Annotated in this window: 51 protein-coding genes (2 of these 51 running past the window's edge); 41 read left to right on the plus strand and 10 right to left on the minus strand. The window is 46.9% G+C overall.

Annotated elements, in window-relative coordinates; all coding sequences use genetic code 11:
- The 3 genes from NYE29_RS10820 to NYE29_RS10830 form a co-directional block, all read left to right on the plus strand.
- On the plus strand, positions 1-1,228 hold the 3' portion of the coding sequence (locus NYE29_RS10820; protein WP_340895929.1) for an amidohydrolase family protein. Its footprint begins 59 nt before the window's first position; the window shows 1,228 of its 1,287 coding nt (coding positions 60-1,287); its start codon lies beyond the left edge, outside the window; the stop codon is at positions 1,226-1,228.
- Positions 1,229-1,392: 164 nt separating this feature from the next.
- Positions 1,393-2,106, plus strand: a complete 714-nt coding sequence (locus NYE29_RS10825; protein ID WP_340895930.1) for an ABC transporter ATP-binding protein — start codon at positions 1,393-1,395, stop codon at positions 2,104-2,106.
- Positions 2,099-3,697 (plus strand): hypothetical protein, encoded by a 1,599-nt coding sequence (locus tag NYE29_RS10830; RefSeq protein ID WP_340895931.1) that lies wholly within the window; start codon positions 2,099-2,101, stop codon positions 3,695-3,697. The genes NYE29_RS10825 and NYE29_RS10830 overlap by 8 nt, the downstream gene beginning before the upstream one ends.
- Before the next feature lie 63 nt (positions 3,698-3,760).
- On the opposite strand, the gene NYE29_RS10835 is transcribed toward NYE29_RS10830, so the two are convergent.
- Positions 3,761-4,864: a glycerol dehydrogenase gene (locus NYE29_RS10835; RefSeq protein WP_076113769.1), complete on the minus strand. Its 1,104-nt coding sequence runs from the start codon at positions 4,862-4,864 to the stop codon at positions 3,761-3,763.
- A 375-nt stretch (positions 4,865-5,239) separates the two neighbouring features.
- On the opposite strand from NYE29_RS10835, the gene helD reads away from it, so the two are divergent.
- The 26 genes from helD to NYE29_RS10965 all read left to right on the plus strand — a co-directional run bounded on the left by helD (position 5,240) and on the right by NYE29_RS10965 (position 38,145).
- Positions 5,240-7,663: an RNA polymerase recycling motor HelD gene (gene helD, locus NYE29_RS10840; protein ID WP_076113768.1), complete on the plus strand. Its 2,424-nt coding sequence runs from the start codon at positions 5,240-5,242 to the stop codon at positions 7,661-7,663.
- 91 nt (positions 7,664-7,754) lie between these two features.
- Positions 7,755-8,237 carry a GyrI-like domain-containing protein gene (locus NYE29_RS10845; protein WP_076113767.1) on the plus strand — a complete coding sequence of 161 codons (483 nt, stop codon included), beginning with the start codon at positions 7,755-7,757 and terminating at the stop codon, positions 8,235-8,237.
- A 234-nt stretch (positions 8,238-8,471) separates the two neighbouring features.
- A complete protein-coding gene (locus tag NYE29_RS10850; protein WP_076113766.1) occupies positions 8,472-9,056 on the plus strand; it encodes a response regulator transcription factor in 585 nt (194 codons plus the stop codon).
- Positions 9,057-9,245: 189 nt separating this feature from the next.
- Positions 9,246-10,280, plus strand: coding sequence for a radical SAM/SPASM domain-containing protein (locus NYE29_RS10855; RefSeq protein ID WP_076113765.1), 1,035 nt, complete (start codon positions 9,246-9,248; stop codon positions 10,278-10,280).
- A gap of 14 nt (positions 10,281-10,294) precedes the next feature.
- Positions 10,295-10,582 carry a PqqD family protein gene (locus NYE29_RS10860; RefSeq protein ID WP_038598046.1) on the plus strand — a complete coding sequence of 96 codons (288 nt, stop codon included), beginning with the start codon at positions 10,295-10,297 and terminating at the stop codon, positions 10,580-10,582.
- A 27-nt stretch (positions 10,583-10,609) separates the two neighbouring features.
- Positions 10,610-10,753, plus strand: coding sequence for a hypothetical protein (locus tag NYE29_RS10865; RefSeq protein ID WP_156130981.1), 144 nt, complete (start codon positions 10,610-10,612; stop codon positions 10,751-10,753).
- 53 nt (positions 10,754-10,806) lie between these two features.
- Positions 10,807-12,066, plus strand: coding sequence for a M16 family metallopeptidase (locus NYE29_RS10870; protein WP_340895932.1), 1,260 nt, complete (start codon positions 10,807-10,809; stop codon positions 12,064-12,066).
- 9 nt (positions 12,067-12,075) lie between these two features.
- Entirely contained in the window at positions 12,076-13,296 is a 1,221-nt protein-coding gene (locus NYE29_RS10875) for a M16 family metallopeptidase (RefSeq protein ID WP_340895933.1), read from the plus strand.
- 26 nt (positions 13,297-13,322) lie between these two features.
- On the plus strand, positions 13,323-14,354 hold the full coding sequence (locus tag NYE29_RS10880; RefSeq protein WP_340895935.1) for a radical SAM/SPASM domain-containing protein: 1,032 nt from the start codon (positions 13,323-13,325) through the stop codon (positions 14,352-14,354).
- 20 nt (positions 14,355-14,374) lie between these two features.
- Complete coding sequence (locus NYE29_RS10885; protein ID WP_052092395.1) at positions 14,375-14,692, plus strand: YciI family protein; 318 nt, start codon at positions 14,375-14,377, stop codon at positions 14,690-14,692.
- Between the two features lie 23 nt (positions 14,693-14,715).
- Positions 14,716-15,954 (plus strand): MDR family MFS transporter, encoded by a 1,239-nt coding sequence (locus NYE29_RS10890; RefSeq protein WP_340895937.1) that lies wholly within the window; start codon positions 14,716-14,718, stop codon positions 15,952-15,954.
- A gap of 31 nt (positions 15,955-15,985) precedes the next feature.
- Positions 15,986-16,642: an MOSC domain-containing protein gene (locus NYE29_RS10895; protein ID WP_340895939.1), complete on the plus strand. Its 657-nt coding sequence runs from the start codon at positions 15,986-15,988 to the stop codon at positions 16,640-16,642.
- A 351-nt stretch (positions 16,643-16,993) separates the two neighbouring features.
- Entirely contained in the window at positions 16,994-18,109 is a 1,116-nt protein-coding gene (locus tag NYE29_RS10900; RefSeq protein WP_340895941.1) for a response regulator, read from the plus strand.
- 126 nt (positions 18,110-18,235) lie between these two features.
- A complete protein-coding gene (locus tag NYE29_RS10905; protein WP_340895942.1) occupies positions 18,236-20,338 on the plus strand; it encodes a GLUG motif-containing protein in 2,103 nt (700 codons plus the stop codon).
- Positions 20,335-24,795, plus strand: a complete 4,461-nt coding sequence (locus tag NYE29_RS10910) for an S-layer homology domain-containing protein (RefSeq protein ID WP_340895944.1) — start codon at positions 20,335-20,337, stop codon at positions 24,793-24,795. The genes NYE29_RS10905 and NYE29_RS10910 overlap by 4 nt, the downstream gene beginning before the upstream one ends.
- Positions 24,796-25,019: 224 nt before the next feature.
- Entirely contained in the window at positions 25,020-25,739 is a 720-nt protein-coding gene (locus NYE29_RS10915; protein WP_076113757.1) for an ABC transporter ATP-binding protein, read from the plus strand.
- A complete protein-coding gene (locus NYE29_RS10920) occupies positions 25,736-26,470 on the plus strand; it encodes an ABC transporter permease (RefSeq protein ID WP_076113756.1) in 735 nt (244 codons plus the stop codon). The genes NYE29_RS10915 and NYE29_RS10920 overlap by 4 nt, the downstream gene beginning before the upstream one ends.
- Positions 26,471-26,479: 9 nt before the next feature.
- A complete protein-coding gene (locus NYE29_RS10925; RefSeq protein ID WP_076113755.1) occupies positions 26,480-27,223 on the plus strand; it encodes a MerR family transcriptional regulator in 744 nt (247 codons plus the stop codon).
- 95 nt (positions 27,224-27,318) lie between these two features.
- Positions 27,319-28,266 (plus strand): helix-turn-helix transcriptional regulator, encoded by a 948-nt coding sequence (locus NYE29_RS10930; protein WP_340895947.1) that lies wholly within the window; start codon positions 27,319-27,321, stop codon positions 28,264-28,266.
- Positions 28,267-28,331: 65 nt separating this feature from the next.
- Complete coding sequence (locus NYE29_RS10935; RefSeq protein WP_340899684.1) at positions 28,332-28,877, plus strand: DinB family protein; 546 nt, start codon at positions 28,332-28,334, stop codon at positions 28,875-28,877.
- 280 nt (positions 28,878-29,157) lie between these two features.
- The gene (locus tag NYE29_RS10940; protein ID WP_076113753.1) at positions 29,158-30,891 is read left to right on the plus strand and encodes a cache domain-containing sensor histidine kinase; all 1,734 of its coding nucleotides are present in this window, start codon (positions 29,158-29,160) and stop codon (positions 30,889-30,891) included.
- A gap of 12 nt (positions 30,892-30,903) precedes the next feature.
- Entirely contained in the window at positions 30,904-32,478 is a 1,575-nt protein-coding gene (locus tag NYE29_RS10945) for a response regulator (RefSeq protein WP_340895950.1), read from the plus strand.
- A gap of 150 nt (positions 32,479-32,628) precedes the next feature.
- Complete coding sequence (locus NYE29_RS10950) at positions 32,629-33,549, plus strand: ABC transporter permease (protein WP_038598029.1); 921 nt, start codon at positions 32,629-32,631, stop codon at positions 33,547-33,549.
- A 40-nt stretch (positions 33,550-33,589) separates the two neighbouring features.
- Positions 33,590-34,471 (plus strand): carbohydrate ABC transporter permease, encoded by an 882-nt coding sequence (locus NYE29_RS10955; RefSeq protein ID WP_076113751.1) that lies wholly within the window; start codon positions 33,590-33,592, stop codon positions 34,469-34,471.
- A gap of 54 nt (positions 34,472-34,525) precedes the next feature.
- Positions 34,526-36,115, plus strand: a complete 1,590-nt coding sequence (locus tag NYE29_RS10960; protein WP_340895952.1) for an ABC transporter substrate-binding protein — start codon at positions 34,526-34,528, stop codon at positions 36,113-36,115.
- A gap of 515 nt (positions 36,116-36,630) precedes the next feature.
- Complete coding sequence (locus tag NYE29_RS10965) at positions 36,631-38,145, plus strand: hypothetical protein (RefSeq protein WP_340895953.1); 1,515 nt, start codon at positions 36,631-36,633, stop codon at positions 38,143-38,145.
- Here the strand turns inward: NYE29_RS10965 and NYE29_RS10970 are convergent.
- Entirely contained in the window at positions 38,134-38,352 is a 219-nt protein-coding gene (locus tag NYE29_RS10970) for a DUF6199 family natural product biosynthesis protein (protein WP_340895955.1), read from the minus strand. The two genes, NYE29_RS10965 and NYE29_RS10970, sit on opposite strands and share 12 nt — an antisense overlap.
- Positions 38,353-38,449: 97 nt before the next feature.
- Here NYE29_RS10970 and NYE29_RS10975 point away from each other — a divergent pair, with 97 nt between their 5' ends.
- Positions 38,450-39,235 (plus strand): GNAT family N-acetyltransferase, encoded by a 786-nt coding sequence (locus tag NYE29_RS10975; RefSeq protein ID WP_340895956.1) that lies wholly within the window; start codon positions 38,450-38,452, stop codon positions 39,233-39,235.
- 120 nt (positions 39,236-39,355) lie between these two features.
- On the opposite strand, the gene NYE29_RS10980 is transcribed toward NYE29_RS10975, so the two are convergent.
- On the minus strand, positions 39,356-41,599 hold the full coding sequence (locus NYE29_RS10980; RefSeq protein WP_340895957.1) for a M56 family metallopeptidase: 2,244 nt from the start codon (positions 41,597-41,599) through the stop codon (positions 39,356-39,358).
- The gene (locus tag NYE29_RS10985; RefSeq protein ID WP_038598023.1) at positions 41,596-41,973 is read right to left on the minus strand and encodes a BlaI/MecI/CopY family transcriptional regulator; all 378 of its coding nucleotides are present in this window, start codon (positions 41,971-41,973) and stop codon (positions 41,596-41,598) included. Before NYE29_RS10985 ends, NYE29_RS10980 begins: the two co-directional genes overlap by 4 nt.
- Before the next feature lie 308 nt (positions 41,974-42,281).
- Here NYE29_RS10985 and NYE29_RS10990 point away from each other — a divergent pair, with 308 nt between their 5' ends.
- Positions 42,282-43,784 (plus strand): malate:quinone oxidoreductase, encoded by a 1,503-nt coding sequence (locus NYE29_RS10990; protein WP_076114518.1) that lies wholly within the window; start codon positions 42,282-42,284, stop codon positions 43,782-43,784.
- A gap of 81 nt (positions 43,785-43,865) precedes the next feature.
- Here the strand turns inward: NYE29_RS10990 and NYE29_RS10995 are convergent, their stop codons facing one another.
- Positions 43,866-45,533 (minus strand): histidine kinase N-terminal 7TM domain-containing diguanylate cyclase, encoded by a 1,668-nt coding sequence (locus NYE29_RS10995; RefSeq protein WP_340895959.1) that lies wholly within the window; start codon positions 45,531-45,533, stop codon positions 43,866-43,868.
- Positions 45,534-45,736: 203 nt separating this feature from the next.
- On the opposite strand from NYE29_RS10995, the gene hprK reads away from it, so the two are divergent.
- Complete coding sequence (gene hprK, locus NYE29_RS11000) at positions 45,737-46,654, plus strand: HPr(Ser) kinase/phosphatase (RefSeq protein WP_340895960.1); 918 nt, start codon at positions 45,737-45,739, stop codon at positions 46,652-46,654.
- A gap of 80 nt (positions 46,655-46,734) precedes the next feature.
- Here hprK and NYE29_RS11005 read toward each other — a convergent pair whose 3' ends face one another.
- Positions 46,735-47,355 (minus strand): flavin reductase family protein, encoded by a 621-nt coding sequence (locus NYE29_RS11005; protein WP_340895961.1) that lies wholly within the window; start codon positions 47,353-47,355, stop codon positions 46,735-46,737.
- 98 nt (positions 47,356-47,453) lie between these two features.
- Here NYE29_RS11005 and NYE29_RS11010 point away from each other — a divergent pair, with 98 nt between their 5' ends.
- Together NYE29_RS11010 and NYE29_RS11015 are read left to right on the plus strand one after the other, a co-directional pair.
- Positions 47,454-48,155, plus strand: a complete 702-nt coding sequence (locus NYE29_RS11010) for an ArsR/SmtB family transcription factor (protein ID WP_340895963.1) — start codon at positions 47,454-47,456, stop codon at positions 48,153-48,155.
- 53 nt (positions 48,156-48,208) lie between these two features.
- Entirely contained in the window at positions 48,209-48,493 is a 285-nt protein-coding gene (locus NYE29_RS11015) for an alpha/beta-type small acid-soluble spore protein (RefSeq protein WP_038598014.1), read from the plus strand.
- Positions 48,494-48,662: 169 nt separating this feature from the next.
- Here the strand turns inward: NYE29_RS11015 and NYE29_RS11020 are convergent, their stop codons facing one another.
- Positions 48,663-49,202 carry a MerR family transcriptional regulator gene (locus NYE29_RS11020; RefSeq protein ID WP_340895966.1) on the minus strand — a complete coding sequence of 180 codons (540 nt, stop codon included), beginning with the start codon at positions 49,200-49,202 and terminating at the stop codon, positions 48,663-48,665.
- A 305-nt stretch (positions 49,203-49,507) separates the two neighbouring features.
- On the opposite strand from NYE29_RS11020, the gene NYE29_RS11025 reads away from it, so the two are divergent.
- The 3 genes from NYE29_RS11025 to NYE29_RS11035 all read left to right on the plus strand — a co-directional run bounded on the left by NYE29_RS11025 (position 49,508) and on the right by NYE29_RS11035 (position 52,378).
- Complete coding sequence (locus NYE29_RS11025; protein ID WP_340895967.1) at positions 49,508-50,551, plus strand: sugar phosphate nucleotidyltransferase; 1,044 nt, start codon at positions 49,508-49,510, stop codon at positions 50,549-50,551.
- 120 nt (positions 50,552-50,671) lie between these two features.
- Entirely contained in the window at positions 50,672-51,898 is a 1,227-nt protein-coding gene (locus NYE29_RS11030) for a glycosyltransferase family 8 protein (RefSeq protein WP_340895968.1), read from the plus strand.
- A 138-nt stretch (positions 51,899-52,036) separates the two neighbouring features.
- Positions 52,037-52,378 (plus strand): zinc ribbon domain-containing protein YjdM, encoded by a 342-nt coding sequence (locus NYE29_RS11035; protein WP_076113576.1) that lies wholly within the window; start codon positions 52,037-52,039, stop codon positions 52,376-52,378.
- A gap of 60 nt (positions 52,379-52,438) precedes the next feature.
- Here the strand turns inward: NYE29_RS11035 and NYE29_RS11040 are convergent, their stop codons facing one another.
- Together NYE29_RS11040 and NYE29_RS11045 are read right to left on the minus strand one after the other, a co-directional pair.
- Complete coding sequence (locus tag NYE29_RS11040) at positions 52,439-53,107, minus strand: HAD family hydrolase (RefSeq protein ID WP_038601151.1); 669 nt, start codon at positions 53,105-53,107, stop codon at positions 52,439-52,441.
- Between the two features lie 52 nt (positions 53,108-53,159).
- The gene (locus NYE29_RS11045) at positions 53,160-53,375 is read right to left on the minus strand and encodes a hypothetical protein (RefSeq protein WP_076113571.1); all 216 of its coding nucleotides are present in this window, start codon (positions 53,373-53,375) and stop codon (positions 53,160-53,162) included.
- A 192-nt stretch (positions 53,376-53,567) separates the two neighbouring features.
- On the opposite strand from NYE29_RS11045, the gene NYE29_RS11050 reads away from it, so the two are divergent.
- The 3 genes from NYE29_RS11050 (at position 53,568) to NYE29_RS11060 (ending at position 55,983) form a co-directional block, all read left to right on the plus strand.
- Entirely contained in the window at positions 53,568-54,398 is an 831-nt protein-coding gene (locus tag NYE29_RS11050) for a sugar phosphate isomerase/epimerase family protein (RefSeq protein ID WP_340895970.1), read from the plus strand.
- Between the two features lie 207 nt (positions 54,399-54,605).
- A complete protein-coding gene (locus NYE29_RS11055) occupies positions 54,606-55,184 on the plus strand; it encodes an RNA polymerase sigma factor (RefSeq protein WP_340895972.1) in 579 nt (192 codons plus the stop codon).
- Positions 55,177-55,983 carry an anti-sigma factor gene (locus tag NYE29_RS11060; RefSeq protein WP_076113568.1) on the plus strand — a complete coding sequence of 269 codons (807 nt, stop codon included), beginning with the start codon at positions 55,177-55,179 and terminating at the stop codon, positions 55,981-55,983. The genes NYE29_RS11055 and NYE29_RS11060 overlap by 8 nt, the downstream gene beginning before the upstream one ends.
- A 96-nt stretch (positions 55,984-56,079) precedes the next feature.
- On the opposite strand, the gene NYE29_RS11065 is transcribed toward NYE29_RS11060, so the two are convergent.
- Positions 56,080-56,877, minus strand: a complete 798-nt coding sequence (locus NYE29_RS11065) for an AIM24 family protein (RefSeq protein WP_340895975.1) — start codon at positions 56,875-56,877, stop codon at positions 56,080-56,082.
- Positions 56,878-57,296: 419 nt separating this feature from the next.
- On the opposite strand from NYE29_RS11065, the gene NYE29_RS11070 reads away from it, so the two are divergent.
- A protein-coding gene (locus NYE29_RS11070) for an ABC transporter ATP-binding protein (protein WP_076113566.1) crosses the window boundary here: on the plus strand, positions 57,297-57,671 show its beginning. It continues 1,332 nt past the right edge of the window; the window shows 375 of its 1,707 coding nt (coding positions 1-375); the start codon lies at positions 57,297-57,299; its stop codon lies beyond the right edge, outside the window.

The following is a 57,671-nucleotide window of genomic DNA, read 5'->3' on the forward strand; positions in this document are numbered from 1 at the left end:
GACGGTCCTGATTGAAGGCGAACAGATCCTATCGGTAGGCGGGGGAATACCGGCACATGCGATCACCATTGATGCGAAAGGAGGGACTTTACTGCCGGGTCTGATCGATGCCCACGTTCACACTTCCGTAGAGGGCCTGCGTGACGCACTGAAATTCGGTGTGACGACTGAACTGGAAATGATGGGCGGGTTTACGAAAAACGGCCGCGAGGCACAGCTCCAGGGGATTGAGGATATTGCCGACGTGCGGTCTGCCGGAATGGGGGTCACACCTCCTGGAGGGCATCCCGATGAACTTATGCCTGGGGATGGGGAAATCCCGGATTTTGTACTGAAGGAATTGGAGAAAATGAGCGAGGAAGATCGCAACGCTATGCTGGCTGCTCATGCCCATGATCACGATCACGGAGAAGCGGCTGCGGTATCGAACAGGGACGAGGCGTTGGCATTTGTAGGCGAACAAGTCAGGGAGGGAGCCGACTATATTAAGATTATGATTGAGGAAGGGACGGTACTGGCCGCCCCCGGATTGCCTGTCTTAAGCCAAGATATTCTAAGTGCAGCCGTAGGGGAAGCGCACCGGTACGGCAAGATCGTGATTGCCCATGTGTTGACTGCGGAATCCTCCCGGCAAGCCATCGAAGTCGGGGTCGATGGTCTGGCCCATTTATTCATCGACCGCCCGGACAATACTTCGGATCTGGTGAGAATGATCGCAGAGTCCGGTGCTTTCGTTACACCGTGTCTGGTTTTGAACTCTTCCATTATCGGTAACTCCGCAGCGGAATTGGCCAAGGATCACCGTGTGAGTTCCAGGCTCAGTCCGGAATGGTTGGATACGCTGAATGCCAGCTTCCATACCTACCCGCAAGGCAGCATGGAAGACAACTACCGGAATGTGATGGATCTTCATCATGCAGGTGTAGACATCCTGGTGGGTACGGATGTCTCCGTGCCGGTTCCATCGCTTGGCGGGCTTGCCCATGGCGCTAGTGTACACCATGAAATGCAGCTATTGGTGGAAGCGGGATTCACGCCCGTAGAAGCTCTTCAGTCCGCTACTTCAAAAACAGCCCGCCGGTTCGGCCTGAACGACCGCGGGCGTATCATTCAGGGGGCAAGAGCAGACTTGGTCTTGGTCGACGGCGACCCGACCACGACTATTTCCGATACGTTATCCATCCGTAGAATATGGCTGCGCGGCATTCAGAAAGTAGAAGAAGTGTGAAACTACGCTGGCGCTTGATTTTTTAATAATGAGGAAGTCCATCCTAAGGGGGATGGGCTTTTTTTAATATACAGACAAATGAACGTTCGGGCGGTGCTATTCGTACTATAGTTATTCTACGGGAAGAGCGTATGGGAAAAAACGCATTGAAAGGGTGAAAGGGCATGCTTACAATCAAACATTTTACCAAAAGCTATAAGGGTGGTAAAAAGGCAGTAAATGACTTGAATTTGGTGGTGGAGCAAGGCGATATCTACGGCTTTATCGGACATAACGGAGCAGGTAAAACAACAACCATTCGGGCAGTAGTGGGCGTGCTTGATTTTGAAGAAGGGGATATTGAAATTGACGGTATCTCCATTAAAAAAGATCCGGTAGCGTGCAAGGCGAGGATTGCGTATATTCCGGATAACCCGGATTTGTATGATCATCTTACCGGCATTCAGTACTTGAATTTTATCGGTGATCTCTTTAGTGTATCCAAAGCGGATCGTGAGCAGCTTATTAAAAAATACAGCGATGCTTTTCAAATTACGGTCCATTTGGGTGATATGATCTCATCGTATTCCCATGGGATGAAGCAGAAGCTTGCGATTATCTCTGCACTTATTCATAAACCAAAGTTGTTAGTGTTAGACGAACCCTTTGTTGGCCTTGATCCAAAAGCCGCTCACATGCTAAAGACAATTATGGTAGAGCTGTGCAGCAACGGCAGTGCCATCTTTTTCTCCACGCATGTGCTGGATGTGGCAGAGAAGCTCTGCAATAAGATAGCGATCATAAAGGGGGGCCAATTAATAGTCCATGGCAAGACAGAAGAAGTAAAGGGCGAAAATAGCCTGGAAGCATTATTCATGGAGCTGATCGACAATGATTAATATCTGGAGATTAACGAAGCTGCAGTTGTTTTCTTCATTTGGGTTGAATAAAGCTTTACATACAAAAGATGTTAAAGAAAAACGCAAATCGCTTCTACTCGCCTTTGGTATTCTTGTGGGAGTGCTTATGATAGCAGTAGTTTCATTTGGATACAGCTTCATGTTGGCTGTGACTTTTGAACAAATGGGGCGAATGGATCTATTACTGGCGATTATGATGGCTGTTACTTCTATTGTAGGGTTCTTCACCACGGTCTATAAGGCAAGCGGTGTATTATTCAGCTATAAGGACTACGATTTGGTGATGTCGCTGCCGATCAAGACGAGTCATGTTGTGGCAAGCCGTGTTCTTCAGCTCTATGTGCTGAATTTGTTCTTTTCTTTGATGGTCATGCTGCCAGCAGGTGTGGTGTATGCTATAAAAGTGAATCCGGGGACGTTATTTTATCTGTTTTTTCTAATGACCCTTTTATTTATCCCATTACTGCCGATTATTGCGGCAACGATTATTGGTTCATGCATCAGCTGGATCTCTTCCCGGTTTAAAGCGAGCCGGATGATCAGTCTTGTATTAACTTTTGCCATTGTGATTGTACTTATGGTCGGTTCATTTACACTCAATGGAAACGAGCAGGCACTTGCTGATATGGGGGCTGAGCTGGCCGATATGATATTTAAGCTGTATCCTCTTGCAGCGATGTATGTCGATGCGGTCTGCTCGTATCAGGTAGGCTCATTGTTATTATTTATTGCGTTATCCGTACTTTCATTTATAATATTTGCCACTGTATTAAGTACAAAATATAAAGCGATTCATACAGGTCTAATGACCAGTCATGCAGGCAGCAAATATACCATGAAGCCGTTAGAAGCCTCCTCTCCATTTCGTGCACTGTATAAGAAGGAGTTGCGCCGATATTTTGGCTCTTCTGTTTATGTGCTGAACACAAGTATAGGCATGATTCTATTACTGGTGATGTCGGTTGCCTTATTGTTTGTCAGTTCGGAGAAGCTGGGGGAAATGATTGAAATTCCACAATTATCCCATTATCTGAGTACGCTGGCTCCTATCCTGCTTTCCTTATTTGTAGTGTTAAGCTGCACAACGTCAAGTTCCATTTCGCTTGAAGGCAACAATTTATGGATACTAAAAAGCTCACCCGTATCGAAACAAGCGATATGGCTTAGCAAAGTTGCCGTGAATCTGACCATCACCTTACCGGTCCTGAGTATTAGTAGTGTAATGCTTATGATATCGTTGCGCACGGGGTGGATGGAAAGCTTATTATTGCTTGTTATCCCTTTGATCTATGCTTGTTATTCCGCGCTGATGGGCATTATTGTTAACCTGAAATTACCTAACCTGGAGTGGAAAAGCGAAGTTACGGTAATCAAACAGAGTGCAGCAGTTCTTGTATCTATGCTCATAGGGATCATCAGTTTATTAGTTCCCTTGGGACTATCCCTTCTTCTGACGCAGGTAAATGCAAATCTCCTCTTGTTAGGGGTTGGCATGATTATGATAGCGGCATGCCTAGCAATGTATAGATATATGCAGACAAAAGGGGAGCAGTTGTTTCAGCGGCTTTAAACAGCCGGCTGTCGGTTCCATCCCGGCAACTGGCTGCTTAGCGTTTCAATAGGTCTCGAGATTTTAATTATGATAATATTCTGCCAATGCATTTGCCGCAATGATGGCCTGGTATACGTCATCAGGAGTTACGGGATGTGGCATATTGCCCATCGTGTCTCCTTCGGCACATGCATCTTCCGCCACTTTCCGCCATTCTTCCTCTCTAAACTGATCCAGACCGAGATCTTTTAATGTTAAGGGTAAGCCCACTTCTTTGATGAAGTTGATGACCGTTTCCACTTCTTCTTTGGGTGCACTTTCTAAAACAAGCTGTGTTAATAAACCAAACACTACTTTTTCGCCATGCTGTGCATGATGCAGTGATGGAACAGCGGTCATTCCGTTATGAATGGCATGAGCAGCGGCTAAACCGCCGGATTCAGCCCCCACACCACTTAAATAGATGGTGGCCTCAATTGTTTTTTCAACGGCAGGAGTGGAAACTTTATGATCAACCGCTATCTTCGCTTGAAGGCCATATTCCAGAACAGTGTCATAGCACATCTTGGCGATACCTAATCCGGCAAGCGAGGGTTTCAAATTGACCAGATTATCACCATTTTTCTGGTAGCAGGCGCGTGCTTCGAAATAGGTGGCGAGCGCATCTCCAATTCCAGCGACAAAAAAACGGGTTGGAGCACTTGCTAAAATATTTGTATCTGCCAAGACCACATCCGGATTGGTTGGCAGGAACAGATAGCGGTCAAACGAGCCGTCTGTTTTGTAGATGACAGAAAGTGCGGTGCAGGGGGCATCAGTTGAAGCGATGGTTGGGAAGATAACCACAGGCAAATGTACATAATAAGCGGTGGCTTTAGCAGTATCTAATGTTTTCCCGCCGCCAATACCCACAATCACATTAGCTCCTGATTTTTTAACCGCTTCACAATGCCTATCGATTTCTTCCTGAGTAATTTGCAGATTAAATTTCACGAACTCACTCTGCTGTCCAGCTTCTTCAAAGGATTGACCCGCCTCTTTCGCTGCACGATCCAGAATGAATTCGTCACAAATTACATAAGCATGGTCACCATAAGTAGTGGTATACGTAGATAGTTCGTTTAATAAGTGGTGACCTACTATAAATTTCTTGGGGGACGTGACTGATTTTACCGATCGTTTCAATTTAACCACTCTCCTTGTTTTTAGAAATTATCTACTGCAGGTGAGCTGATTATGCATTCAATGATTGGGTTTGTTCCCTGAAAAAGAAAACAGCCCCTCAGATTGAGGAGCCTTCATAAGAATCACGTTAGGTTAAGTTGCAGGAATTTCAAGGCCCCTGGCAATTAAAAACCCCGGCAAATCTGCCGGGGCTAAATATGTATAAATGGAGTTGTGCACACAGAGGTATTATGATATGATTGGAGAATTACTAATCATTTATTTTGCGAATCGCCTAATAATCCTATCCTATTTACAACTTAATCTTACCACACAGTAATACGGGTTGTCAAACTTTCATTTTACAAATTCGAATGAAGGAGTGTATGCAGGAAGATGATAAGTGCGGAGGATTGGAAGCAAGAACAGGAACGGCTGAAGCGGGTTATGGAAAAGCTGCAAGCAAGGATCAGCGAACTGGAGCCGGAGGTGGCCGGGCTGCATGACCAAGTGGTGGACATCCGCAAGCTATTCTGGGAAGAAGTAACTGTAAACACAAGCACTAGCGAAGATTTTGAAGAGACCTTCTACAGTATCAGGCAGCAGGAAGCTTTATTGTCCGAACGGGAGCGAAGCCAGCGGTTGCGCGCGCAGCAATGGAAAAACATGAAACGGCTGCTGTCCTCTCCCTACTTCGGACGCATCGATTTTCATGAGGATGGCTTGAACACTGCCGAGCAAGTCTACATCGGTGTGTCATCCTTCATTGACTCAGATGGCATGAGTTTTCTGGTGTATGACTGGCGTACTCCGATCGCTAGTATGTATTACGATTATTCACCGGGCGCGGCCGGATATGACACGCCGGGTGGAGCTATCGCTGGACTGATGCAGCTGAAGCGGCAGTATCAGATTCGCGGAGATCAACTGCAGAATGTGTTCGACACGAGCTTAACGATTGGCGATGAATTGCTGCAGCAGGTGCTTGGCAAGGGTGCGGACAATCAGATGAAGAGCATCGTCGCGACGATCCAGAAGGAACAGAATGCCATTATCCGCGATGACAACAGCCGGATGCTGATCGTGCAGGGGGCGGCTGGCAGCGGGAAAACCTCGGCTGCCCTGCAGCGGGTGGCGTACCTGCTGTATAAACACCGCGAACGGCTGAGGGCTGACCAAATTGTGCTATTCTCACCTAATCCGATGTTTAACAGTTATGTATCTACCGTTCTTCCTGAACTCGGTGAAGAGAACATGCAGCAGACGACCTTCCATGAATATCTCGATTACTGGCTTGGCAGGACGTTTCGTTTAGAGGATCCCTTTGACCAGATTGAATATGTGCTGGAAGAACAATCTGACCGCGGGTATGAAGCCCGGCTGAAAGGAATCCAATACAAGGCATCTGTGGACTTTCTTCAAGCGCTCCAGAAGTATGCGCAGGGGTTGGAGGGGAAGGGCATGCGATTCATAAGCATACGCTTCCGGGATCGCGATTTGATCACAGCTAAGCAAATGGAATCGAAATTTTACAGCTATGATTCTTCCATTCGCTTATCCAACCGCATCACTTTGCTGCAGGAGTGGCTGCTGCGTGAGCTTTCTCTGCTGGAAGACAAGGAACGTGAGGCGTTCTGGGTGCAGGAGGAGCTAGATTATCTTGACAACGATCAGTACGCCGAAGTGTTTAATGAACTGCATAAAGACAGGGGAGTGTTTGACTTTGCCGAACAATATGAAGAAGCCCGCGAAATGCAGCGCGGCAAGCGCAGGCTGGACGAGGGCGATTTCGATTATGCTGAGCGGGAGGAAGCACTGCTGCGCCGGATGGTCGTGAAGGAGCAAATTAAACCGCTGAAGCGAAGTGTGAAGCGGATGTTGTTCATAGACATGATCCGGCTGTACATCCAGTTCTTTGAAGAAGAGAATGCTTTGGCGAAGATGACGAATGAAGCTGGAGTTTCCCTGCTCTGGCCGGAAATCTGTCAGCAAACCAAGGAGAAGCTTAGCCGGTCCGAACTCTTCTATGAAGATGCGACACCGTACCTGTACCTGAAAGAGCTCATCGAGGGCGTTCGGGTGAACACGGAGATCCGGCATGTATTCGTCGATGAGGGTCAGGATTATTCGATGTTTCAGTATGAGTTCCTCAAAAAAATGTTTCCCCGTGCCCGCATGACGGTGCTTGGCGATTTCGGTCAGGCTATCTTTGCTCAGGCCACAGAACTGCACGGCGAAGATTCACCGCTCATCGGATTGTATGGCGAATCTGAAACGAGCTTATTCCGTCTGGTTCGCAGTTACCGGTCAACACGTGAGATTGTGGAATTCACGAAGTCTTTATTGCCTAACGCCAAGGAGATTGTAGCCTTTGAACGCAAGGGCAGGAAACCGCTCCTCTCTCAGATGGGCAGCGGCGGGCAGCGGGCAGCAAGAATAGCTGAGCATCTTGCGGCGCTTCAGGCGGAAGGCTTGGTCTCCATCGGGATCATCACCAAGACAGCGGCCGAAAGCAAAGCTGCTTATGATCTCCTTACAGCTCAGGGCTGCCAGGGGTTGAAGCTTGTGACGAAGAGTACGCCCAACTTTGAGAAGGGAACCCTGATCCTCCCCGTATATCTCGCCAAGGGCGTTGAATTCGATGCCGTTCTAATCTACGACGCATCTTCGCAGACGTATCATCTGGAGAGCGAGCGCAAGTTATTCTATACCGCATGCACGCGTGCTATGCACCGGCTTTTGCTCTACACAACGGGAGAGTGGACCCCATTCCTTCCGGCATCGGATAAGTCCTTGTATGAGGTAGAGCAAATTCAGTGATGAATACTAACCAAGGATCTCTCTTCATAAACATGACAGTCAGATGTCGAGTTTCTCCATGTATACTTTGGAGAAAGGAGAGGATTCAACCATGAACACTTATACGACCCACAAGCCCAAGCTGATCATTACTGGAGTGGCTGTACGTACAACAAACGCTGAAGAAACGGGACCGGACGGACGATTGCCACAACTTTGGGACACCTACTTTCAGAGCAATCTTGTTTCTGCCGCGGGGGTCAGAAATCCTCAATTCCTATACTCGTTGTATACGGATTATGAAAGCGACGTGAACGGAGCCTATACAGTTGTAATTGGACATGAAACAGATAATGAATTCGTCCAGGATGATAATAATCATGCGGTTGTAGAAATACCCGAAAGTAAGTACATCGTATTCACGGCAAAGAAGGGACCTATGTATGAAGTGGTGCCTGAGGCGTGGCGGGAGATATGGACCTATTTCAAGCAATCGCCGGAGGTGAGAACCTATACGGGCGATTTTGAGCTTTATGATTCCAGGAATTCGGATCCAGCAAACACAGAAGTGCAGATTTATATAGCCATTAAATAGCTGGATAGCATGTTAAAACGCTACTGACATAAGGCTGTCAGTAGCGTTTTTGTATACTTAGATCAATAGATGATGTAGACAAGTACCCATTAGTATCTTTGTGATGAAGAATTGACAGTCTGGAAAGCAATGCTATAATCAAATAAATAGAAAATAATGCAATTATTTTTTCTTTTTGGAACCTGCATCCAGACAAACTTCACTAATCACTGTTTGGAAAATGGGGGTAAAGAGATGGGAGAGCTCAAAGCGCCTTTCGTAACCAATGTAGAGGATATGAGTTGGATCAGGCGCACTTCTGACTGCTATTTTATCATTGATGAGACTGGGAAAGTCTTACAATGGAGCGCGGAGCTTGGTACGCTGCTTGGTATTTCGGCCACACAAGCGGTCGGCAAGGCCTGCCGTTCCCTTGATCTCTTCAGTGATTCTACCGGGAACAGCCTCTGTAAAACCTGCCAGGTTCTAAGTGCTGCAGAACATATGAACAATTGCAACGGATCACGCAGGGTATTTGTTCAACGTGGTTCGGTCCGGGTTCCTTTCCTGAAGAATATACGGGCCAGCAGCTACGATAAAAGGTTAATCTGGGTGACCCTCGAACAGGCCGCGATTTTTTCCCTGATGGAAAAGCTGACTTCTCAAGAAAATAAAGTGCTGGGCCTATTATCCAGAGGCCATACAACGCAGCAGATTGCTATAGAGCTACACATTTCTTATACTACGGTACGAACCCATATCCGTAATCTTTTGAGCAAGCTTGGGGTACACAACCAAAAGGAAGCCGTTTCTCTCTTTTTTGCCGAGCTGCTTAAATAATAATTAGTGAGTAATAGAAAAGGATCATCTCCCGGTAGTTGACTGAGGGGGTGATCCTTTTTGCGGCTTAATATCCAAATTATATTATAAAAATACCTCAAATGTACGATCCTTCTTCTTCTAATATATGTTAATTTAGTAGCACATATTGAAAGCCGGGAGTAAACAGTCCCGGTGAGGGAGGGAAATATGAGTAATATTGCAGCAATACAGGATCAGTTCAAAGCTCCGTTCTACCTGGTCTGGGAGATTACACTTTTGTGCAACGCCAGTTGTGTGCATTGCTATTCAGGCGCAGGCCGCCGGCACCCCGACGAACTAGACGCAGAAGAGGCTCTTTCCGTAGTCGATCAATTAGCTGAGGCCGGTGTCCTCCTGCTTGGACTCTCTGGGGGAGAAGCTCTGCTCAGGCCCGATTGGATGGACATAGCCTCCCGTGCTTCGTCGAAGGGGATGATGGTTTCGATCGGCACCAATGGAGCCGTGATTGATGATGAGATGTGCCGCCGGATCATCGAGGCAGGAGTGTCCGGGATTTGTGTCAGTATTGATGGAGCAACGGCGGAAGTGCATGAGCAGGTGCGCGGTGTCAAAGGACTGTATGACAAAGCTGTTAGCGCTATAGAAACATTAGTGAAGCATGGGATTAATGTAACTGTTGGGTATACGCCGACCCGGCTTAATTTCAGGGATGGCCGAAAGGTCGTAGAATTGGCCGCCCGACTCGGTGCAAATGGAGTGAATTTATCTGAGTTCATTCCCACAGGACGGGGAGATCAGGCATTGGCGCTTACGCCAAATGAGCTTCGCGATGTGATTGTGGAGTGGATCTCCATGCAGCAGGAGTACGCCGGAAAGCTGAAGATATACTGGCATGACTGCCGTGTTGCACTGATGCTGCCGCCAGAGCAGGCAGCACAATATATAGGCTGTGGTGCAGGTTATGTTACCGCCCGTATCACGGTTAACGGTGATGTCACCCCTTGCGTGACTTTACCGCTCACAGCAGGCAATTTGCGTGAGCAGAGCTTCCAGGACATCTGGAGCTACTCGCCGGTCCTAGCGAATATACGGGATAGGACGACAAGAAACGAAGGGAATTGTGGCACTTGTGAGCATAAGTTCATCTGCGGAGGATGCCGCTCTGCGGCATTAGCCTATCATAACGATGCTTCAATGGGCGATCCTTATTGCTGGGTGGTTCCTGAAGCAGTTCAAGTGTAGAAGGAGAGGATAAGATGCCAAATTTAACTTCGGATACGGTACTAACACTCGCATCCAATATTGTTACCCGCAAAGAGGAAAATAGCAAATACGTGGTGTACAACCCGGCTACGGACGAGCTCCATGTGTTGTCACGTCTGGCCTATACCATATTGAAGCTGTGTGAGCAGCCCGCCCGGGTTGCCGAGATTACGGGGCTTGTTGAGGAATCCATTCCAGCCTTCCAGTGTGACCAGGGACGCGGGGAAGTGAACGGATTACTTCAGAAGCTATTGAAACGAGGCTTGCTCCAGGCAGCCTGACCAGCCCTATAGAGAGGAGGTGAGGAAATGGAAGCAACCAGAGAACTGCTGTGGGACATCGCCCGTGACAATATGGCGGAAATGGAAGACGCTGATTTGCTGGCAGCCATTCAAGAACTGGATATTGTAGATTTAGGGGAATTATCTGTTATTGCCTGGAGAGTAATTTAGCAAGCAAGGAGCCTCGGGCGCTGCCGGAGGTTCTTTTTACAAGGAGGCAGCCAATGGATCAGAGCAGAACAACCTGCCGGAGGTTAAGCAGTGGATTGGAAATTATTCATCTTCCGTTAGCCGGTATGAACACGGTATCGCTGGGTCTGCTTTCGGGTGCGGGTGCAAGGCTGGAAGCAGAAGATGAAATAGGCAGTTCGCGGATTCTCGAACATTGGATATGGCGAAGAGAACAGAAGGAAGAAGATCTCAATGATATTTTGGCGGATTTCGGAGCTAATTTGAAAACCTCATCCAATATAGAATGGACACGCCACTGGACTACAGTGCTTTGTGATCAATTTGAGCCGGTCTTCAAACTGTTTTTGCATGATATTCTGGAGTTTGATTTGTGCCCTGAGACCTTTGCGGCCAGCAAGGAGTATGCAGCAGTTCTTTCAAGTAAACGCCGGAAGGAACCAAATGCGTACGTAATGGATGTATTGCGTGAAAAAATGTCCGGCGGTAAAACGATCGGACGGTCAGCTGTAGGCCGGGTTGAAGATATAACGAAGCTGGATTTCCCCAAGGTGAAGAGCGTCTATGAACGTCTTTATGTGCCAAATAATTGTGTGGTTGTTGTAGTTGGAGGCATTTCAAAGGAAAGACTGGGGAAGCTGCTGGATGAAATCGGTGAAGCCGGCGCTGAACAGGATTCACTGATCGTTCCCCGGGAAGAACCCCCTTATTGGCAATCCTGTGCGTATTCCATCGAACAGGAAGGCAGACTCGTTCATCTGGCAGCAGCGTTGCCCTGTGTATCCTGCAGACATCCTGATTTTTTCTCATTTGCTGTGTTGTCACAGGTGCTGGGTGGAGGAGACGGTTCCAGACTTTTTGAAAGTATCCGGCAGAGAAAAGGGTTGGCCTATCAAGTGCGGAGCAGCTTGATGTCCTTCAGGGACACGGGACTCATGACCTTTTATCTGGCCACCGGACCGAATTCCGTATCCTGGGCGGCATCTGCTATCGTTCAAGAAATGGAGCAAATCAGGAATAACGGAATGAGCAGGGAGGAGGTCAAGGCCGCCCAAAACCAGCTTTTAAACCAGATGGTCCTAAGGTCAGAGAGTACAGCTTCCAGAATGAACACGCTGTTGACCGCCTCATGGTATCCGGGATACCCCGGGACGTTAACGGCCATGAAAGAAGCCATAAGTGCAGTTACTCCGGAGGCTATTCAGTCCGCATTACAGAACGCCGTCCCGGCTGCAGAAATGGGTCTGGTGACGTTGGGTCCGGTATCCGCTTCAGCGTTAGTATTGAATCATTAGGAGGACGTTATGGCCCACTCGCAGTGGAAGTATCCAAATGGTCTGAACGTAATCACGGAGGATATGCCTTCAATGGCAAGTGTGACGGCCGGATTTTTTGTACTGAGCGGGGCAAGACATGAGTCCCCGAAACAGACAGGTATAGCACATGCGCTGGAGCATCTGCTTTTTCGGGGGTCGCTGCTCTATCCGAAGGGAGCCATGAGTCCCGAGTTCACTCAAATGACAGGGACTATGAATGCTTTTACCACCTGGGAATATACTTGCTTCTACAGCCGTTCCACCCCTGAAGAATTGCCCGGAATCTTTTTTCCATTAATGGATATGATTCGTCAGCCTCTATTGCGGGAAGAAGATTTTGGTCTGGAACAGAATATTATCCGCAAGGAATTATCAAGACAATTAGAGGAACCGCGGAGCAGACTTACTCATGCGCTTCATCAATACGTGTATCCGGGACGTCTCGGCAAACTGCTGATTGGTCTCGATGAAGATATTCTAAAACTGAGCGCTCTGGAGCTTAGAGAATTTCACCTGCGGCATTACATTCCCTCCAATATTCTGCTGGTGATTTCCGGCAGCCTTGAGAAATGCAGCGGACTGGAGTCCTGCCTGCAAGCTTTACAGGATTGGGAGGAGCCTATGCTTCCGGTCGGGCTTGAACAGCCTCTAATGGCACAACCTGTGGTGGTTAACCTTTCGCAAAAGCGTGCAGATCTATGTTACTCAGTGTGGGCCTGGAGTCTCCCGCCGCTTGAAGATAAAGAACATTACGCAGTCCATTTACTATGCACCTTGCTGGGCGACGATAATTATATCGGCTCAAGACTTTATAATGTGATCGTTGCCCCTGGATTCGCCCAGCAGATCACCTGTGTATACTCCGTATTGGGCGGCAAAGGACTGTTCAAAATCTATGGTTTGGCAAGGTCAGCTCAGCTGGAGGGGATCCGAGAAAAGATGCTGGCCGAGCTGCGCCAGATGGAGGCTGGAAGGATCACACCACGCGAATACAACCGTGCCAAGCAAAAAGTAAAAACACAAATGGCCCTGGATGCTTCCGTATCCCACAGCCGTTCGGTCTCAATTGCCCAGGCCTGGATGCGTCATAGACGTATGGTTCCTCTGGACGAACTCCTGACATTCATTGATCAGATCAGTATAGGTGACCTTCAAAATATAATTGCGCAGTACTTTAACAACCAGGAGTGCTTTGAAATATACGGATAATCACAAGAAACGGAGCTGGTCTAAACATGGTGGAGGAATGGTTCCGCTATCCTGTACATATGGTCTGGTCGGTTACTAATTTGTGTAATGCCCACTGCATACATTGCTCGTCAAGCTCTGGAACCTGTCTTCCGGGAGAACTGGATCAGGCGCGGGCTTTGCAGTTAATTGACGAGCTGGCGGATATGGGTTGTATTGATTTGGCCTTATCTGGCGGAGAGCCGCTGCTTCGGGCGGATATCGAACAGATCATCGAGCATGCCGTTCATCATCATATGCAGGTGGGTCTGGGAACCAACGGCTGGGGTCTGAATCTGAAAAGAGCGAAGGAATTAAGAGGATTAGGACTTCAGCGCATCCAGATCAGCCTCGATGGCATAGGCCAGACGCATGATGAAGTGAGAGGGCTGAAGGGGCTGTTTAATCGTGTGGAACGTGCCATTGGTGCTTCTCTGGAGTCAGGACTCCAGACACATATCTGCTTTACTCCCCACAAGGAAAATGTGCATCATACCGAGCAGGTCATTGAATTTGCCTTATCCAAAGGAGTCCATCTATTCAATCTGTCCCAGTTCGTGCCTGTAGGCCGGGGAAGTCAAAGCATGGACTTGCTTCCCGAGCAATGGAAATCATTGGCGATGCTGTGGGTGAACAAGAGGGAGCAGCTTAAAGGGCGTATGAAGTTCAGCAGCCACTTGGCGCAAATGGCTTTGGTTGATCCCACTTTAGCCTGCCAGGAGGGCTTCCGAGGCTGCCAAGCCGGTATGGCGCAAGGGTATATTTCTGCAGATGGTTGGGTCACTCCCTGTGTTATGCTTCCGGTACATTTAGGCAATGTCCATGAGCGTCCCTTAAAAGAGATTTGGGACAGCTCTCCTGTTATCCAGCAATTGCGTGACCGGAGCAACCTGGGCGGAAACTGCGGACAATGCGGAATTCGGGAAAAATGCGGGGGCTGCCGCGGGGTTGCTTATGGCCTGTATCACGACTATTTAGCTGATGATACGCACTGCTGGCTGCATTCCGCACCGGAGTCTGCAGATCGGATCACAGTCTAATAAAAAAGGGGAATGTACAAATGAGCTATGTTACCAGAGATGAAGATATTCGTTATGTTATTTTGCTCAGCCATGCAACGAATGAAAAAATGAGTCTTGAACTCATTCGCGCCCATGTGAACCATTTACGGGAGCTTGACCGGGAGGGGAAGCTGGTATTGTGCGGGCCGTTTACGGATTATGCCGGCGGTATGGTCATTATCCGCGCTGCGTCCAGAGAAGAAGCGGTGCAGATAGCAGAGCGTGATCCTTATGTCCTTTCGGGCAAAGAGAATTATGAATTGCGCACCTGGGAGTTGTCGCTTGAGAGTAACGGACATATGGGCATTGTTGAATAGAATGAAGAGAGGTTGATTCTTTCATGCGGCTTACGTTTTCTTATTTTAGACGACATGACCCCATACTATGGATTCGAGTGTTTGGAACCGGATTATGTGCATTAACTACATTTATGATCCGGCCTTTTCTCATTTTTTATATTTCGGATAAGCTTGGTGGAACTGTGCTGATGCCTTTGCTGGTTGTAGGTCTTCAACCGCTGGCGGGAATTATGCTCAGCTTCTGGGGCGGGGGGCTGGCTGACCGTTACGGGCGCAAGCCGGTTATGCTTGTATCATTGGCTATTCAGGCTTTGTCCATGTTTGGTTTTATATTTGCCGATACCCTGTGGATGCTGATTCTGATTTCTGTACTTGGGGGTATGGGGATGCCGATGTTTCTGCCAGCAGCCAATGCCCAGATTTCTGACATTGTTCCCGAGGAGAAACGTGCGGAAGCATTTGCCCTTATTCATGGTGCAGTCAATGTTGGCGGTGCGCTGGGGCCTTTGCTGGGCTTGGCCGTGTATCTATTGAACCAGAGTGTTATCTTTGTGATTTGTTCGGCTTCTTTTGTTTTGTTTGCTTTGCTCATTTGGTGGAAGGTGCCGGAAACACGACCGGAAGAGATCCTGCAGCCCGATAAGCTGGCGGCCCATTCGACCAGACTTCCATACCGGGAACATAGATTGTTGTACCTGTTGACCTTGTTCGCGCTTCCTGTGGGATTACTGTACTCACAGGTGGAAACCACTCTTCCGCTGCATCTGAAAACAAACTTTTCTAACGCATCCTCCATCTTTGCCGGACTTATGACGATTAATTCTATTGTTGTGATTCTGCTCATGGTCTGGCTGCCAAAGAAGACGGAAAACAAATCACCGCAGTCCATGATATTGATAAGTTATGTGCTGTTTGCCATCGTAAGTCTGGGTTATGGATTTGCTGCATCTTTCCTCGTATTAGTGGTCACGGAGCTGATTTTTACCGTAGGCGAAATTATAGGTATCATCCATTTGCAAAAATATGTTTCCATTGCTGCCCCTGCAGGTATGAGAGGAAGATATAACTCTATCTTTGGCTTATATATGCAAATCCCCAAAATCCTCGGCCCCATTTGCTTCGGACTGATCTTTGAGCATTTTGGCGGGGGAATGATGTTTTCGCTTGTCGCTGGTCTGCTGGTTCTCTGTGGAGTGGCCATCTATCAACTAATCCGTAATGCACAGAATCAGAAAGTCGCTCTAATGCAAAAGGAGCTGCAGACGGATACAGCGGTTTAAGGAGAGTGGAATCAGAATGCAAATCTGTTCTGTGAACATTGGAAAAGCCGGATGGATTGAATGTGAAGGGAAACGCGTATTGTCTGCGATCACGAAGATACCAACAAAAGACCAGGTGTTCTTATCCGCTCTAGGTTTGCAAGGAGATGAACAGGCGAATAAAATCAGACATGGTGGACTAGACAAAGCGGTTTGCGCTTATCCTGAAGAATATTACGATGACTGGGAACAGGAGCTATGCATGGAGCTTCCCTTTGGTTCCTTCGGAGAAAATCTAACAGTACAGGGTATGAGGGAATCGGAAGTACATATCGGCGATATTTTTATGTGGGGGGAGGCGTTGCTTGAGGTTACCCAGCCCCGCCCCCCATGTCATAAGCTGGCTAAAAAGTTTGGCAAACCTCAACTGCCGCTCCTTTTTCAAAATCTGGGGAGAACCGGTTTTCTCATGCGTGTTCTGCAGGAAGGGTGGGTTAGCATGGAGAGCCAATTCGTTTGCTCCAAAACTCATCCCTCTCAAATCTCCATTGCGATGGTCAATGATGTTATGTATAAGGATATACGGAATAAAGAGCTGCTCACGGCTATTTTACAGGTGGAGGCCTTGTCGCCAAGCGTTAGAACCACTTTCAAGTTAAGGCTGGCAGGGCATTATGAGGATTCTACGAACAGGCTGCAAGGGATGTAAATTGAGAAGCTGCTTCGATCACACAAAAAACGCCTTCACAGTTAGAGCTGCGAAGGCGTTTTTTGTGTGAAATTTTCAACATTAAATCATGTGCGAGGGCGGGAAAGGATTTTTGACGATAATTGTCGAAACTTGTTGTATAGGTTTTTCGAGGCGTATCCGGTTGAAGGGTATGGAAGATTGCCCGGAAATTATTCGGGTAATAGTAGCATAATGCGGCTAGACTGCCCGTTTTTTATAAGCGGGTCTGAATATGGAGAGAGCAGGGAGGGGGAATGGACAAGTGCCCAACTTTGAACGAAGGCCTCAAGAGACGGGAATTCCATTTCATAAGGAAACAAGTGATGTTCGATGCTAAGGATTGTCTTACTGGATGATGAGAAGCCTGCGTTGAACGTGCTGAACAAAGTGATCGGGGGAAGAGACGATGTGCAGGTGGTCGGCGCATATATGGACCCTTCGGAGCTGCTCAAGGATATAAAGGGACTCAGGCCTGATCTGGTTTTTCTGGATATCGAGATGCCGGAGATGAATGGGTTGGAGCTGGCCGCCCGTTTGCTGGAGCTGCAGGAAGACATCGAGGTCGTGTTTGTTACCGCCTATCGTGAATATGCCCTGGAGGCTTTCGGGGTGAATGCGCTGGATTATTTATTAAAGCCGGTGGTGCCGGACTTGCTGCATCGTACCATAGACAGAGTATTGAAAAGAAGGACAGGGACAGCCCCCGCAAAAGCGGCAACAGCTGCTTCCCGGATTGTATGTTTCGGAGGCTTTGAAATATACAAAGCGGATCATGCGGAACCCATTCGCTTCCCTACCGCTAAGGCGGAAGAGCTATTTGCCTATTTGCTGGTACACCGGAATAAGTATATTTCCAAATGGACGCTATGCGACAGTCTGTGGCCGGAAGTTCATTCAGCGGAGAAAAGCGATCATAATCTGCATACGGCAGTGTACCGGATGAAGAAGACGCTGCGGGATACCGGAATTGGAGTACGTATTTCCTCCCAGCGTGGGTCCTACCGGATGGAATGCGAGGATATTTGTGATTACGTCATGTTTGAGCAAGCCGTTACCCATACGCTTAAGATGGACAACGGCAATATTGAAGCCTTAACGAAGGCGGTTCAGCTCTATAAAGGATCGCTCTTCGGAAACAGGGATTATCCCTGGTGCGAGGCGGAGCGGGAGAGGATGTCCCGGTATTTTGCCAGCCTCTCTAAAAAGTTGGCGAAATTGCATTTGGAAAAACGCCAATATCACGAGGCGGTTGAAGTCCTCCAATCCGTGCTCAGCTATGTACCCTTTGATGGTGAGGCGCATGAAATTCTTCTAAGGACTTATATACATTTACATGATAGAACAGCATTCTTTGCACACTATGAGAAAATGGAAAAAAGCTTCAAAGGGGAGTTGGGCGTAGAACTTCCGGAAGTGTTGAGACAATTATATGCGGATTTGCTATGAAATTCAGGATTTCGGACCTCAAAAAGGGAACGAAATCCTTTTTTGTTGTCGAACAATGTCTGTTAGTGTTTTGTGAGAATGGATTGTTACAATTTTTTTTACAACTAAGGAGGGGATCACTGGAAGATGAATGAAAAAATAATGAAAAAACTATCCGTTGTTATCGCTGTTATATTTGTTACGGTGACGATGCTGTCTTCACTCGCATGGTTGCCAAGCGCAGTCAAAGCAGCGGGTGCAGGTACGGGGACAGCGGCTGATCCGTATATCATTACGACGGCGGCACAGCTTAACAATGTACGTAACGGCTTGAGTTCTTATTATAAGCTTGGTAGTGATATCAATCTAAGCAGTTATGGAAACTGGATACCGGTCGGGAATAACAACAGCAACTTCAGAGGCGGCTTTGATGGGAACGGCTATACGATTACAGGTTTAACCATTAATAGGCCTGCTGAATCCTATATCGGATTATTCGGTTATGTAAGTACAGTCGGGCAGATTCGCAATGTTCATTTGTCAGGCGTAAATATAATCGGGTATGACTATACCGGAAGTTTAGTGGGATATATCAATTATGGCAAGGTGGAGAATAGCAGCGCTAGCGGTACGATGACGGGCTATCGTCATGTCGGCGGTCTGGTAGGGAAATCTGAAAATTCAGCTGTCGTGAACGGAAGCTCTGCAAATGTAACGGTCCAAGGATATGCCAACCTTGGCGGTCTGATTGGACAGTACGCCAGTTGGGCTCCTATGGCTGACAACGCTGCCAGTGGTAACGTGACAGGAACCGGAGCTAATATTGGCGGTTTGATCGGGTACCTTGACTGGGGAGGCAACGTCACGAACAGCCACGCCAGCGGCGATGTAAGGGGAACAAACAACAATAGTTTTTATCTTGGCGGCTTAATTGGCAGCAGTAACTCAAACCTTATTGAATACAGTTATGCAACAGGCGATGTATTTTCTAAGGACGGTACTCACGTTGGCGGCCTGCTAGGGGCTGGGGGAGGAATTATTGAGAAGAGTTATGCCAGCGGCCATATCACCGTTGAAGGAGGCAGTTTTCCGTATGCCGGCGGTTTGGTAGGCAGATTTGACTTTGGCAAAATCATCAATAGTTATGCAAATGTTCAGATCACAGGGAACGCTGCTAATACGCTTTTTGGCGGCCTGGTAGGGAGCAATTCAGGTGAGATTCAAAACAGCTACGCAGCCGGACAGGTTACAGGGAACGGAATCGGAAGCAACGGCCCTCTGGTGGGTATGGACGGCTGGAAAAAGGTCACCGGCAGTTACTATAACTCGGACATCGCCGGACAAATCGACAATGGAATGGGCGAGCCGAAGACAACGGCTGAACTGATGAGTGCTGCTACTTTTAGCGGATGGGATTTTAATTCTGTCTGGTTAATCAATGAGGGTATGGAATACCCGAAGCTTCGTCCGTATGTACGGTCCTATACCGTCACGTATGAGGGTAATGGAAGTACGACAGGGACAGTACCGGCAGACAGCAGCCGTTATCTGGACAACAGTATAGTTACGGTATTGGGCAATGATGGAGGTCTTGTGAGGGACGGGTATACCTTCGCGGGGTGGAGTATGGACGCTGCTGGGAATGGGGCGGTTTATAAAGCCGGTGATACCTTTAATATAGGGACGGCTAATGCCAAGCTCTATGCAAAGTGGACCGCACTGACGTATACAATCGACACACTGGGGGATCAGACGTTGGCGGGGTTAACGGCAGGCTATGCACCGGGAACCCAGGAAACAGGGACCATAACCGTTACCAGAACAGGTACGGGGGATTTGACGAATTTGGCTGCGAGCTTGAGCGGAGCCGATGCAGGCAACTTTGAGATTGCTGGACCGGTGGCAACTACGTTGAATGACGGAACACCTGTAACTACGTTTACCGTTAAGGCGAAGGATGGTTTGCCTTTGGGGACCTACAACGCAACAGTTACCGTAACGGCGGATCATATGGCGGGTAAGACCTTCACTGTTAAGCAGGTGGTTGCTAAAGTGATCATCAAGGGCGATGCCAATGGGGATGGACTGATTACTCCCGCAGATGCCCTGATGATTACGCAATATCTGACAGGCAAGATCATGCTGACACCCGAGCAATTTAATGCCCTGGATATGAATAACGATGGGGTTCTCAACAACACTGATGTACAAAAGATTATGGCGATTTACCTGGGAGGAGCGAAATCATGATAAACCGCATCAATGGGACGGCAAGCTATATCAGACAAACCTTTTCACTATTCCTGGTCTTATGCTTGCTGCTGGTTCCCTTCGGTTCCATCGTTCAAGCTACTCCTGCTACTCCGGTCTCGGCCAAGGTTTCCAGTGTCTCTGGGGCTCCGGGTGATACGGTGGATGTGGCGGTTACAGTGGATCCGGGAGACTATTCAGTATTGCAGTATATGATGCAATTATCTTATGATCCGAATGTCCTTGAACCGGTATTTGCAAATCCGGTGACAGATAAAGCAGCATCTATGTTTTTTAATGCTGACGCAAATATTAGCGGGACGATTAATGTATATGCCGGATACTTTGGAGGATCGTTTTTTCTTTCGGCAAAGCAAGAGATCTTCGTCATGCATTTCAAAATCAAAGAGACGGCAGGCACTATAAACTCAGATGTAAAAATTGTCTCCGGCACTTATACGGAAGATGATGATTTGTGGCGCAATATTACGAGCGTGACACCTGGTACAGTGAGTGTGGCTCCTATTTCGGAAACCATAAAAGTTGGAATTGGAACTGCGTCCGGAACTCCAGGAGAAACGGTAGATGTACCAGTGACCGTTCTGGAATCCTCGGGGTCTGCTGGAGCTTACGGGTTACAGCTTGATTATGATCCGGCTGCGCTTGAAGTAGAGAACATTGTTGGGACATCCGGCGATTTTTTCATGTATACCCAAAGTGATGAGGAAGGTTGGCTAAAAGCAGCATGGGCAGATATCAGCGGCGGCGATAATGCGGTCAAAGCTGGTGATAGTTTGTTTGTTGTTTCTTTCAAAATTAAGGAGAATGCGTCAATAGGCGACAAGACTGTCACCGTGAGCAGTCCAAATGATCTGCAGCATTTCACCTTTGTAGATACACGTATAGTTGAAATGGAGAAAACCTTTGTTCCCGGCAAGGTGACTGTCAACCAGCCAACGAATGCGGAAGCTCCGGCGATCTCTGGGCAGCCGGAGGATCGGACGGTGGACTTGGGCGGTACAGCCGACCTAAGCGTTACGGCGACAGCGGGCGGCACGTTGAGCTACCAATGGTACAGCAATACAGAGAACAGCACGGCAGATGGCACGCCACTGGCGGGCGAAACGCATGCGTCGTTCTCTGCGCCGACGAACATGGTCGGCACAGCCTATTACTATGTTGTGGTGAAGAACACGGATAATAGCAAGACAGGTGTGAAGACGGCGTCGACTACAAGTTCCGTAGTCAAGGTGACCGTTAACTCCCTGACGAACGCAGAAGCCCCGGCGATTTCCGGGCAGCCGGAAGACCGGACGGCGAGCGTAGGCGGCACAGCTGACCTAAGCGTTACGGCAACAGCTGGTGGCACGCTGAGCTACCAGTGGTACAGCAATACGGAGAACAGCACGGCAGACGGCACGCCACTGGCGGGCGAAACGCACGCGTCGTTCTCTGCGCCGACAAACATAGTCGGCACAACCTACTACTATGTCGTGGTGAAGAACACGGATAATAGCAAGACAGGTGTGAAGACGGCGTCGACTACAAGTTCCGTAGCGAAGGTGACGGTCAACTCCCTGACGAATGCAGAAGCCCCGGCGATCTCCGGACAGCCGGAAGACCGGACGGTGAGCGTGGTCGGCACAGCTGAGCTAAGCGTTACGGCAACAGCTGGTGGCACGCTGAGCTACCAGTGGTACAGCAATACAGAGAACAGCGCGGCAGATGGCACGCCGCTGGCGGGCGAAACGCACGCGTCGTTCTCTGCGCCGACGCATGTTGTAGGCACAACCTATTACTATGTTGTGGTCAAGAACACAGACAACAGCAAGACAGGCCAGAAGACGGCGTCGACTACAAGTTCCGTAGCGAAGGTGACAGTCAACTCCCTGACGAATGCAGAAGCACCGACGATCTCTGGACAGCCGGAAGACCGGACGGTGAGCGTGGGCGGCACAGCTGAGCTAAGCGTTACGGCAACGGCAAACGGTACTTTGAGTTACCAATGGTACAGCAATACCGAGAACAGCACGGCAGACGGCACGCCGCTGGCGGGCGAAACGCATGCGTCGTTCTCTGCGCCGACGAACATGGTCGGCAATTTGTACTACTACGTTGTAGTGACCAACACAGACAATAGCAAGACAGGCCAGAAGACGGCGTCGACTACAAGTTCCGTAGCGAAGGTGACTATCAACTCCCTGACAAACGCAGAAGCCCCGGCGATCTCCGGACAGCCGGAAGACCGGATGGTGAGCGTGGGCGGCACAGCCGATCTAAGCGTTACGGCAACAGCTGGTGGCACGCTGAGCTACCAATGGTACAGCAATACGGAGAACAGCATGACAGGCGGCACGCCGTTGGCGGACGAAACGCACGCGTCGTTCTCTGCACCGACGAACATGGTAGGCACAACCTATTACTATGTCGTGGTGAAGAACACGGATAACAGTAAGACAGGTGTGAAGACGGCTTTGACTACAAGTTCCGTAGCGAAGGTGACCGTCAACTCCCTGACGAACGCCGAAACCCCGGTGATTTCGGCCCAACTGGATGACCGGACGGTAAGTGTGGGTGAGGCCGTCTATCTGAATGTTACGGCAACAGCCAGCGGCACGCTGAGCTATCAATGGTACAGCAATACGGAGAACAGCACGACAGGCGGCACGTCGCTTACTGACGAGACGCACGCGACATTCTCCGCGCCAACGAATGTTGAAGGCACAACCTATTACTACGTCGTAGTGACTAATACAGACAACAGCAAGACTGGCGAGAGAACGGCGTCGGCAACGAGCAACGTGGCTAAAGTGGCTGTCAACTCTCTGACGAACGCCGAAGCTCCGGCGATTTCGGCCCAACTAGAAGACCGGACAGTGAGCGTAGGCGGCATAGCCGATCTAAGCGTTACTGCGATAGCGGACGGTACGTTGAGCTACCAATGGTACAGCAATGCGGCGAACAGCACGACAGGCGGCACGCCGCTGACGGGCGAAACGAGCACGGCGTTCACCGCGCCAACGAGTGCTGTAGGCACAACCTACTACTACGTTGTGGTGACCAACACAGATAACAGCAAGTCAGGCGAGAAAACGGCATCGGTAACGAGCTCCACCGCTAAAGTGACCGTTGTAGAGCCAGCTCCATCAACGTCTGCACCAACTGAAACAGCACCGTCTGTACCTACTGCCACTTCTGCCCCAAATACGGGTGTTGACGTGTTGGTTAACGGTGTTGCTGAGCGGGCGGGCATCGCAGTGACAAGTCAGATCGGCGATTTGAAAGTGATTACCGTGACGATCGACCAGAAAAAACTGGAGGATAAACTGGCGGCGGAAGGCAGGGGCGCGACCGTAATCGTTCCGGTCAATGCGGAAGCCAACATTGTGATCGGTGAGCTGAATGGCCAAATGATCAAAAACATGGAGAACCAGCAGGCGAAGCTCGTCATCCAGACGAAAAACGCTTCTTACACTCTACCGGCCATTCAAATCAACATCGATGCTGTATCTCAACTGATTGGCAGCGAGGTTTCTCTGCAGGATATTAAGGTGCAGGTCAAAATTGCCACACCTGCCGCAGAGATGGCTAAGCTTGTGCAGTCAGAGTCGGAGAAAGGGGCATTTGAACTGGTTGCTCCTCCAATTGATTTTACCGTCACGGCCGCATATGGCGGAGAGACGGTGGATGTCGCCAAGTTCAATGCTTATGTGGAACGGACCATAGCCATTCCTGAAGGGGTGGATCCTAACCGAGTGACTACAGCCGTTGTCATTGACCCGGATGGAACGGTTCGCCATGTGCCTACACAAGTCATTCTCAATGGCGGGACGTATTACGCGAAGATCAACAGCTTAACGAACAGTACGTATTCTGTTATCTGGCACCCTATTTCCTATAAGGACGTTGAGCACCACTGGGCGAAAGAGGCCGTCAATGATATGGGATCCCGGATGATCATTAACGGGATTGGGAATGGAGATTTTGATCCCGACCAAGACATTACTCGCGCAGAATTTGCAGCGATTATCGTTCGCGGACTGGGATTGAAGACGGACAATAGTACGATTCCATTCTCGGATGTGAAGTCGGCCGATTGGTATAGCAGCTTTATTAGTACAGCGCATTCGTATAATCTGATTAACGGCTTTGAGGACGGAACCTTCCGTCCGTTGGAGAAGATAACGCGGGAGCAAGCGATGGTTATTTTGGCCAAAGCGATAAAAATTACAGGACTGAAGTCAAATCTTCAGACTAATAACGGGGAAGAGCTGCTGAGTTCTTTCGTGGATTCAAGCCATGTATCAGCCTGGGCAGCGACAAGCATTACCGACATTTTGCAAGCGGGAATTGTGTTGGGACGAAGCGATCACCAGCTCGTACCTGAAGCGCCTATATCAAGAGCAGAGGTTGCAGTCACGGTGAAGCGGCTGCTGCAAAAATCCGGTCTAATATAAGAGGCGAGAATCTTATCAGAGGTATCCATGAGGCTATGTTACATAGCCTCACGGATACCTTTTTTTATTGGGAGGAACGAGGTAGGGGCCCGGCGGTGAAATGTGGTTCTAAATGTTCCGGATAGACAATTAATATTGCAGGCATTTCAAACCCTCCAGTAAGACACCACCCAATAGATCATTTGTTATAGTTACGTCCTAAGATTTATTTAGGAGGTTAGAACATGGTATTAAAGGTTGGAAATTTGACCGTTACATACGGTCAGAAAAAGGCAGTCGATCACATTAGCTTTCAAGTAAAGTCTGGGCAGGTATTTGGATTACTAGGTGCAAATGGGGCAGGGAAATCTTCAACCCTTGCTGCAGTGCTTGGTATTGAAAAGAGCACTCATGATGAGCTTGTCATCGTTGGTAAATCACCGGTACGCAATCGAAAGGAGATATTTGAACAAGTAGGGGTGCAGTTTCAAGAAACCAATTTTCAAGATAAACTAACCGTTTCCGATGCATGTGAACAGTGGCGATCACTCTATAAAAAAACGGCTAACGTACCTGCTTTACTACAATCCTTTGGGTTGGCAGATAAGGAAAAGCAACTTGTTAAATTACTTTCTGGTGGGGAGCGTCAGCGACTGGCCGTACTTCTTGCCCTAATTCCCGAACCGAAACTTGTGTTTTTAGATGAACTGACAACAGGGCTTGATACAAAGGCACGCCGTATGCTGTGGAAGCAGCTCGTAACAATGAAAGAAAATGGTTTGGCGATTGTTTTAACATCACATTACATGGATGAGGTTGAAGCGTTATGTGATGAGATATTAATTCTGCGCGAGGGTCAAACCGTCTTTTATGGAACAATTCAGGAAGCGTTAGTCGCTAGCGGGAAAACAACGTTTGAAGACGCATATTTACATTTTGCCGGAGAGGAGGAATACTGGGGATGAGTACAATGTTTGCACTCTTAAAAATAGAAGGTAAGCTGGTATGGAGAGGTATTGATATTTTAATTTTCGGTATATGTTTTCCGATCATTTTGGCGACCTTGTTTGGTTACGTGCTTAGTAAAGATGCATCGGCAGGTTCATCTAATTTTGAATTATCCTACGCAGCCGTTATAACTATTGGTGTGCTTGCAACAGGTGTAATGGGTCTACCATTAACCATTGCTGATTATCGACATCGGGGTATTCTGAAACGGTTCCAAGTGACGCCGGTATCACCTTTACAGATTTTATTCGCCCAAGCTATAATTCAGCTTTCCTCTGCTCTTGTTTCATTTATTGGTGTTACTCTCGTATATTATTTATTTTTTGATTATCAAATAGTAGGCTCCTGGCTTATATTTTTGAGCGTATATGCTTTTGTTATTTTTGCCATGTACAGTATTGGCACTTTTATTGGCAGTGTCGTACCTGATCAAAAGGCAGCGAATATGTGGAGTTCTATCGCTTACTTTACGATGTTATTATTCTCAGGTGCGACAATTCCATATGAAGTGATGCCACGCTTCGTTCAATGGATAATGGATATATTACCCTTGTCACATGGAATCCATTTATTAAAGCTGGTAAGTACAGGTAGAGAAACAGAGGGGATGACAGTGCCGTTTTTGATGTTAGGCATTGTTACTGTGATCAGCTTGATTGGAGCATTCAAATTTTTTAAGTGGAAGTAGGGCTGAGGGATGTACCAAACCAAAGAAATCGCAGCCTTTGTTGGGGTACATCCCAACACTGTACGGATTTATGAAGAATGGAGATATATCTCAGCTGTTCCGAGAGGTGACAATGGCTACCGCATTTATTCCGAAGTGCATTTATTTCAACTGAAAATAGCTAGAATCGCTTTTCGTTGTGAAATTGTTCAAGGACTCATTCGGGCAAAGGCTAGAGTCATTGTTGAAGCTAGCGGCAAAGAGGATTTCAATCAAGCACTAGAACATACGCAAGCATATCTGTCCCATCTAGAAAAAGAATATGATCGAGCGCTAGAAGCTATTGAACTTTCGGAGCAGCTGATGTGTGGAAAAACATCCACATCTATTGGAACCTATACACGAAAAGAGGCAGCTCAAGTTCTGGACCTCTCACCTGAAGTTGTCCGAAATTGGGAACGCAATGGATTAATAACAGTCCCTAGACTTTCAAACGGAGCTCGTGCATATACAGAAAATGAAATAAACCAATTGAAAATTATTCGTACTTTAAGGACAGCGCATTATTCGATAAGTGCAATCCTTCGGTTGATGAATCAAGCAGGAGGAATTAGGGGAATTAATCTTAATATCAAGAAAGTGCTCGACACACCTGAAGATCATGAAGACATTATTTCAGTGACAGATCGCTTAACCTATTCATTGGAACAAGCCATGGAGTCTGCAAAGGAGCTTATATTGTTACTAAGGGCAAAGCTGTATTTAGGGATATAACAATTCAGCTTTGAGGCTAGAAGTACATTTACAAAGCCACGCTTCAGCCAAAGCGGAGAATCGTATCATAAACAGCCGGGAAAGGGTGCAGCCGCATGAACAAAACGGATCGTTTGTTAGCCATAGTGCTTGAGCTGCAGCGTAATAAGGTGCTGCGGGCCGAGGATTTGGCCGCTACCTTTGAAACAAGCGTGAGAACCATTTATAGGGATATTCAAGCTTTAAGTGAAGCTGGTGTATCCGTGATAGGGGCGCCAGGACAGGGATACTCCTTAATGGAGGGGTATTTCCTGCCGCCAGTCAGCTTTACGGTAGAAGAAGCTGTGACGTTACTCATCGGAACGGATTTTATCGAGCAGTGGTTTGATGTTCACTATGGCCGTAAGTCTCGTACTTCCAGAGGAAAGATTGAAGCCATCCTCCCGGAACCGGTCCGCAGTGAGGCTGCCCGGATACGTAAGAGCATTCGGTTGCGTACGTCCGCTGAAGATGTATCACGAATACAAGAGAAGGCATACCTGGAAGCGATTCGTCAGGCGATCCTGGAGGAAAGGAAAATAAGCTTTCACTATTCCAAAAAAATTGCCGAAGCTGATGGAAACCGCCAAAGCGTTCGTACGGTTGCTCCTTATGGGCTTGTGCTCCTTCATGGGGCATGGGTACTCATCGCATGGTGTGAATTGCGTCAAGACATCCGTCATTTCCGGTTGTCCCGGATGACGGAGCTTATTGAACTGGAAGCTGGATTTAAGCTTCCAGCAGATTTTAATTTGGAGGCATACCGGCCTCCAGACGACCGCAACATCCGTGTGCGCATCCGGGTCCAGCCTGACATTGCCGATAAGGTAAGGGAGTCGAACAACTTCTATATAGATACGATAGAGGATCAACCGGAAGGCTTGCTGGTAACCTTTCGTGTTAGGCAGGCGGAGGAATTGCTGCAATCCGTGCTCGGCTGGGGAGCCGGAGTGGTTGTACTGGAGCCGGATTCCTTCCGGAATCGGGTTAGAGACGAACTGGAGAACATGTTGAAACGCTACTGACATAAGGGTGTCAGTAGCGTTTTTGTATACTTAGAACAAAAGATGATTAAAGGAGCTAATACATGATGGTTACAACTAAGGAAGCCTTACAACGTTTTGAGGAAACTGTGGCACATTATATTGATGAACTGGATCCATTCAGTATGGAGCAGCTGAAGCAAAAGCCAAGCGACAACGAGTGGTCTATCGGACAGATGGTTCAACATCTCATTAACTCGGCGCTGTATATGCAGCTTCGCAATGTAGATCAATGCCTGGTGCCAAGCGAAGATTCCCTGGTATCTCAAGCGGGAAAAACCGAAGCAGGTGCGGCTATATTCGCTGAAGGAAGTTTCCCGCCCGTTCGTGTTCAGGTTCCGCCTTCCCCCCAATATACGCCGCAGCAGCCGGAAAGCAAAGAGCAGCTAATTCAAGGGCTGCACGCGGTCATCCAGAGAATGAAGGAGATTGAACCTACCCTTGAGGAAGCGTCCAAACAAAATACAGTGCCCCATCCGCGATTCGGTGGACTGTGCGCAGAGGAATGGTTTCTGCTAGTTGAAATGCATTACCGTCATCATCTTCTGCAGCTGGACCGCTTAAAACAAGGTTTGGTTCATGTTCATGAATGAACAAGCCAACGTTGCCTCTTCTGAATAGGTAGAAAGGTATGGAGTTGAAGCTCGCACAGCCTGTTTTTCATCATTCCGGCTATGGTAGAAACACACACCATGGAGAGGGTGCTGATTACAGCTGCTGCGAGCTTTTATTGTTCGAGGGCTCTTAAATGCAGCCCTTTTTGTCATTAAAAGTCGAATTTCCAAATGCATTCTATAGTAACCGCTTTCATTTCATTGTAGAATAGATAAAAATGAAGGTATTCCATTGACACGGTTACAAGGGAGCATGCCCATGGAGAGGTTCTGGTTCAGGAAAAAGTATATTCCGTTCACCTACAAGATGATGATTCCGTATCTCATTCTTGTATTGCTGACAGATATACTGGTCGGCTATATCGCATATACGATGCTCATTCAATCCAGGACAGAGATGGCGGAAACGAATATCAGGACCGCTCTGAAGCAGACAAGGAACAACATCGAATACCAGACGGATGAAATCAAACGAATGAGCAATTCGCTGTTTCTCAATTTCAACTTTCAGAATGCTCTTCAGTTTAGGGGGGAGCCTTTGGATAACATGCTTAAGATGAGAGACGACATCGTTCCTTATATGAAGGCCCCTCTGCAATTGTACGGGAACAAGCTGAGACTTGCGCTCTATACCGTGAATGAGACGATGCTTGAAATTACCGGTGACGATATGTCGATGCCGATTGGTAGAAGCGATTATTATGTTCTTCCTTACCGGACGATCGAAAATACGGAGTGGTTTCAGTCGATCGTCACGGATAGCAAAGACAGCCTGTGGCTTCAGGCAGACACCGATCGCGAGCTGGGCAACATTTCGTATGTCCGCAAGCTCGTTTCTTCAAATGGTCCGGCCATTATCGGTTATATTCGTGTCACGGCGAGAATTGACGAGCTTTTTGGCAATTTCGATACCTTTCCGATTGAACAGGGGCTTGACCTTCGTTTAATGGATAGGACACAAGGATCAACTATATATGAACAGGGTATTGTAGATGAACATGCGAAGCAAGACTCTTATTTGATTATTAGCGAAGATGTTCCGATACCGGGATATGCCATCGAGGCAAGGGTACCGCACACTTATTTGAACAAAGACGCCAGCAGAATGCAGAAGGTGATTGGCACTGTCTGTTCCATCAGCTTTTTGGTTATGGCTGTTATCGGCTTCCTGGTTGCCCGAATCTCCGGCAAAAAAATTAAACGGATCGTATATTTGGTCCAGTCGTTTCAGGAAGGGAATTTTTACAAAAGAATCGGGTTTTCAGGAAATGATGAATTTGTCTACATTGCCAATAGCTTTAATCAAATGGCCACGAGCATCCAGGAACTGATCCGCGACGTCTACGAGCAGGGCATCCAGAAAAAACAAGCTGAGCTGGATGTGCTGCAAGCCCAAATCAGTCCGCATTTTTTGTACAATACACTGTCGACGATTGGCAGTTTGGCCAATTTGGGGGAAGTTGAGAAGGTTACAAGGATGGTACAAGGCCTTTCCAAATTTTATCGGCTCACCTTAAACGAAGGGCATGTGTATATCTCTCTGGAAAAGGAGTTGGAGCAGGTAAGGACCTATCTTGAAATCCAGAGAGTAAAGTATGCGGATGCCTTCAAGGTATATTATGATATCGATCCGGAAATTTTACAGATTCCCATTATTAAGCTGATTTTGCAGCCGTTTGTCGAGAATATATTCAAGCACGCCTGGTTCGGTGAGACGATTGCGATCCGTATTACCGGAAAGCGGCTTGGCGACCGGATTGAACTTAAGGTCATTGATAACGGGATCGGTATGCGGCCGGATACCCTTAGAACAATGCGGTCGAACCCGCTTCATTCTGACAGCTATGGTCTGAGAAACGTGGAAGAACGAATTAAACTGAGATACGGCAATGATTTCGGCATTCAGATTGGCAGCCATTTTGGGGCGGGAACGACAGTTCAAATTATTTTACCGGTGGATAATGCGGAAATCCGGGAAGATTTGGGGGAGTAGGGGGATATGGCGATGGAGATTAACGTTCTGCTGGTGGATGACGAAGTGGTTGATTTGGAATGGCTCAGACGGCGTGTGGCGGGCAATGAGCATTTGCCTTTGCATAATGTTAGAACGGCCACGAGCGGGTTTGCCGCTCTCAAAGTGATGGAGCAGTATCCTGTTGACATCATTCTCTCCGATATCCGTATGCCCATCATGTCAGGAATGGAATTTGCGCGGAAAGCGAAGGAGATCAACCCCGAGGTCCATATTGTTTTTATTAGCGGGCATCAGGATTTCAGCTATGCCAAAGAAGCGATTCAATTGAGCGCATCCGGTTATTTGCTTAAGCCCGTCGATGACGACGAGCTAAACCATATGCTGAGCGGACTCTGCGCCAAGATTGAGAAAGAGCGGAAGCAGCATATTTCCTTGTCGGAGACACTGACGCTTGTGAATCAGGAACTGCTGCTGCGCTGGTTTAACGAGGCCACTCCGGGTCAGGTCGAGACGCATATTCAGAGTTTTCTTGTGCCCTATTTACAAGATGCGTCCGCGGTAGCCATCGTTGAGATCGACGACATGGCGTGGAAAATAGAGTCATGGACTGAAGAGAAGCGGAGTGTATGGAGCAGCAGCGCTAATCATTTCATCCGGAAGTTCGCTCACGATCAAAATTTAGGCATGGTCATCACCACCTATGACTATCACTTTGTGATCTTGGCTGCAGTTCAGGAACAATATTTCACCGCTTTGATGGAAGAGCTGATTCGGGCGTTTTATCAGGAATTTTCCTTTTCCATTACTATCGGCCGGGGGATGTACACAACCGAACTCGACAAGCTGCATAAGTCCTACCGGCAGGCTCAGGCCGCTTTAAGCATCAAATGGATTGTCGGCAAAAACAGGCTCATCCAAGACGCCTCCGAGTGGCACCCAAAGGAAAAGATCGCTGCGGATGTAGAGGTTATTGTTGACCGGATGCTTAAGGCTATGCTCGACTACGACCTTACAACCATTGACGATTGCTTGCTGCAGCTGTTTGCCGGAGACAGCCCGATCTCCCAGAAAAACGACATTTACGACATCATCATTCGGATTACCTCCAAGCTTCATGCCGATCTGCGGCAAATGGATGAGCATTTGTACGAGATTTTGAATTGGGATTCCCATCATCCTTTTGTGCTCTTTCAGTTCGAAACGGTGCATGATATCCTTTCGTGGCTGAGAAGAAGGTTCTTTGAACTGTCGGAGCTGCTGTATTTGAAGCGGCAAAGACAAAAGCGGAAGCTAATTGATGAAATTACGGAATATGTGAAAGGAAGATTGGAGCAAAAAGTAACGCTGAACGAAGTTGCCGCTCATTTCGATTTTACGCCCAACTATCTGGGTCATCTGTTTAAAGTCGAAACCAACAGTCTATTCAGCGATTTCCTGGGTGAATTGCGAATGAAGCGGGTATGCGAGCTGCTGGGAGATCCGACTAAGAAAATATATGAAATTGCGGAGCAAGCCGGATATAAAAATATTATTTATTTCAATAGGCAGTTCAAGCAGTACATGGGCATGTCGCCCGGCGAGTACCGGAAGAGAAACAAAATTTGAATCTATTCGTGAGGCTCTTGTTCCGGACGGGACAGGGGCTTATTTTTTGTCGAATCGTTGAATTAGTATTAGGTTTAGTTGTTTCGCTGAATTATGTCACCGCACCCGCCCTATTATAATCAGAGATATAGAGAAGAGAGGGGTGCAAAGATGAAAGGGCATACATTTTGGAGTGATTTGAAAAACTATAGGGTTCTCTTATTGATGCTGGCACCAGCGGTTGCATTTTTTCTCCTGTTTGCCTATATCCCGATGGCAGGCATCATTATTGCCTTCAAGCATTATGATTACGCCGGCGGTATTTTTGGGAGTGCCTGGAACGGACTCGACAACTTCCGCTTTTTCTTTGAATCGGGAGATGCCTGGCGGGTCACACGAAATACAGCATTGTATAACATTGCGTTTATTATCGTGAACAACTCGTTGCAAATATTTGCAGCAATCATGTTGTTTGAGGTCGGCGGCAAATGGTTCCGGAAAATTACACAATCGGCGCTGTTTCTTCCTTACTTTATTTCATGGGTCGTTGTCGGGGCGATTGCCTATAACCTGCTCAACTATGATATCGGCACTGTGAATGCTCTGCTTAGAGGCTTAGGACTGGAGCCTGTCGATATTTACAATACACCTTCCTATTGGCCGTATATCCTGGTTCTCGTTTCCGCCTGGAAAGGTCTTGGATACGGAACGGTGATGTACCTGGCCGCGATTACGGGCATAGATACCGAGATGTACGAAGCGGCTGAAATCGATGGCGCCAACATTTTTCAGCGGATCATGAAAGTGACGATTCCCAATCTTTATCCGACGATTATTATTCTGGTGCTGCTGGCGGTCGGGAATATCTTCCGCGGTGACTTCGGGATGTTCTATAACATGATCGGCAACAACGGTTTGTTGTTCTCTTCGACAGATGTTATCGACACTTTCGTTTTCAGATCGCTGATTACTTCGAATGACATCGGCATGTCGGCTGCGGCTGGCGTTTTCCAATCCGTTCTTGGATTCGTGACGATCATGACCGTGAACTTTGCTGTCCGTAAATACGACAAAGACCGCGCCCTGTTCTAAGCGCATAAGGAGTTTAGTTTTTCAAAATGGAGGTAACGATATGAAGCAGCTCGATCGTAAAATATTCTCAGGTATTGGTTATGTATCCCTGATTTTTCTCGCGATTCTATGTATTCTTCCCTTTGTGCTTGTCGTATCGTCATCCTTTACGGAAGAAAATAAAATCATAACGGAAGGCTATCAATTTATACCGACTGCATTTTCTACGGAAGCCTACAGCATTTTGTTTAAGTATCCCGAGCAAATGATTCAGGCCTACTTGGTAACGATAGGGGTTACGATAATAGGCACGCTGTTGGGCTTGTTTCTGACCTCGATGACCGCTTATGCGCTGTCCAGAAAAGATTTCAAGTGGCGCAACAAATTTTCCTTCTTCTTTTTCTTTACAACTTTGTTTAGTGGCGGGCTGGTCCCATGGTATCTGCTTATGGTCAACTACCTGGATATGAAGGATACTCTGGCGGCCTTAGTGATTCCAATGATGCTCAACGTCTTCTATATCATTGTCATGAAGTCTTTTATGGGCAGCATTCCGGAAGCGATTGTAGAATCGGCCAAAATTGACGGCGCAGGCGACTTCAAGATCTATGCTCGTCTAATCCTGCCGCTCTCAAAACCGGCGCTTGCTACAATCGGATTGTTCCTTGCACTTGCCTATTGGAACGACTGGTACAATGCGCTGCTATTTATATCCAATGAAAACCTGATGCCGCTCCAATATTATTTATATAAAATGCTTGGCAATATGGATGGCATGCGAAAAGCTATGATGGGTGCGGGAGCCGTCGTTACCACTTCGATTCCGACCGAAGGCTTGAAGATGGCGATGACGGTCGTAGCAACCGGTCCAATTCTGCTAGCTTATCCGTTCGTACAGAAGTACTTCGTCCAAGGCTTGACGATTGGTGCTGTGAAAGGGTGAACCCGGGGAAATCCGGTTAATCAATATATTTAAACATGAGGGGGAAGGTTTGAAATGCTGAAGAAAAATAGATTGATCATGTTGGCGCTCGTTTTAACCTTCGTAATGATTTTGAGTGCATGCGGCGGCGGAAAGAACAATGCCAATGCACCTGCTCAGGCTACTAACAATGCATCAGAGTCAGCAGAGCCAGGAAGCGATACGACAGGCAGCTCAGACACCTCAGGCGCCATTGATACCTCCAAAGAAGTGAAGCTGAAAATGATTTTTGTAGGTCCCAAACCTGTAGACTATGATATCGTTTTTGCTGAGATTAATAAAAAGCTGAAAGAAAAAATCAATGCCACGGTCGAAGGTGAATTCCTGGACTGGTCTGACTGGGCGCAAAAGTATCCACTGAAGCTGGCGGCAGATGAAGATTTTGACCTCATCTATTCAGCAAACTGGGCCGGCTACAATGATCAGGCGCTGAAAGGCGGCTTCCTGGAATTGACTGATGAGCTGCTTACCAAATATATGCCGCAAACGATGGCTGCCATGTCTGATGTGAGCTGGGATCAGGCGAAAGTAAACGGAAAACTGTACATGGTTCCGCAAAACAGAGGGGAGTCGGTCGAAAAGCTGATTTTGTATCGTGAAGATTTGCGTAAGAAACATAATCTTCCAGAAATCAACAGCCCGGAAACCTATGCTACTTATTTGAAAGCGATAGCACAAAACGAGAAGGGCGTATCGCCTTTCACTCCGGAAACAGGGGACTGGAAATTTCACAATTTGGACCGCGTCTTGCTGAAACAGCAAAATGAATGGAATATGTTTGATCTCGACCTTCCGTTTGCCTTTAAATTGACGGATGAAAAAGGGCAAATCTTTAACGTATATGAAACGCAAGAGTTCAAAGATCTGCTCGTGTATTACAAGGATCTTGCCGATAACAATGCATGGTCGAAGAACGTTCTGAACAGCAAAAACGATCATCAGGCGGATTTTAAAGCAGGCAAAACGGCATCAATTACGCACAACAACGGAACGCTTGGAGCCCTCATGGCTTTAATGCGCCAAGAAAATTCTCCTTATGAAGTAGCACTGGCCGACATCAACCAAGGCAAGAAAAAATCGGTAGCTATTTCTACACAAAACGGTACGTCGGTCCATGCAACTTCCGAGAATCCGGAACGTTCCCTGATGTTAATCGATCTGATGCAAAATGATAAAGAACTGCATGATCTGATGATGTACGGCGTAAGCGGTGTACACTATGAAGCGGTGGGCGACGACAAATATAAAGCAACCACTAAAAATGCGAACTTTACCGGCTTCTCGAACTGGAGCTTCAACTCGCCGCTCAACCGTGACAATGAAGCCTTCCCGCAAGAAATTTCCGATCTGGTGAATGGCTGGGAAGCAAAGGACGTCTATCATTATCCGCTTGAAACGTTTGTATTCGACAACAGCAAAGTGAAAACGCAAATCGCCAACATAGGCAATGTGATGCTCCGCTATGCGGTTCCGCTTGAGTACGGCGTAATTGATGATATCGACAAAGGCCTTGCAGAGCTGAACAAGCAACTGAAATCAGCTGGCATTGATAAAATCCAAGCTGAACTGCAAGCTCAAATTGATGCTTTCTTGGCAAACAAGTAAACAGCTCTAATGAACAAAACCTCCGCCCCAAAGGGAGGTCACTGAAAAAGTCCATTAAGATCTCAAAAAGACATTCTCCTCATTTTTCTAAGGAGAATGTCTTTTTTTTCGAAAGATAAGAATTTATATGTTTCACGCTATAAATTATCCTTCTATTTCTCGCTGAAACGGATACCGTCCTTTCGAGGACGGCGAAGCCGTTTCCACTTGGTATAATTAAAGTATCAAACCAAAGGCTGGTGGTATCCATGCTCCCTGAGCAGCCTGATCATTAAAATAGCACTTTCCTTAATCCCTTCATTCGCAGCAGCTTTTTACTAGTATTTTATTCCCATATGGTCATATAAATGGTATGCTATTGTAAAGTTGTGCAAACGATTTCCTGAATTGAGTAGGGGGAACTGTATGATGAAGATTTAGATATTATAATCTTTGAAACCGTTGAAGATTTGTGTAACTGTGTTTTTAATTAACAGAAGTGGCTCATTATTCTAATCAGATTGGAGATTATGAGTATGACTTTAATTTTACCTTTTATTCATCCAAACAAAGATAATTATTTACTTGATCAGGTGAATTGTCTAGAAAAAACGTTATTAATTGTTGCAGAGGGGAAAAGGAGTTACTTTTCAAACTATTATCTAATTCTTCAGAAATGTTTTGAGTTATATCATAGTTCGAATTTAAAAATTGATTTTAACCAGTTTTGTAAGAACACTGAAGAAGTTATGAGTCTTTTAGGTCTAAAGTTACATTATTTCCCCCTGTGCAAAGATATACATACGATTATTAGGGAACAAATAACTCTCCAAAGACCAGTTCTAGTCTTCGGCAACTTGAAAACGCTCTATTACAGTCATCATTATAATGTATCAGATTGGATGCATTTATTTTTAATTAAAGGGTACAATGCCACAACAGGGGTTTATTATATTATGGACAGTGCACAAAAGAAAAATGAAGGTTATAAATATGATGAATTTGTTATCACTACGGAAATGTTAGAAAGTTTGGCGACATCCTCTCATGAAACATATAATACAGAATGCTTTTTTTCAATTGAAAGCTTACATATAGAACCCCTGGAATCAGAATTACTTATTACCTGTATAAACGAGATCCTAAATGCACCGATAAATAATGAGATTATAGCAATGGAACAGCACCAAGAGAACAACAGCGGAATAACTACTGAATACATTGGCACCAAGTTATTAGGAATGGTTAAATCAAAGGAAGTCCTTAACGCAGAATTAGTGATACAATTTAAGCGTTTTTCAGTAAATAGTACCTTAATAGAAAAAATAGAGGAGACATCGGCACAACTTATTAGAGAATGGAAAACAGTTATTTCGGTTTATTTAAAAAGCTTAATTACAGAAAACCGATCCTTTAGTGTACAAGTGAACTCAGAAAAAGCAATAATATTAGAGAATTCCTTAAAAACTTATTTAGAAGAAGTTTTAATTATGCTTTATTCATTACGGGGAATACAACAGAATGAAATGCCTGAAATGAAATGGAACGCAGAAAATAATGAAGAAGGTATTATACAGTCTGACGAAGATATTATTAAGTTTTGCATTCAAACTGATAAAGAATATGATTACAATAATTCTCCTAAATTTATGTATCATATAAAGCCTAATCAAAATTTTATATATAATGTACAGATTTCTATTGCACAAGAACCTAAAGTGTCTGCATATCAAGCGGGTATTATCTTTAGAACAAAACTTGGTGAGACATATATTTGGGGTATTTTTAACAATGAAAAAGTTGTTTTATCCAAATCTATTGATCCGATATTTAGTTATAATGTAGCTCGGAATGTTGAGATATTACAAGTGAGACTTGAGAATAATGGAGATTATGTATTTTCTGTTGCTGATCAAGATACATCCATTGTAGAAGTTTACAGAACAAATATGCTTTCCGATTTAAGTGCGATTGGAATTGGATTCAGGAATTGGTATTCTGTAAATTCGTTGCAACTAGACTTGAAATCACATATTGAATTAATAGAGTAACTGACGACATTCATTCGCCAAGCTGCGAATGAATGTCGTCTTTTTCTGATGTTCTTGCTCTCCGCCAATCCGATATAACAACAAGGAAAAGCTACTTGGCTCTGTCTCTCCTTCATAACGCCACCAGTTTGACAAATACCAAGAAGCTCTCGGACTAATTAGAGATATGATTCCAATGACCGTGAAAACAACAATAAAAATCCACATTCTATATCCTCCTCTTATAATTATAACGATACTCGCCAGTGATAAGGAACCCGATTTGATACTATGATTAATGAAGGTCTATCTCTAGTACGGAAGGATGATTCAATTGCTTTTTAAAAAGTGCCTGATAAACGAGGTACAGCATCTCATTCAAGATTATATCCATACATTGTCATCGCCATTTGATTCCTTCTTGGAGGAACATATTCTAACATCAACTTTTTATGTGATCCTTGATGAATTAAATGAAGTCGGCTATTATGCGATCTATCAGGATCAGTTACTAACTCAATTTTACATCCAGCCATCGTATCTAAGGCATGCCCAAGAGCTTTTTAGACAAGTGATTGAGAATCATGACGTGAAGTCTCTATTTGTACCGACCTGTGATGAGCTATTTGTAAGCTTAGCTTTAGATAAAGACCTTCACATCACCAAGCAAGCTTATTTTTTTCAAGATAGTCATTTAAATATACCGGAGAATAATTCACTAAAAGACGACATAGTTGTTCCCGCAACATTAGATGATCTCTTACCCATACAACAGATGTGCGGGGATTTTCTTGATCATTATGAAAAAAGGATTGCGAATGGAGAACTCTTCTCGTACTATCGGGGTTCTGTCTTGCTTGGAATAGGAGTTCTTGAAAAGAGTAAAATGTTTAATGGATTGGCGAGTATAGGCATGTTTACGAATGAGGCGTATCGCAAGCAGGGAATTGGGAGGACCATTATTCTCAATTTGAAAAAATGGTGTTATAACCACGAATTAACGCCGATTTGTGGATGCTGGTATTATAACGAGGCGTCAAAATGGACGCTAGAAAGTGCGGGGATGATTACAAAAACCCGACTGTTAAACATTAAAGTAAAATGCACTTGATGTAACGTGCTACTATCTAGCAAAGGGCCATTCCGCAAGGGATGGCCCTAAAACTTGTCGCTTAGGCTAGCGCGGTGAAGCGTATCATTTGTAGGCCGAGTTCTTCTTTGCCCCACAGAACTAGTGAACAGGAGCGAGAACTAAAGCCTTCAGATTTAGTTCCTGGTCTTTATCCATACCCAGGAAGTTGGCAGCATAGTAAAGACCGTTCTGCTCCCAGAAGTAATAAGTTTGAGTTTTTATCTTTGTTTTGTCTGAGCCGCTGCCAGCATAGAAAGGGCCAGAGTAAACGTGAGCGTTATCAGCATAAGCTGAAATTTCGATGCCGTTAATCTCCAGTTTCCGAATGAACGAGAGCTTGGACGCATTGAACAGTGGAGCTTTGCTCTGATAAAGCGAAAGTACATCGTTCATATCATAGATTTTGGAATCGTAAGGTGCCCGATAGTCATTCCACAGGGCATCCGAGGTCTGTTTGAACGAGAACCCTGTATTCTGGTCTCCGGCTTTCAGCAATACCGAGTCGGCCAGCGTAAGCTGGGTGTCAGGCAAGCCGAACGGGAACTTCACGTTAAAGCCGAGAATATTCTTCGCTTCGAGCAAATCTTTTTCGTCGTACAGAGGAAAAGAATTTCCCTCCCCATCGTAGCGGACATGCTGGGCCTGCTGCGGGGAAACAAAGGATTGCACGATTTTCGATAGCTCCTCTTGTGTGAACTGGCTATAGGAATTGACCGCATATGCTATATCCTTGTCTTGCCAGATGTAGCTTATACCCGTCCCCGGCTTACGCCCGTTGACTCGTTTTGCCGTGAATAGAGTGCCTTGGATATTGCCCATCTCAACCACATCCTGCCGGTAAGAAGGAGAGGCTGTGGCCTCTTGGGAATATGGAGCGCCCCACAATAAATTGTGCTCCAGCATATTGCCCTTGCCCTTGGAGGCGAGCATCTCGAACCGCTTCTCGTCTTCTTGTCCGAAATGGGATACATAAGTAATGGTTACTGTATCAATGAGGTCAACTTCGTTCGCTTTGGAGAATAGCTTATTCAATGCCACATTCTCAAGCTGATAACCTTCGGGCAGATAGTCAGGTACTTTAAAGTCGAATTTGGAAAAAACGATCGCCCGGTCTAGACGGTTAAACCATTTGAACGAGTCAATCGGTCTGACGATCCTGAATGAAGAAACAGTTTGCTTCTGGGAGTCTGTTGCATGGGTATTCACATCCGGCCGGGTGCCATTTGCATCTTGTGCTCCATTGGTGAGCAAGACGATGCTCAAGGCAAGAACCAAGAGAATAGCGGCGGCGGATAGCTTGTACGAACCTTTTTTGAACTTGGCGATCATCGTCACTCTCCGTTTCGTTTCATTCTGGTGCTCAAAGAAATGCGAAAGATTGACCCGCGGGGCAGAGGTTCTGGAAAATAAGCGCGATAGCATAAGAAGGGTCATACCGTATGACGAAGCTTCCTTTTCACCCAGCACCTCGAGCACGCCTGCATCGCAGGCGGCCTCCCGATCGGCATTCATTTTTTTCATGGCCAGCCAAACCAGCGGATTGTACCAATGGAGCCAGACTGCTAACGTCCACAGGGAATTGAACCATAAGTCTTTGCGTTGATAGTGGGTCAGCTCATGCAGCAGAATATGTGTGAGCTGCCTTGTATCGGCAATCGCGACGATATCTTCGAGCAAATAAATTCTGGGCTTCATTAAACCATAGAGACACGGGCTGCGAAGACTGCTCGTTTCATAGACGGGAATAGTTTGGCGGATGCCTAATTTCTCTAGGCACGCCGCGAGAACGGAGAGCACCTCCGGGTTGTCCGACTGGCGGGAGGTTCCGACCCTGCTTCTGAATTTGAGCGTGAAGAACAGGGAGTATGAAGCGAAAAAAAGGAGTCCTCCAAGCCAAACCAGCGTGCTTACTGCTAACCCGCTCAGCCCATCGCGAACTTTCTCAGAGATGTTCTCTTGAGGAGACGGCTGTGCAATAGACGAACCTTGTTCTCCCGAACGGATCGGGGCAGTGTCTGGACGCACGGTTTTTTCTCCACTATCCGTTACTGTCACCTTCGTACTGGAGTCGGATTCGGAAGAAAGCATCGGTAGGGTATTCTTTTGATCCAGACTCCATTCCACAGGCAACGCTTGCGGTATTAGATTGAATAGGCTGACAGGGCTTTGCGGAGCGAAGGGAACCAGCAGCTTAATCAAAACGATAAACCACAATGCATGCAGGGTTCTAGGGCTAAGGCGCTTGAGGAACAGCTTCCGGGTCAAGAGCAACAATAGCAGGATGACCGTTGAAGCCAGGGACGCGGCCAGGAAGAGGAGGAAAAGGGTGTCGAATGATTTCATGAGTTCTTCTTTTTCTCCAAAAGTTGTTGAAGCTCCTCAATTTCTTTCTCCGAGAGGTTCTCTTCTTCGAGAAATTTCGCGCATAACATACCGACGGCCCCTTTATAAACCCTGTCCAGGAAAGAACGATTTTCGGTTTTTAAGTATTCATCGTGTGAAACCAGCGGGTAGTAGAGATAGTTCCGGCCGGACTTCTCGAATGCAATAGCCTTTTTCTTGTGCAGCCGGTTCAGAAAGGTTTTAATCGTCTGATCCGACCACTGCATCTGCTGCGTCAGCTTGGAAATAATCTCATTAGCAGACAAAGGCTCTTTTTGCCAGAGGAGCTTCATCACTTCGCTTTCGGCCTCGGTAATGCGTGGGGACTCCTGCATTGTCTTCACCTTTTTTCAATAATTTTTGTTTACGTCTGTAAACGATAGTTATAGTTTACAAGTGTAAACGTAAGGGGTCAAGCCGAAAGCGAATAATCGGGTATTCCCATATCAAACATCTGCATATAAATGTCATACGGATTGTGCAAACTTTTGATTTTTTATTTGCTTCAAATTGTATATAATTATCTGATAACAGCCGATAACGTTTTTAATAGTATTCCTGAGTGGAGCCTTGCCTCTTACAGTCCCTAAGCAGTCGGTCTGGCTCTTTTTTGCAAATATAAAAGAGATAAGGAAGGTTTTTTATGAGCAGCGAACAGAAAAAAACAGACATTATCTTAATTGGTGCCGGAGTCATGAGTGCGACTTTGGGAGCTTTGCTGAAAGAGTTAGCACCGGAATGGGAAATTAAAGTGTTTGAGAAGCTTGCAGGCGCGGGAGAAGAAAGCTCTAACGAATGGAACAATGCGGGTACGGGTCATGCGGCACTGTGTGAGCTCAACTATACTTCCGAGAAGTACGACGGATCCATAGATATCAGCAAAGCTGTAAAAATCAATGAACAGTTCCAGCTTTCCAGACAGTTCTGGTCTTATCTGGTGGAACGCAACTTGATTCGTCATCCGCAGGACTTCATTATGCCGCTTCCGCACATGAGTTGGGTGCAAGGGGAAAAGGATGTCTCTTATTTGAACAGGCGATTTAAAGCGCTATCAAAAAATCCTCTGTTTCAAGGGATGGAGTATTCCGATGATCCTGCGAAGCTGAAGGAATGGATTCCGCTGATGATGGAAGGCCGTACATCGAATGAACCGGTAGCTGCAACCAAGATCGACTCCGGAACAGATGTCAACTTTGGCGCCTTGACGCGCCTGTTGTTTGATCATCTAAAAAGCCAAAACGTCGAAATCAACTATAAGCATGGGATCAAGGATATTAAACGGACCAGCGACGGCATGTGGAAAGTTAAAGTGCATAATCTGGATAACGGTAAAATCGAATACCATACCGCCAAATTCGTCTTTATCGGGGCTGGAGGCGGTAGCCTATCCTTACTGCAAAAAACCGGCATTCCAGAGTCCAAACATATTGGCGGATTTCCGGTAAGCGGATTATTTATGGTCTGTCACAATCCGGAAGTGGTCGCACAGCATCATGCAAAAGTATACGGTAAAGCCAAGCTTGGGGCTCCGCCAATGTCTGTCCCGCATCTCGATACCCGGTATATCGGCAACCAAAAAGCACTGCTGTTCGGACCGTTTGCCGGCTTCTCGCCAAAGTTCCTGAAAACGGGTTCGAATTTGGATTTGATCGGTTCCGTAAAACCGAATAATCTCCTCACCATGCTGGCGGCAGGTGTAAAAGAAATGTCCTTGACCAAATACCTGATCCAGCAGCTGATGTTATCGAATGAACAACGCATGGATGAAATACGCGAGTTTATTCCGAACGCCAAAAGTGCAGACTGGAGTATGGTGGCAGCAGGCCAACGTGTGCAGGTGATCAAAGATACGGAGGGTGGTAAAGGAACGCTCCAATTTGGTACCGAAGTAGTGAGTGCCGCCGATGGGTCGGTAGCTGCGCTGCTGGGCGCTTCTCCAGGTGCTTCTACTGCCGTTCACGTGATGCTGGAAGTACTGGAGAAATGCTTCCCGCAGCATATCAAGCAATGGGAGCCGAAGATAAAAGAAATGATTCCTTCTTACGGCGTTTCACTGGAGGACAACCCGGAATTGCTCCAGGAGATTCTGGCTTCCCTAACGCAGACACTTGGTCTAAGTGAAAAAGAACCGCAAACAACCCCATAAACCATCCTTGAGTTGAACCGTTTCGTACGGTTCAACTTTTTGTATACAGTAGGGTAAAGGCTCTATCCCGGCTATAAGTTCTTATCCTCGAATGGAAACAATCCGGTTGCGGCCTTGATCTTTAGCTTCGTATAAGGCTTCGTCCACCGATTTGAACAAATCACTTAAGTAGGCAGCCGCATCCCTTGGCTGCCGGGCCGTGAAATCATTGATACTTAGAAGACCCATACTAATGGTGACCGACACAGGCTGGTCTACATTTTCGATACTCATCTTATTGAATTCTATGTTCGCTTTGAGCTGTTCGGCCAGGAGCAGTGCCTGTGACTCATCCGTATCCGGTAAATAAATAATGAATTCCTCTCCGCCATATCGGGCTAAGATGTCATCTTGCCGAAGCGTTTGCTGCAGGATCTCTACCGTACCGCAAATCACTGCATCTCCGGCCAAATGACCGTAACGATCATTGACCGCTTTAAAGAAATCAATATCTATCAGGATAAGTGTCGAAGGGGCTCGGTATTCCCGGTTCTTGGTCACTTCACTCTCCAGCTGTTGGGTCAAATAGTGACGATTATAGCATCCTGTCAAGCTGTCGGTGATCGCCATCTTCGTAAGCTTGCGGTTGGTCTGAAACAACTCCTCCTGGACCTTGATTAAAGATTCGTTTCTTTCCTGCAGAATGCTGTTCTGATGATTAGTCTCCTCAATGAGACGGCGAAGTTCGCTCATATCCTGGAACGTGATGATCCGCCCCACCCTGACAGCATTAACCATAATGGGCGCGGCATGAATGTGGATATATAGCTGGACGTCAGGCTGCCAGAGCTCAATCTCAGCTACCTCATCGGGACATTCCCGGTAACGAAGCAGGAAGTTTGCGTTCTCTACGGTGCTGCCGGGCAAGATGCCGGACATGTCGAACAGGTCACCGGCTTCCATTAGCAGGAGGGGGTGCAGAGCCTGATTGATTTCCACCACCTTTTCATGATCATCAAGCACTAGAATCCCATACTCCAACGTATCTATAATATCCTGGTGGGCGATGGTCACAATATCAAACACTTTATCCTGATGGATTGTAATCACAAAGAAAATAGCTGAGATCACAATACCCAAAGAGGTGAACCCCGGGATGACGGGCAAATAATCATCTAGTACAACATTCAGGAAGATATCGAGCATAAGAAATACGGTCACTGCCAGTATCCCTTTCAGCATGTACATGACCTGGTGTTTAATCCGGGGCGCCTGATCGGAGACCAGGGCTACATAAATGATATATAGGGATACGATGGCATGGATAACGAGGATTGAAATATTGATCCAAAAAATAGGACCATAGATTCTTTCGACATATCCGCCGTTTACCGGGAGAACAAACCAGCCATTGGGATTCAGCACCACACCGAGCGATGAGATGATTGCCGGGATGAACAGGAGCATTAATATTTTCCGCTTGAGAAATTGCGATTGGCCCGAGATAAGAATGGTGAAGAAGATCCAGCCGGCAGTCAGCAGAGAAGCATCCACAAAGGCAAGCTTCACATAAAACAATTGGTAAATGGGGTCCTGGGCGGATCTGATGGCGAACTGGCAGTAAGGCCATATCATCATGGAAAAATGAAATGCCAAATATACTTTATGCAGATTTGTAATCGTGACCGAAGCAAATATGTATACGAACAAAAGAAATAAAATGAAGCAAAGTATCAAATCAATCCACGACTCCAAAGCCAATAGGTGCACCCTCTTGCTATTATTAGTAATTTGAATCTATGTGGGTCTAGAGTCTTATATATTGATTTTAATATATAATCAGCATGGAAAGATTACAAGATATTAAGGGGATTAATACAGGAAAGTACCATTCGGCTGTTGAATATATCCGAAACCGTACTATTGAATAGTAGGCGTATCCAGATACGCCCTAGCCGCAGGAGGAGAACAATATGAAGTCGATCACCGTTCAAAGCCTTACGGAAAAGTTTCATTTGGAGGTGCTTGCGGGTTCCAGCCGTATGGACCGTTTAATTACCCGTCCGCGGACGCATAGACCGGGGCTTGAGTTTGTGGGGTATTTTGATTTCTTTCCCATGGAGCGGGTGCAAGTGCTCGGGCGCAAGGAAATTAATTATTTATTGACGCTAAGCGTAGAAGAACGCAGGCTGCATATCGGGAATATCGTCAAATATCATCCGCCGTGTTTCATTGTGACGACAGGCCAGCAGGAGATCCCTTATCTGACCCTGTTCTGCGACCAGGAGGGCATTCCCCTGCTGCGGACAGCAGATACGACAACCGAGTTCATCGCCAAGCTGGACAGCTATCTGGTGAAGACACTGGCGCCCGAGCTGTCGATCCATGGCGTATGTGTCAACGTATCGGGCATAGGTATTCTGCTCAGGGGCAAGTCCGGGATCGGCAAAAGCGAAACCGCACACACGCTTATTAGAAGAGGCCACCGCTTCGTGGCGGACGATATAGTGGTGCTTAAGAAGTTGGGGCCGGCTACGCTGCTCGGGACGCATAATGAGACAACACGCGAGTTCCTGGCGCTGCGGAGCATCGGGCTGATTAATGTCGTACGCCAATACGGGCGCAGGGCTTTTCAGGACGAGACGCGAATCGTACTCGACATTGAGCTGTCCCCATGGCGGGAAAATTCTCTGAATAATGAGCTGGAGCTGGTACCTAAGTTCACTGAATATCTTGGTGTCCAAATTCCGCATATCGAGGTCCAGCTTCAGCCGGGTCGTGATGTTGCCGGTCTGATCGAGGCAGCCGCCAACAATTGGTACCTGAAGCAGCTCGGCTACAGTGCCGTTGAAGATTTCATGAAGCGGATCGAAGATGGGATGCAGCCGTGAGCGTAGGGAATAGGGTAGAAAGACAGACTGCGAAGGATACCCTTGGCAGTCTGTCTTCTTTTTTATGGAATGTCTGCGCTTTATGTTTCTGACCGAAAGGTTTTACCGAGCTGATGACCCAGGCCGAAATAATGACGGAAATTATAGATTAACGGACTCCATTTTTGCGGATTGATATGATCTCCTTCAAGGATAATTTCTTTATGCGCATGTACATGCACAGCTTGGGTCTCAATAATAGCAAAGTCCGGAGAATGCTCAGGAATTCGAATGTTTTTTACGCGAGCTTCAATTTGTAGCGGGCATTCCATAATTCGTGCAGGTTGTACCGCTATAGACTGGGCAGGAGTCAATCCACTTATAGCATATTTATCTTTTTGATAGGAAAATCCATATTTCTGCTTATGTTTTGGAACGGGATTTTTGCCGGTATAAGGCGCTAATTGTTCTACATTCTCCCAAAGGGAAGGGCTAGGAATATTAATTACACACTCAGGCAGCCGCTCTAAATTTTCAAGCGCTTTCCCCTCCACTCCAACCCCTAGTACAATACAATCTCCCAATGCCCATGATGAAGAAATAGGACTAATATTTACTGTTCCATCTTCATTTAATGTATTTAGCAAAATGACCGGAGTTCCATAATAGAGAATTTTAGGTGTAATCACTTCTGTCTGTGGCATCTGGTTCGTATTGTTCATTAGTTGTTCTCCTCCTATTTGTATACATCCTCCCTAATTGTATAATATAAATAGTTCAATCATCATCGAAGTGTGGAATGCAAAAATGGAGGGCGAAAATGAAAGCAAATTCGAATGTAGCTGTGATTGCTTCTCTGGTGAGCGAAACTTCCCGTGCAGCAATATTAACTGTTTTACTGGATGGAAGGTTTCATGCAGCAAGTGAGTTAGCCTATATGGCAGGCATCCAGCCTCAAACAGCAAGTTTCCATTTAGCAAAAATGGTCAATGCTAACGTAGTTGCCGTTGAGAAACAAGGGAGACACCGGTACTATGGGATTCGTAATCAAGAAGTAGCTCAGGTGATGGAATCCTTGTTATCACTCGCTCCCCCCGCCCAAATTAAGTCTTTAAGACAAGCTTCAGATGATAAAGCACTGCGTTATGCAAGAACTTGTTATGATCATCTCGCCGGGAGTATAGGGGTTCAATTAACCAATGCCCTCCTTAGGGCAGGTATTCTGCGTGAAGATAAGGAAGGGTTTGCTGTAACTGAAGACGGGGAGGGTTTTTTTGCAAGCTTTCAAATAGACCTTGAACAGGTTAAGAAAAAACGCCGCTCATTTTCACACAAATGTCTGGATTGGAGTGAAAGACGGCATCACCTTGCCGGAGCATTAGGGAATGCTCTTCTGGAGAAGCTGTTAGAGGTGAATTGGGTGCAGCGTCTGCCTAATACACGAGCCATAAAGATTACTTCTGAGGGCAAAAGGGGCTTCAAGGAAGTCTTTTCATTGGATGTTGAGGATGAACAGGGATAACTCTCAAGCCTTCAGGGTATGTTAGGGTAAAGACATCAAGGGAGTGCATGAGGATGGCCAGAAGAAATAGAAGATATGCCGTGCCAGGGGCTGCGCAGGGGATGCAGACATTCAAAGCAGATGTGATGAAGAGCGAAGGTTATGCCGTTGATCCCAACCACCCGGACGACGTAAAATACGAAGTGGCCAAAGAGCTGGGTATCCCTCTGCAGCCAGGTAATAATGGCGGTCTGACTACCGAATCAGCCGGGCATATTGGCGGAAAAATCGGCGGCGCGATGGTCCGGGAAATGGTCCGTCTTGCCCAGGAGCAGCTTGCGAACAAAGACCAACCCTAAGCCATGAAGCTGCGGCAGCAGCTATATAGGCTTCCGTGCTTACCGTGAATAGAAGTGAAATCAAGACATCATTCTTAATGTAGCTAACTCCGTCCCTCTGGGGACGGTTTTTTGCGTTCACAAGCAGCAGCCCGAGTGCTGATTCATCAGGACTCAGGCTGCATGTACGTTACAGAGAGAATAAAGTGCGCAAAAGGCCGCGCTTTCTGGGGGGAGCCTGAAGCTTGGCAGTGGCAATAGGGCGCAATTCTTCAGAGGACGACGCCTTGCTGGTTGGTTTCTGGATCGTTTCTATGGATACAGCCAATTGCTGGATCATCTGGCGCAGGTCCTCGAGTTCTTCACGCTGCCGGAGCAGTTGAACCGAGACCACCTCGTCGGCTTTCTGGTCAAGGGAGTGTTCAATATGAACGATGCGGGATAACAGCTCTTCCATAGGCTTATCCGGTATGTGCAGGCGGCGCATATCCTGCAGCGGCTCTGCCGGCTCAGGTTGTTTGTTACCCGCCAGATTAATACTATCCAAGGTCTCCCCATGCTCGATTCGCTCTTTAATAGATTTTAGCAGGCCGATTTCCTGCCCGGTGAAGATGTAGTGCCCAAATCGGTCCTTTGGAAAGAAATTAGGGAACATGGCGGCCCAACGTTTGATTGTCGTCTGGCTAACGGACAGCAGTTCTGCGGCTTCCTTTGTTTTTAACATTTCCATTTTGATTCCTCCGCTTCGGGGTGTTTGCTATAACCAATTCGTTGTCCTTAAGCGACTCCCTGCAAGGGTGACAAAGGAGGTGCCTATTCGCTAAACAAAGTGCTATTACGAGCAAACCTACGGTTAGATGAAGGATACTGTTCTACAAAAAAGGCCATTTCGTGCAGTCAAAGTCGATGATAGATTAATAGGTTATTGCTGCTTATTATATACCCAAGCCCCTTCACAGCTTGTGCATAAAATATAAAGAGACTCCATTCACCGAGTTTCAAAGATTGCAGATTTTAAGAGTGAGGAGGATGGTTATGAAAGGATTAATCTTATGTGCCGGCAAGGGAACGAGACTTCGGCCTTCGACTTATACCAAACCCAAATGCTTGTTGCCTGTTAATGGGGAGTATATTCTTGTCTCCATCATTAAGAAGCTTGTTGCGGCCGGTATTACCGATATTGGAATCGTAGTGAACGCTACACAAGGGGAGATCCGGGAAACGATCGGGGATGGGGAGCGGTGGAACACCTCTTTAACCTTTCTGCTGCAAGATGAAGCTAAGGGTCTGGCGGATGCGGTCAAAAGTGCAAAGTCTTTTATGGCGGATTCTCCTTTTGTATTAATGCTTGGCGATAATTTGTATGAGGGGGATATAGAGCCCTTGATTCGCTCACTGGACGCGGATCATTCTGAGGCTTCGATATTGCTTCAGCGGGTCGAGGACCCCAGTCAATTTGGTGTTGCCGTGATTGAGGATCAGCAAATCGTCAGTCTGGAGGAGAAGCCGAAATCTCCGAAATCCAACTTGGCTATTGTCGGCGTCTATGCTTTAACTTCGGCAATCTGGCCGGTCATTGAGAGACTTACACCTTCTCCCCGCGGAGAGTATGAGTTGACCGATGCCATTCAAATGATCATCTCACAAGGCGGGCATGTGGCGTACAGTGTGACGGAAGCGCCATTTTTTGATATCGGTACCCATGAACGCTGGCTTGAGGCGAATCGCTATAAGATGGATCATGATCCAAAGAACTTTGCAGACCGCTCTGATCCGGACAGTAAGGTTCAGTGGATTCCTCCCGTCATTGTTGATCCAACCGCCCTCATAATGAACAGTGTGATTGGACCCCATGTGTATATTGGGCCGAATTGTGTCGTCGAAGATAGCATTCTGACCAATAGTATTTTGACGGATGAGGTGCGGTTGTCCCATGTTCATGCGGCGGGAAGTGTGTTTGGATCACATGTTCATCTGGCCGAACAGGAAATTCAGGAGCAGCCGGCGCGTCATATACTGGGTGATCGTTCAACGGTCACAAGACTCCATTCTGACCCGCAAAACGACGATTCAAAATAAATTAGATACGTACTGGGGAATAGTCCAATCCAGACACAGGGATAAACATACACTTAAAGTAGTCTAATGCATCAGACAAATGTGCAGAAGTATACTTTTAAGGGCAGGTGATCCTTGAGAATGATTGAGCTGGTTTTGACGATCAATGACAAAGACGGGAGCTATACCGAACATGCGGGTGTTGTACTTGCATCAATCTTTTCCAATACCCAGCAACCGATCAATGTGCACATTGTGCACGATGATACCTTAAGCGAAGAAAACAAGTGGAAGCTTACCCAACTGGTGGAAACATTCTATCACAACATTTATTTTTATCATGTTACTGTTCCTGAGGACTTGAAAGAGGTTGCGTCCGGTGTGCAAAAAATCGACTATTGGACGATAGCCAGTATGTACCGTTTGTTGTTTCCGCTAATTCTTCAGGTTGACAGGGTTATTTATCTGGACTGCGACATTTTGGTCAATATGGATATTAACGAATTGTGGAGCGTCGATCTGGGAGAACGCTATTTGGGCGCAGTACTGGATCAGGGCGAAAATATGCTGGAGTACTTTATTTCACTTGGATTAAATGCGGAGGTGTATTTCAACTCGGGAGTCATTCTGTTCCAACTGGACAATATCCGCAAGCATCCGAACTGGTATGGAGAAATGCTTCATTTCTTGCGCTATTATCCAACGATGACCATGCCTGATCAGGATGTTCTGAATGCCGTGTACAGCTCCAACTTTTTGCAAATGGATCTGCGGTTTAATACGTTCGCCCATGATGAACTGGATTTAAATAATAAAATTGTTCATTTCGCCGGAGACACCAAATGGTGGGAGCCGGAGTCTCCCGCATCACCGCTGTACAATAGGTTCCTTTCCATGACTCCATGGTCTAAAGAATTCACACCAGAGCCAGTTTATGAACCGGAGCCGGTCTACATCGCCCCTGAGCCACCCGCTCAGGAAATCCATCATGTAGAAGAAATCCATCATGTAGAAGAGGTACAGCATGTGGAAGAGGTGTATCAGCCTGCAGAAATACTGCTTCCACCACCGCCGCCACCGCCACCACCACCACCGCCGCCGCCGCCACTAGTCCCTGAGGTGGCGCCACCGGCTCCCGTAAAGCGGCACAGACTGAAACGCCGTAGAGTGTTACGGTTAAAGTTAAGACTGAGAAGAAAAAGATTGATCCGTCTCAAATTTCGCTCTCTCAAGCGGGTAAGGCTGATTAAAGGACATCGTGCAAAGAAGAGAAAAGTACGCAAATTGGCAATGAGAAGACAACGTTTGGCCAGAAAAAAGAGAATTCATGTGGTAAGAAGAAAACGTGCGTTAAAGCGTACCTCATAAGGACCTGTGCCAAGGAACTGTCCAGTAATCCGGTATCTAAAGAAACCACTCCGCTCAGGGGTGGTTTCTTTAAGGATTGCCAATAGGGAAGGATTATGGGACTATATAGAAAAACAGCAAATGGGGAACAACAATACTATGTCGTATTTACCAAAATGTCCAAAATGTAATTCGGAATACACTTACGAGGATGGCAGCTTGCTCGTATGCCCGGAATGTGCCCATGAATGGAGTCTGGAAGCAGAAGCCGGGGACAGCGAAGATCAAAAGATTGTTAAAGACTCCAATGGAAATGTCCTGAACGATGGCGACACGATAACAGTGATTAAAGACCTGAAAGTTAAAGGGACGTCTTTGGTCGTGAAAATAGGCACAAAAGTAAAAAATATTCGTCTGATTGACGGAGATCATGATATTGACTGCAAAATTGACGGGTTTGGGGCCATGAAATTAAAATCGGAGTTTGTGAAAAAGGTATAAAAAGACAAAAGCGGCTTCAGCGATAACATTCGCTGGCCGCTTTTGTGCATCTTCCAACCCTTAATTATCTTGAATGCGGATCTCTTTAGCAAGAAGTTCACGGAATTCGTCCACATTGCTGAAAATGCCATCCGGCGAAACATCGTAGACCAGGCTCTGGAAAGTGGATAACCAGCGGACACCGTAAGTGCGCAGTCCGGCAGCCTTGCCTGCGAGGATGTCTGCATTGCTGTCACCTACGAATACAGCTTCTGCCGGATCAAGGCCCAGTATGTTCAAAGCTTTATGTATACCTTCGGGGTCTGGCTTGGGTCTATCCACGTCATCCCCTGTAATCGTGATATCAAAAAAGTCCGTCATGTTCAAAGCCCCGGTTGATATCTCAAACGCGCGTCTGCTTTTCCCCGTGATTACAGCAAGCTTCACACCTTGTCCCTTCAATAAATGAAGCAGATCCATAATTCCCTGATCGGGTTGGAAATCTTCTTCAAAATGCCCCTTCTCATATAACGAGTAATAATCGTGAATACCTTGCAGAACGGAGGCTTTATCTTTGAAGTTGCCGCCAATGATATCTTCCTCTGTCGGGCCAAACATGGCAACCAGTTCGTCATTCGTAACCTCTCGATTATCGTATTGCTTAAACACGGCTTTAAAGGCACTGAAGGATACCGGCAAAGTATCGGCAAGCGTCCCATCAAAATCAAATAACACGGCTTGAATTGACATATAAAGAGCACCCCATAAATTAGTATAGGAAATAAAATACATTATATCAGAATCAATCGCTCCGTTGGATATACTCCAGAAATTCAATGATGATTTCAGAAACAGCATCTTCTTTGGGCATGTGAATGAATTTGCTTATATTTACTATATCTTCTTTATAGAGCTGAATAAGCTGCAGCATCGCCTCCGGGTCCTTTTGCCTGACAGCCTGCATTAATTCCAGGATCTGGCGGTCAGTGATCATTTCTGCATCATCTTTGTTTTCCATAGTGAATTTCCTCTCTAGTTGAGCTATAAATAGGAACTTGTGTTCGCATATTAACATAATTTAAATCATTATTCAATATTTTGGGTGGTCGCGGATTGCTTTACCCTGTTCCTCGACCCATGTGATTTAGGGTGAATTAAAGTGATATAATAGTGCCAGCTTCTAGCCGAATGACATGAAAGGAGATTTCTTGTGCACCTATCTGTGTTTTACAATCATATTGTGAGGGCAAGCGAGCAAACCGGGCTGACATTGGAGGAAGTACTGAATAGAGTACATGAGTTTGGCATCAGTGCGGTAGAGCTGGATCTGGAAGAGGCCTTAGGCTGCGGCAAGGAGGTCATGAAGAAACGGCTGGAACAAGCGGGTATTTCGGTCGCGTCGATGTATGGCTTTTTTGATTTTGGAAATGACCCCGATACCAAGCCAGGGTTTGAATTTATCGACACGGCGGAATATTTGGGAGCGGGGAAAGTGCTCATTATCCCCGGATTCGTGGATGAAACAGCAAGTGCCGAGGAGCGCAATACGGCGTTGCAGAAGATGGCCGGGACCTTGAACATTATTTGCGATTATGCCGAACGTAAGCGCATTCTTGTGACGATGGAGGACTTCGATGACATTCGCGCGCCGTTCTCCGGCTCGGATGAACTGCTCTGGTTCCTGGAGCAGGTGCCCAAGCTGCACATCACTTTTGATACAGGGAATTTCATTTACCGTGGTGAGGATGAACTGGAAGCCTTTGAGAAGCTTAAGCACAGAATAGTCCATGTCCACTGCAAAGACCGCTCACGGGATGAACAGAATGGGGGCATGCCGAAGCTGGCCATGAGTGGAGCCCGGCTGTTCCCATCGCCCGCCGGGTACGGCTTCATCCCGATTGAAGAGATTCTGACCCGGCTGAAGGCAGGCGGTTACGATGATACGCTGGCTATTGAGCATTTTGATGCAGTGGACCATTTGGGCTACATGGAACAATCGGCGGAGTGGCTTCGTTCCAGCTGGGCTAAGAAGCCGGTCTAAAAACTCAAACACAACATAAGAATGACCATTTTACTTTGCAATCTTTTCATCTTCTCACCCCTTCAATCAAAGTTGAGCCGCTTATCAAAAGCAGTTATACTCAGTGAAACGCAGGATATTGAGAGTTGGATCACAGGGTGAGAAAACTTTTTGCGAAAAATTGAATGAATGAGTGTAGAGGAACGCTGGGAAAAAGGAGGACTGGGATTGTTTGATACAGCTGACGATGGGCAATTGATTGAGCGCATAATGCAAAAAGACCCGGATGCCCTCGAAAGGCTTTACGACCGATATGAACAGGTGATCTATAGCTTTGCCTACCGGATAGTAAAGGACTCGATGGCGGCCGAGGAAGTGATGCAGGAGCTGTTCCTGCGTATTTGGAAGAATGCAGAGCACTTTGATGCGGCCAAGGGGAAGCTCACCACCTGGATGTTCACGGTGACCCGCAATATTGCCATAGACCATCTTCGCAAGCGGAGCACAAGGGTTCCGCAGCAAGCCGGATCGGAGAGTCTGGAGCTGATCCAGGATCAGGCGACGATGACCGAGGAAACGGCCAGGCTGCTGATGGCCGGGGAGCAGGTAAGGGCAGCACTGAGAGAGCTGAGCAGGGATCAGCAGCAGGTTCTGGATATGATCTATTATCAGGGCTTAACCCAGCAGGAGGCAGCAGACCTTGCATCCATTCCGCTGGGCACGGTCAAGAGCAGGGTAAGATTGGCAATGAAACAGCTCCAGAAGCGATTGAGCCATTGGGGAAGGAGGGAGCATGTTCATGACTGAAGAGACGAACGATAGATGTGAACTGGTTGAATTGTATGTTCTGGAAGCCTTGCCTGAAGATGAAATGCAGAAATTCGAAGCTCATTTAATGGAGTGCGCAGATTGTAGCAAGCGGGTGAAGGAATATCGCAGCGTGATGGACCTGCTTCCTCTTGCCTCCGAGCCTGTTCAGCCGCCCTCGGGAATGAAGTCACGGATAATGTCGCGGGTACTGGTAGCGGATGCTCCGGCACAGGTCAAACGTTCAATAGAAGAGGAGCCGGTCCAGGCACTTCCTGTAGAACGGGAAGTGAAGACAGTGCCCCCGGCAGCGCCCGCCAAAAAAATCCCGTTCTGGCGGTACGTAAGCCTGGGTCTTGCCGCAGCGGTGCTGATTATGATGATCTATGCGGGACAGCTGCGGCAGGATGTGGACCAGCTCCAGCAGCAGCTTTCCGGCGGCACAAAGCCGGCACAGGAGCTTAAGGTTGATGAGTCGGTCGCGCTGAGTCCGGCGGCCAAGGATATTGTGGCCAGCGGTTTGGCAACGATCGTCGTTGACAGCAGCGGCACACATCTTGTCGTTCAAGCGGAGAATCTGCCGGAGCTGACAGGAACGGAAGTGTATCAGGTATGGCTGATCAAGGGAGATACCCCGCAGAATGCAGGAACCTTTGTATCTAGTGAGGGGAGTGGCGCGCTCTATTATTCATTCAAACCGCAGGAATACGATACAGTGGCGATCACCCTTGAGCCAGACGCCGGTGGAGAAACACCACGGGGGCAGATGGTCCTTACCTCACCGATAAAAAAAGGGTAACAGGGAAGGAATAGGAATTAAATCCCTGCATACCGAAGAAGACAAAGGGCCATCCAAGCGGATGGCCCTTGTTCAAAATATAAGTTAGTTTACGGATTAAGCCGTGGGATTCGCTTGGAACAGACTGTTTTTGTACTGAATCAGCGGTGCCAGCCACACCATACCCGTGCCCCGGTATACATTGACCAGACCCTCGCCGGAGGCCGCAGAGCCCATCCGGGTTTTGCCGGATTTCTCGACGGTGAAGTCCAGGGAATTGGACCACATTAACGCAAAGTTTCCATCCACCTTCAGTACATCATTCTGCAATTCGATGACGACGGCTTCTTCGGAAGGAATTGGTGCTTCCAGTGCCAGGATGCCTTTTCCTTTGGCGCTTAGATTAAACAGTCCTTCTCCTCCGAGTACGGCAGAGGATGCGTTCTTACGCGCAGTGACAGCAATGTCCAGTGTCGACTCGCAAGCCAGGAACATGCCATCGTCAATGACGATATGGTCGTTGTCGACATCAATCAGCCATAAATATTTATAGGTGGTCTCCAGCAGAATCGTTCCCGTACCTTTGTAAAGCGGTTTGATTGCCGTGGTGCCGGTCACCGCACTGGAGACGATGTTTCTCATGAGCCCTCCAACACCCTTAACCCCGGAGGTCATTTCAATATTGCCAATCATATATTGCATCGCCCCTGCGCTCAGCATAACCTCGCTGTTGCTCAGTTCAATCATAAGCTGCTTGTTGCGCATATTGCTTTTGCTCATGAAGAAGTTGGTTTGGGCTTCCAGCAGTGTGGTGCTGCTCAGATCCTCTTTATATTCGATGACCGTAAATCCGCCAAGCTGCTCCTTAATCACCACATTGCTGTTATCTTTCAGATTATTAATCGTGTAAGCCATAATATACACTCCTCCACCCTCGCAGATATTGTGACAATACGCAGTTGCCTTCAAGGCATAGGTATTCGACAAGAAAGGGCAGTATCCTTGCTTTTCACTCTTGAATAATAACAATACGAAATATATAATATGGAGAATCTGACAAATGAGGTGAATGGATGTCTTTCCGTATCGTTCCGAGGAACTAGTAATCGGGCTGGGTAACACGCGTACCAGCTATCAAGGGGGCGGTCTGTCTCTTTGATCAACTATTACTAGCATTCGGAATGGTGTCGGGCAGTCATTTTACGGAGCCGGGACACTAAGCGGTTTAACTTTGGGCCACACATTTTTGAATTGTGGGGGTTCTCTGGAGTTGAACGGCGAGGGAAGTCCCGGCTTTTTTATATACTTCATTTGAAAGATTGGGGATATCTGTGATGTTGAGAAAATGTCTTGTCCATCTGAAAGGGTGGATTGTGCTGTATATCAGTTTAGGTTTTGCCATTCAATTCTTAAGCAGTCTGGGGATTGTGGTCTTTCAGGAGATCCTGGATAGGGCTGTGGAAGGAACATCTTTAGGAGAAATATCGGGCTTTATTGTGAGCTATGGGGTACTGCTGGGCCTGGTGGTCGTCCTTAACTATGTAGATGAATATCCAAGCGCCCATCTGTCGAACAGCATCACGGAGCGATTGAAGATTCTGGCGTTGTCTAAAATATCCAAAATTGATTATCTGGCCTATCAGGAGATGGGTACGGGCCAAATGATCAAAGTGATTGAGAACGGCGCAGCGGCCGGCAACAGCATTATT

Source organism: Paenibacillus sp. FSL M7-1046 (assembly GCF_038007405.1).
Lineage (GTDB): Bacteria > Bacillota > Bacilli > Paenibacillales > Paenibacillaceae > Paenibacillus_AQ.

Bases quoted from the DNA above. Each gene is read 5' to 3' on its own strand.
- NYE29_RS10825 (WP_340895930.1), top strand. From the start codon at position 1,393: ATGCTTACAATCAAACATTTTACCAAAAGCTATAAGGGTGGTAAAAAG.
- NYE29_RS10830 (WP_340895931.1), top strand. From the start codon at position 2,099: ATGATTAATATCTGGAGATTAACGAAGCTGCAGTTGTTTTCTTCATTT.
- helD (WP_076113768.1), top strand. From the start codon at position 5,240: ATGATAAGTGCGGAGGATTGGAAGCAAGAACAGGAACGGCTGAAGCGG.
- NYE29_RS10845 (WP_076113767.1), top strand. From the start codon at position 7,755: ATGAACACTTATACGACCCACAAGCCCAAGCTGATCATTACTGGAGTG.
- NYE29_RS10850 (WP_076113766.1), top strand. From the start codon at position 8,472: ATGGGAGAGCTCAAAGCGCCTTTCGTAACCAATGTAGAGGATATGAGT.
- NYE29_RS10855 (WP_076113765.1), top strand. From the start codon at position 9,246: ATGAGTAATATTGCAGCAATACAGGATCAGTTCAAAGCTCCGTTCTAC.
- NYE29_RS10860 (WP_038598046.1), top strand. From the start codon at position 10,295: ATGCCAAATTTAACTTCGGATACGGTACTAACACTCGCATCCAATATT.
- NYE29_RS10865 (WP_156130981.1), top strand. From the start codon at position 10,610: ATGGAAGCAACCAGAGAACTGCTGTGGGACATCGCCCGTGACAATATG.
- NYE29_RS10870 (WP_340895932.1), top strand. From the start codon at position 10,807: ATGGATCAGAGCAGAACAACCTGCCGGAGGTTAAGCAGTGGATTGGAA.
- NYE29_RS10875 (WP_340895933.1), top strand. From the start codon at position 12,076: ATGGCCCACTCGCAGTGGAAGTATCCAAATGGTCTGAACGTAATCACG.
- NYE29_RS10880 (WP_340895935.1), top strand. From the start codon at position 13,323: ATGGTGGAGGAATGGTTCCGCTATCCTGTACATATGGTCTGGTCGGTT.
- NYE29_RS10885 (WP_052092395.1), top strand. From the start codon at position 14,375: ATGAGCTATGTTACCAGAGATGAAGATATTCGTTATGTTATTTTGCTC.
- NYE29_RS10890 (WP_340895937.1), top strand. From the start codon at position 14,716: ATGCGGCTTACGTTTTCTTATTTTAGACGACATGACCCCATACTATGG.
- NYE29_RS10900 (WP_340895941.1), top strand. From the start codon at position 16,994: ATGCTAAGGATTGTCTTACTGGATGATGAGAAGCCTGCGTTGAACGTG.
- NYE29_RS10905 (WP_340895942.1), top strand. From the start codon at position 18,236: ATGAATGAAAAAATAATGAAAAAACTATCCGTTGTTATCGCTGTTATA.
- NYE29_RS10910 (WP_340895944.1), top strand. From the start codon at position 20,335: ATGATAAACCGCATCAATGGGACGGCAAGCTATATCAGACAAACCTTT.
- NYE29_RS10915 (WP_076113757.1), top strand. From the start codon at position 25,020: ATGGTATTAAAGGTTGGAAATTTGACCGTTACATACGGTCAGAAAAAG.
- NYE29_RS10920 (WP_076113756.1), top strand. From the start codon at position 25,736: ATGAGTACAATGTTTGCACTCTTAAAAATAGAAGGTAAGCTGGTATGG.
- NYE29_RS10925 (WP_076113755.1), top strand. From the start codon at position 26,480: ATGTACCAAACCAAAGAAATCGCAGCCTTTGTTGGGGTACATCCCAAC.
- NYE29_RS10930 (WP_340895947.1), top strand. From the start codon at position 27,319: ATGAACAAAACGGATCGTTTGTTAGCCATAGTGCTTGAGCTGCAGCGT.
- NYE29_RS10935 (WP_340899684.1), top strand. From the start codon at position 28,332: ATGGTTACAACTAAGGAAGCCTTACAACGTTTTGAGGAAACTGTGGCA.
- NYE29_RS10940 (WP_076113753.1), top strand. From the start codon at position 29,158: ATGGAGAGGTTCTGGTTCAGGAAAAAGTATATTCCGTTCACCTACAAG.
- NYE29_RS10945 (WP_340895950.1), top strand. From the start codon at position 30,904: ATGGAGATTAACGTTCTGCTGGTGGATGACGAAGTGGTTGATTTGGAA.
- NYE29_RS10950 (WP_038598029.1), top strand. From the start codon at position 32,629: ATGAAAGGGCATACATTTTGGAGTGATTTGAAAAACTATAGGGTTCTC.
- NYE29_RS10955 (WP_076113751.1), top strand. From the start codon at position 33,590: ATGAAGCAGCTCGATCGTAAAATATTCTCAGGTATTGGTTATGTATCC.
- NYE29_RS10960 (WP_340895952.1), top strand. From the start codon at position 34,526: ATGCTGAAGAAAAATAGATTGATCATGTTGGCGCTCGTTTTAACCTTC.
- NYE29_RS10965 (WP_340895953.1), top strand. From the start codon at position 36,631: ATGACTTTAATTTTACCTTTTATTCATCCAAACAAAGATAATTATTTA.
- NYE29_RS10970 (WP_340895955.1), bottom strand. From the start codon at position 38,352: ATGTGGATTTTTATTGTTGTTTTCACGGTCATTGGAATCATATCTCTA.
- NYE29_RS10975 (WP_340895956.1), top strand. From the start codon at position 38,450: ATGATTCAATTGCTTTTTAAAAAGTGCCTGATAAACGAGGTACAGCAT.
- NYE29_RS10980 (WP_340895957.1), bottom strand. From the start codon at position 41,599: ATGAAATCATTCGACACCCTTTTCCTCCTCTTCCTGGCCGCGTCCCTG.
- NYE29_RS10985 (WP_038598023.1), bottom strand. From the start codon at position 41,973: ATGCAGGAGTCCCCACGCATTACCGAGGCCGAAAGCGAAGTGATGAAG.
- NYE29_RS10990 (WP_076114518.1), top strand. From the start codon at position 42,282: ATGAGCAGCGAACAGAAAAAAACAGACATTATCTTAATTGGTGCCGGA.
- hprK (WP_340895960.1), top strand. From the start codon at position 45,737: ATGAAGTCGATCACCGTTCAAAGCCTTACGGAAAAGTTTCATTTGGAG.
- NYE29_RS11005 (WP_340895961.1), bottom strand. From the start codon at position 47,355: ATGAACAATACGAACCAGATGCCACAGACAGAAGTGATTACACCTAAA.
- NYE29_RS11010 (WP_340895963.1), top strand. From the start codon at position 47,454: ATGAAAGCAAATTCGAATGTAGCTGTGATTGCTTCTCTGGTGAGCGAA.
- NYE29_RS11015 (WP_038598014.1), top strand. From the start codon at position 48,209: ATGGCCAGAAGAAATAGAAGATATGCCGTGCCAGGGGCTGCGCAGGGG.
- NYE29_RS11020 (WP_340895966.1), bottom strand. From the start codon at position 49,202: ATGGAAATGTTAAAAACAAAGGAAGCCGCAGAACTGCTGTCCGTTAGC.
- NYE29_RS11025 (WP_340895967.1), top strand. From the start codon at position 49,508: ATGAAAGGATTAATCTTATGTGCCGGCAAGGGAACGAGACTTCGGCCT.
- NYE29_RS11030 (WP_340895968.1), top strand. From the start codon at position 50,672: ATGATTGAGCTGGTTTTGACGATCAATGACAAAGACGGGAGCTATACC.
- NYE29_RS11035 (WP_076113576.1), top strand. From the start codon at position 52,037: ATGTCGTATTTACCAAAATGTCCAAAATGTAATTCGGAATACACTTAC.
- NYE29_RS11040 (WP_038601151.1), bottom strand. From the start codon at position 53,107: ATGTCAATTCAAGCCGTGTTATTTGATTTTGATGGGACGCTTGCCGAT.
- NYE29_RS11045 (WP_076113571.1), bottom strand. From the start codon at position 53,375: ATGGAAAACAAAGATGATGCAGAAATGATCACTGACCGCCAGATCCTG.
- NYE29_RS11060 (WP_076113568.1), top strand. From the start codon at position 55,177: ATGACTGAAGAGACGAACGATAGATGTGAACTGGTTGAATTGTATGTT.
- NYE29_RS11065 (WP_340895975.1), bottom strand. From the start codon at position 56,877: ATGGCTTACACGATTAATAATCTGAAAGATAACAGCAATGTGGTGATT.